Raw genomic sequence first — 56,291 nt, forward strand, 5'->3', positions numbered from 1 at the left:
CCCGGCGAACGAATGTCGTAGAGATACGGTTCGAACAGGAAGTGGCCCGGCGGTAGCGTTTCCGCGGAGTTAGCCAGCATCGGGCCGGTCCACCATGCATCGCTCATCGATTGCGTGGTGACGGCAGGTAGCGTGGACGGATCGGCCGATGATGCTACCGTTTGCGCCATAGCGCGCGAAGACCACGCGCCACAGCACAGAATGCCGAGCGCAAACGACATCCATGCATGTCGTTTCGCCATCATGGGCTGATGCGTGTCAACGAGGCGATGAAATCCGGCTGCCATGTCTTGCCGTTGTCGTCGGAGAACGATTCTTCAAAGTGATGCGAGTTCGGTTGGATGTCCGACCACACGTCGCGGATAAGCACGGTTCGGCCGTGCATCGTGTCCTGCGAAATCAACTCGCCGCGCCCATCCTTGAATGCACCGACGGCCGACTTGTTGATGGCGCCGTTGCTGCTGTCGACCCACGTCTGGCTCCACTGATGCGTCTGCGGGTTATAGAGAAACAGCGTCAGGCCTTCGAAGTGGCTGTCCTTGTTGCCGGCTTCGATTTCCTCCATCGAGGCCTTGCCGCCCCAGATCTTTCGAACGGTCACCGTGCCGGTCATCTCTCCCCAGGCAGTGGAACCAAGCGGGTCCTGCAGGGCTTTGATGTGCGTCTGCCAGGTGCCGATATTGAAATCGAAATCGTGGGCACCATCGCGGTACGTGGCGGAAGCGGAGGTAGGGGCGTCGGCGGCGGGAAGGGCGGTTCCCGCCAGGCCCAAAGCCAGACCGGTGGCGATAAACAGAGCTTTCCTGAACGTCCTCATGGCTTTATTTCCAGGCAACGCGAGATTGCGTGGCTGAAAAATTAAGCCCGATAGTGGTTCTCGGAAATAACCACTTTGCTATGATCTTATATAACCACTCTAGTAACCGATCTAGGCCGTGCGCTATGAAACGGATCCCCGCCAGTTTCCTGCCGCCTATCGCCCTCGACGCCGCCAGCGGCACGCCGATGTACGACCAGCTTTCGGAGTGGTTCCGGCGCGCCATCATCGATGGTCATCTGCGTGCCGGCCAGCGCGTGCCCTCTACGCGAAATCTTGCCCGTGAGCTGAAAATCTCGCGCGTACCGGTGCTTAGCGCCTACGAGCAACTCTTCGCCGAGGGCTATCTGGAAACCTTCGTGGGTGCGGGTACCTGCGTGGCCCGGGCGATTCCGGGGCAGGCGCTGAAATCGGCTGCGGCGGCTGGACGCGCGAAGTCCGAGCAAATCGTCGCGCCGAAAGGGCCGCGGCGTATTTCCGAACGTGTGGATACCTTACGCACAGCGCCACAAACCTGGGCCGATACGCAGGGAGCTTTCCGCGTGGGCGTGCCAGCGCTCGATCATTTTCCGATAACGACGTGGTCGAAGCTGGTCAATCGCCATTCGCGCAAACCGCCAATGGAGCAGATGCTCTACGGCACTCCGATGGGGTATCTGCCATTGCGCGAAGCCATCGCGGAATACCTGGGCACCGTGCGCGCCGTGCGCTGCGATGCGGAGCAGATTCTGATCACGACCGGATCGCAACAAGGCCTGCAGATTTGCGCCAACGTGCTGCTGGACACGCATGCGCCCGTGTGGATCGAAGATCCCGGTTATCCCGGTGCGCGGCAGGCCTGCAAAACCATCGGCGCCGAACTCATTCCCGTGCCGGTCGACGAGGAGGGGCTCAACGTCACCGAAGGGATTCGTCTGTGCAGCAACGCGCAGGCGGCTTACATCACCCCGTCGCATCAGTTTCCGCTGGGCTGCACCATGAGCGCGGCGCGGCGGCTGCAGTTGCTCAGTTGGGCAGTGCGTGCAGGGGCATGGATCATCGAAGACGACTACGACAGCGAATACCGCTTCGGCGGCCGTCCTATTGCATCGCTGCAAGGCATGGATACGGACGACCGGGTGATTTACGTGGGCACCTTCAGCAAGGTGATGTTTCCCTCGGTGCGCATCGGCTACGTGGTGATACCGAAGGACCTGGTCGCCGCGTTCGGGCGTGTGCGCGATGCGTTCGATACGTTCTCGTCGATGCTGTATCAGGTCGTGCTGACCGACTTTATTCGCGAAGGACACTTCGCGCGGCATATCAAGCGCATGCGCACGCTGTACGCCGAGCGCAGGGCGGCATTGCTGGACGCTATCGGCAGACACGCAAGCGGCAAGCTCGAGCCCATCGGCACCGACGCCGGCATGCAGCTCACCGCGTTACTGGCACCGGGTGTCGACGACGTCGCGATGTCGATGGCGGCGGCCAAGGTCGGTGTTTCCGCGCGGCCGTTGTCCATTTCCTACGCGAATCGGCCGGCGCGCGGCGGCCTGATCCTCGGCTATTCCAACGTCAACGTGCATGAGATTCGCGAGAGCATGCGCAAGCTGGCGACCTGTCTGTGAGATAGACGGTCGGCGGCGAATTCGGCCATAGAAAAAGCCGGCTTTCGGGCCGGCTTTTTCAGGAAACATTGGTCGGGGAGACATGATTCGAACATGCGACTTCTACGTCCCGAACGTAGCGCTCTACCAGGCTGAGCTACACCCCGTGGGAGCTGCGTATCATATCGAGGCCGCGTGACCTTGGCAACATCCGGCGGCGGCTGGAGGGCGTCTTCAGACCCGAAAACGGCTGGGAAGTCCGGTCCATCTGCTACCCTATGCGGCTGCCGTAATGTGGCATTTCGACAACGTTAGCAGAGGATTCCATGGCGCTTACCCCGGCCCGTACCATGCCCGGCGTGCTCGAGCTTTTACCGCTCGACCAGATCGCTTTCCAGCGCATGCTCGACGTGATCCGTCGCAACTACGAGCGCTTTGGTTTTCTGCCGGTGGAAACGCCGGTGATCGAATACTCGGATGTGCTGCTGACCAAAACCGGCGGCGAGACCGAGCGTCAGGTTTATTTCGTGCAGTCCACCGGCGCGCTGGAGCAGGGCGAACGGCCCGATCTCGCTTTGCGCTTCGACCTCACCGTGCCACTGGCTCGTTACGTCGCCGAGCACGAACATGATCTAAGTTTTCCGTTCCGCCGTTATCAGATGCAGCGCGTCTATCGTGGCGAGCGCGCACAACGCGGACGCTTCCGCGAGTTCTATCAGTGCGATATCGATGTCATCGGTAAGGACAATTTGTCGGTCCGCTATGACGCCGAACTCCCGGCAGTGATCTATAGCGTCTTCCGCGAGCTGAACATCGGCGGGTTCACCATCCAGCTCAACAATCGCAAGTTGATGCGCGGCTATTTCGAAAGCCTCGGCGTCACCGATCCTGAGCAGCAGACATTGGTGCTGCGCGAAGTGGACAAGCTGGACAAGCGTGGCGCCGATTACGTGCGTGAGACGCTTACCGGCGAAGCTTTTGGCCTCAGTGCGGACGCCGCACAGAAGATCCTCGACTTCGTGCAGGTGCGCTCCACGTCGCTGGCGGATGCTTTGAGCAAGCTCGATGCACTCGGCCCTGGCCCCGAAGCGATGGAACAGGGGCGTAGCGAACTGAAGGAAGTGCTCGAGCTGATCCACGCCTTCGGTGTGCCGGAAACGCATTACGCGCTGAATCTTTCCATCGCGCGCGGTCTGGACTACTACACGGGCACCGTTTACGAGACCACGCTCAATGATCATCCGCAGATCGGTTCGATCTGCTCGGGCGGCCGCTACGAGAATCTCGCCGGTCAGTACACCAAATCGCATCTGCCTGGCGTGGGCATCTCCATCGGTCTGACGCGCTTGTACTGGCAGCTGCGCGATGCCGGATTGATCGGCACGGCACGCAGCACTGTCGATGTACTTGTGACGCAGATGGATGCAGCACAATTGCCTGCGTATCTCGCTGTCGCCAGCGAGTTGCGTGCCGCGGGCATCGCAACGGAAGTGGTGCTGGACGGTGGCAAGCTTGGCAAGCAGTTCAAGTACGCCGATCGCGCGGGCATCCGTTTTGTGATCGTGCTGGGCGAAGACGAAATCGCCAAGGGCGTGGTGACGGTCAAGGACTTGCGCCGTGAAGATCAGTTCGAAGTGGCACGTACCGAATTGATCAAGACCTTGCGCGTTGAGCTCGCTCAGGCCGAGATCAGCAACTGAAGAAAGTGTGGACGGGTCGTGGCTCACGTCGTGATCCAGCTGTATCACTCATGATTCGCGGTATGCGCCAGCGGTTTCCCCGCCGCTGACGCATTCAAAAACAAGATCTGCCCGAACGGGCGCGGAGCACGCATGACTGCTAACTCGATCCTGCTGGATGGCAACAGCCTCAGCCGTCAACAACTCGTCGCCGTAGCGCGCCAGGGTTACGGTGTGCGACTCGATCCGGAACAGCTCAAGCGCGTGCAGCGCGCCGCGGATTTTCTGGCCGACAAGGTGAGCTGCGGCGAACCGACCTACGGTGTTACAACGGGTTTCGGCAGCAATGCAGACAAGTTGCTGGGCGCCTATCGTCTTCGCGATGAATTGCCTGGCGGCAATCCGCACAAACCCGAAGGCACGTTGCTGGAAGAGTTGCAGCACAACCTGATCACCACGCACGCCGTGTGCGTCGGCAAGCCATTTTCTGCGGACGTCGTGCGCGCGATGTTGGTCATTCGCATCAACACGCTGATGCGCGGTCATTCGGGCATCCGTGTCGCGACACTGGAAGCGCTGACCGCGATGCTCAATCACGACGTCATTCCCGTGGTGCCCGAGAAGGGTTCGGTGGGCGCGAGCGGCGACCTTGCTCCGTTGTCGCATCTGGCGATCGTTCTGCTCGGTGGCGGCGAAGCGTTCTACAAGGGCGAACGCCTGCCGGGTGCTGAAGCGTTGAAGCGTGCCGGCCTGCAACCGATTCGTCTTTCCTTCAAGGAAGGTCTTGCGCTGAACAACGGTACCGCGCAGATGCTGGCCACTGCGGTTCTGGCACTCGACACGATCGAATATCTGCTCGATGTCGCCGATCTCGCCGCCTCGATGACGCTCGATGCTTTCGCCGGCCGCAGCGGTGCACTACGCGCGGAAGTGCATGCCTTGCGTCCGCATCCGGGGCAGGTGTCCGTTGCCGAGCGTGTGCGCGAACTGCTTAACGGTTCCACGCTGGTCGACATTCCGTACCATCTCGTGCCGCGCTTCCGTCAGTGGAGTGTCGATGCATGGCATACGACGGAAGATCAGGCCCTGAGTTTCGACATCAGCTGGGAATGGGTGCCGGCCAATCAGCGTCATGGGCGCGAAGCGTTCTACAACCGCTTTCTGCCGTTCAAGGGCGGCAAGAAGCACCAGCCGCAAGACGCGTATTGCTTGCGTTGCATGCCACAGGTACACGGTGCGGTGCGCGATGCCTGGGCTCAGGCGTGCCGTGTGATCGACATCGAATTGAATGCCGTCACCGACAATCCGCTGATCTTCCCCGATAACACCGATGCCACGCATATCGAAGAGCAGGTGATCTCCGCCGGTCACTTCCACGGCATGCCCCTCGCATTGGCGATGAGCTACGTGAAGGCTGCCATTCCGGTGCTCGCTTCGATCTCGGAGCGTCGCCTCAACAAACTTGTCGATCCAGCTACCAGCGACGGCTTGCCCGCGTTCCTAACCGGCAACGAAGACGGTACCGACTCCGGCTTCATGATCGTGCAGTACACCGCGGCTGCACTCGTGAACGACCTCGCGACACGTGCGCATCCGGCAAGCGTCTATTCGGTACCGACCAGCGCGAACGCTGAAGACCATGTGTCGATGGGTGCCAACGAAGCGCGTCACGTGCTGGAGATGACCGAAGATCTCAGCCACGTGCTGGCGCTCGAGCTATACACCGCTGCGCAGGCGCTCGACTATCGCCAGGAAATGCTCAACGCCGCACGCCGTCTCGCAGCGCGTGGCAACTGGCAGGCGCTGGCCTCCAAGGTAGCCAATGCACCGCGTGAAGACAGTGCGCACTACGCGCAATTTGTCGAAGAAGTGAAGCAGCTCACCGCTGCGCTCGCCGACGTCGGCGACTTTCACGCAGGTAAAGCAGTGCGTACGGCACACGACGCGTTGCGTGGACACATCAGCTTCATGCATCGCGACCGCGCGATGGATGGCGATGTGCGTACCGTTTGCGAACTCGTGCAAAAGCGCACGTTCACCATCAACTGAGATCAGTCAATCCGGGCTGGGCAGCGCGCAATAAATGGCGTGACGCCCAGCCGAGCCATAGCAGTATCAGCGCAATCGCCAGCTTTTCCATCAGTCCGTTGGGAAAGATGGATACCAAGACCTGAAACCACAGCACGAATGTCGCCAGCCACGCGAGTGCGAGGCCAAAGCGACTACCTTCTTTCATGCGCTGATCACGCAACCAGCGGCTTGAAAGCAGCACCATGCCGAAACTCAACCACAGGAACGTCGCCAGCGTGGTTGAGCGGTGAATGATCTTCGCCAGCGCGTGGTAGGGCGTATCGGAAAATAATTCCGATGCCGCCACGATCGGCAGGATCAAACCCGCGCCCGCAAACAGTAGGGAAGCGAGCAGGCTGCGCCGAGTGCGCACGGTTGCCTCGTAGATGGCCCAAGCGAACCCAAGCAGCGCGATGGCCATCACGTAGTACACGGAGCGCACATAGACACCTCCCGGACCTCTTAGATAGGTGCTCAGCGGAGTGCGTATGGGATTGAGGTCAATACGCCAGAATTGCGCTGCCGTGCAGACGGTGGTGAAAACGATGACCGCAATGGCCATCAGATAGGCCGCATGGCGAACGGATACAAAGCGACGCAAAGCATTCATCGAGTTTCGTCCATAGGAGGCTCGGGGTTCTTGCCGACCGGGCCTCGGCAGCAACCGTAGGGCAATCGTTGCGGCGTGGGTCAGGCTTGACGTCACAACGCCGCTACCCGGCATTTGGATGACAAACGATCTTGGCTGGGCGGCTCTAAGTTCTTGCTATGTCGGGAGATTCTGCGGTTCAGGAGGTGGGCTTGCCCGCGCGGCGCCTTATCGCGTATGATTTGATCCATCGTATTAATGCGTTAGTACATTATGAAGCGTCGATCGCTGGATCCCGAGACACCGGACGAGTCCGCCAAGGCCAGTTTGTGCCGTGCCTTGCTCTCGCTGAAAAGTGAGGAAGAAATGGATGCCTTCCTCAACGACCTATGCACACCGGCCGAACTCGAAGTGCTGGTAGATCGCTGGCGGGTGGTGCCGTATCTGCTGGATGGCGTGTCGTATCGTGAAATTCATGAGCGCACCGCCGTCAGCATTACGACCATCGGCCGCGTAGCGCGCTATCTGAATCAGGGTAGCGGAGGGTATCTGGCTGCTGCGGCGCGTGCCGCACGAAGCCGCGCCGCGGCCAAAAGGGCCCGGGCATGAAGCCGCGGGATCGTTTGCGAATTGCCATGCAGAAGTCCGGACGGCTGACCGAGCCGGCGCTGGAGCTGCTCAAACGCTGCGGACTGACGTTTCGTCAGAGCCGCGATAAATTGTTTTGCTTCGGCGAGGGCGAGCCGGTCGATCTTTTGCTGGTCCGCGATGACGATATTCCTGGTTTGATCTCGCAGGGCGTGTGCGATCTCGGGATCGTCGGCCGCAATGTGCTGAACGAGTACCGCCGGGGCGCGGACGGCGATGCTCCCGCACTCGCCGAGTGGAGACCGTTGGGCTTCGGTCGTTGTCGCCTATCGATCGCCGTGCCGCAGGACATGGAATATCGCGAACCCAGCGATCTGGGTGGACGACGCATCGCGACGTCGTATCCCGGCCTGCTCAGTGAATGGCTCAAAGTCCAGGATGTGAGTGCCACCGTCGTCACGTTGGCCGGCTCCGTCGAGATCGCGCCCAAGCTGGGCACCGCCGATGCCATTTGCGATCTCGTGCAGAGTGGCGGCACCTTGGTTGCCAATCAATTGCGCGAGACCGATGTGTTGTTGCAAAGCGAGGCCGTGCTCGCCGGGCCTGATGCATTACCTGCAGACGAGCGCGGCGACATGATCGAGCTGCTGCTGAAGCGACTCGATGGAGTGATTCAAGTACGTGAATCCCGTCTGCTGTTGCTGCAAACCTCACGCACATCACTCGATGCCGTCACGCGACTTTTACCGGGCGGTCCGCAGCCAACGCTGCTTCCTGTTGCGGGGCAACCCGATCAGTTGATGTTGCAGGCCCTATGCGCGGGTGAAGTGAGCTGGCGTCAGCTGGAAGAAATAAAGAAAGCCGGTGCGCGAGAGATGTTCGTGCTGCCGGTCGAAAAAATGCTGGCGTGAGTCGACGGATATGAAGCGCATCACCTGGAATACCCTGGACGAACCCGCACGTCGCGACGCATTGGCGCGGCCGGCGCAATCCCGCGCAGATGAGTTGCGGCGGGGCGTCGAGAACATCATTGCCCAAGTACGCACCAACGGTGACGCGGCGTTGCGAGAGCTTTCCGCACGCTATGACCACTGCGCCCTCGATGCGATGGAAGTCACCGAGGCTGAATTTGCGTCCGCCGAGGCGAATTTAGCTCCTGAGTTAAAAACAGCCATTCGTGAGGCTGCCGGCCGTATCGAGGCGTTTCATCGCGCATGTGCGCCACAACCCGTGTCTGTGAATACAGCCACGGGCGTAAGAGTGGAGCGTGTATTGCGCCCAATCGGTCGCGTGGGGTTATACGTGCCAGCGGGTAGCGCGCCGTTACCTTCGACGGCAATCATGCTAGGCGTACCTGCACACATTGCGGGTTGTCGTGAAATTATCCTGTGCTCGCCCGCACGCGCCGACGGAACATGCGACGAAGCAGTGCTGTTTGCTGCGCGCTCTGTTGGCGTCCATCGCGTCTTCAAGCTCGGTGGCGCGCAGGCTATTGCTGCCATGGCCTACGGTACGGAAAGCGTTCCGCGTTGCGACAAGCTGTTCGGCCCTGGCAATGCGTGGGTGACCGAAGCGAAATTACAGGTGTCCGGCGACCCGGAAGGTGCCGCCATCGATATGCCGGCAGGCCCGTCGGAAGTGTTGGTGATTGCGGAGGCGCAAGCCAACCCCGTTTTCGTCGCGGCCGACTTGCTATCGCAGGCTGAGCACGGCCCGGATTCTCAGGTCATCCTTGTCAGTCCGTCTGCATCGTTGCTCGACAGGGTATCTGCAGAAGTAGCGCGACAGTGCGCGGAATTGCCGCGCGGTGCCATCGCCGAACGTGCGTTGGAGCAAAGCCGTCTTATCGAGGTGGAATCGCTTTCGCAGGCAGTCGAAGTCAGCAATCGGTACGCGCCGGAACACCTGATTCTGCAGGTGAGCGCTGCGCGCGATTTGCTGGAAAGTATCGAAAGCGCCGGTTCGGTGTTTGTCGGTGCGTGGACGCCCGAATCCGTTGGTGACTATTGCAGCGGAAGCAATCACGTGCTGCCGACTTACGGCTATGCACGTAGCTATAGCGGTGTGTCAGTGGCGAGTTATCAAAAACAGATCACGGTGCAGGAGCTGGACCCCAATGGCCTGCGCGCTATTGGGCCATGTACAGCAACATTGGCCAGTGCCGAGCAACTGGAGGCACACCGCCGAGCGGTGACGCTACGTTTGGCCGCGCTTGGGGTTCGCTTATGAGCGTGCTGGATCTGGCCAGGCCGGAAATACGGACATTGCAGCCTTACTCTTCAGCGCGTATGGAAGCTGAGGGCGCGCAAATCATGCTCAACGCCAACGAGTCGGCGTGGCCACCCGCGGGCGATGCCGGACTGGGTTGCAATCGTTACCCTGATCCACAGCCGGGTGGCTTGCTCCAGGCACTGGCGACGCTCTATGGCGTTCGAAGCGAGCAGCTGTTTGTCGGCCGCGGCAGTGATGAAGCTATCGATCTGCTGGTGCGCGCTTTTTGTGGTGCGGGGCAAGATGCGATTCTTATTCAACCGCCAACGTTCGGTATGTACGCCGTCTGCGCGCGCATCCAGAATGCCAATATCGTTGAGGTGCCGTTGGCTGACGATTTTAGTCTGGACATTGAAAGGCTGGTCGGTGCCGTAACTCCGGCGGTGAAACTGGTTTTTCTGTGCACGCCGAATAATCCAAGCGGCAAATCTATCGCTCGCACGGACATCGAGTATTTGGCCAAGGCCTTGGTTGGCAGGGCAGTCCTTGTGGTTGACGAGGCGTATATCGAATTCTCCGATCAACAAAGCGCTGTCGATCTGATCAACACCTACGATCATGTCGCGGTACTTCGGACATTGTCCAAGGCGTGGGCGTTGGCGGGTGCGCGAATTGGCAGCCTGCTCGCAAGTCCCGACGTCATCGCATTGATACGCCGGATCATGCCGCCGTATCCGCTGCCGCTGCCGTGCGTGTCTGCTGCGATGTCCGAACTGTCTGCATCGGGGCAGGCTGCTGCGCGCGACAACATCGCCATTGTGCGGGAGCAACGCGAGATCATGCGTGCGGCTTTGGCGCGTCTTTCGGGTATTCGCGAAGTGTTGCCGTCCGATGCAAACTTTCTCGCCGTGCGTTTCGACGACGCCGGCACCGTTTATCAACGATTGCTAAAGGCTGGCATCGTGGTGCGTGATATTCGCCGTTACCCAAATTTGAAAGATGCATTGCGCATCACGATTGGCACACCAGAAGAAAATGCACGCGTGCTCACGGTGCTGGGTGGAGAGAAGCCATGAGCCGCAAAATCCTCTTTGTGGACAGGGATGGTTGTCTTATCGACGAACCCGCCGACGAGCAGATCGACAGCTATGAAAAGCTTTCGTTGCTTCCGGGCGTGTTGGCTGCATTGCAACGCATCGTGTCAGCCGGCTACGAGCTAGTGATGGTCACCAATCAGGATGGTCTGGGTACCGAACGCTTTCCTCAGGCCAGCTTCGATGGACCGCATGAGCTTCTGATGCGTATTTTCTCGTCTCAGGGCGTGTCGTTTCGCGAAGTGCTGATCGACCGCAGTTTTCCGCACGACGGCCTGGATACGCGCAAACCTGGCGTGGGCATGATGCGTCACTATTTGGCGGATGATAGTTGGGCGCGCGCCGATTCGGCGATGGTGGGCGATCGCGAGACCGACCTGCAGTTTGCCGCCAATATGGGCGTGCGCGGTTTTCGTGTCGGGCCCAAAGGCATGAGCTGGGATGAAATCGCGCATCAATTGCTCGATCGTCCACGTATTGCCGAAGTCACCCGCAACACGAAGGAGACACGCATCAAGGTGCGCGTCGATCTGGATCGGCAGGCAGATCCTATCGTTCATACCGGGTTGGGCTTCTTCGATCACATGCTGGAGCAGATCGGCAAGCACGGTGGTTTCGCGTTGCAACTTACGTGCGAAGGCGATACCAAAGTCGACGAGCACCACACCATGGAAGATAGCGCCCTGGCGCTAGGACAGGCGCTGCGCCAAGCGTTGGGCGATAAGCGCGGTATCGCGCGCTACGGGTTTACGTTGCCGATGGATGAATCGCAGGCGAGCGCGGCGCTGGATCTCTCCGGACGTCCTTACTTTGTTTTCGAGGGACAGTTTCCCCGTGAACGCGTGGGCGATGTACCTACCGAACTGGTTCCACATTTTTTTCGCTCGCTGTGCGACACGCTTGGCGCCAACCTTCATCTGGCGGTGAAAGGCGAAAACGCGCATCACATGGTGGAAGGATGCTTCAAGGCGACAGCGCGCGTGTTGCGCCAGGCCATCCGCCGTGAAGGCGACGAATTGCCGAGTACAAAGGGTGCGTTGTAATGAACGTGGTGCTGGTCGATGCAGGAGGCACCAACATAGGATCGGTGCGTTATGCGCTGCAACGCCTTGGCGTCGACGCTTGCCTGACATCGGATGCCGATGAGATACGTTCCGCCGATAAGGTGATATTACCTGGTGTCGGCGCAGCAGGACCTGGCATGGCACGGTTGCGAGAACTGCAACTGATCGACGTCATCCGATCGTTGAGTCAGCCGGTGTTGGGTGTATGCCTTGGCATGCAGTTGCTATGCGAGCACTCGGAAGAGGGCGATACGCCATGTTTGGGCGTCATTCCGGCGAAGGTTCATCGCTTCGAAGAAGCGCCGGGTCAGTGTGTTCCGCATATGGGCTGGAACCGATTGTCTGCGGTCGCCGCGCATCCCTTGCTCAAGCAAATGAATGAGGGCGATTGGGCGTATTTCGTGCACAGCTACGCCGTGCCGCTCGGCACGTATACGCTGGTGAGTACGGACTACGGGAAAGGCTTTTCATCCGTCATTGGCCACCGTAATTTTCACGGTATGCAGTTCCATCCGGAGCGTTCGGCAAGTGTCGGCGCAACGCTATTGAAGAACTTCCTCGAGCTATGAATTTCGAAGTGATACCCGCCATCGACTTGCGCGGCGGTCAGGTTGTCCGCTTACGGCAAGGCGATTATGCGCAGGAAACCCGTTACGACTCTGATCCACGAGAACTCGCCGCGCGTTACGCCCACGCGGGTACACGCTGGTTGCATGTGGTGGATCTTGATGGTGCTCGCGCCGGTGATTTGTCCAATCTCGCGATAATCGAAGTCATGGCTAAAGCGGGTATGCACGTTCAGGCAGGCGGTGGCGTGCGCAGCGAAGAAGATGTGCGTCGATTGTTTGCCGCTGGCGTCTCACGTATTGTCGTGGGTAGTGTTGCAATTCGTGATCCGGAGCGCGTAGCGGAATGGTTGAACCACCATGGTGCGGACCGTTTCACCATTGCGCTGGACACGCGCTGGCGTGACGGCCACTGGCGCTTGCCAAGCGCCGGCTGGACGGAGCAGGAGGTACGAACGCTAGATGAACTCGCGCCGTGGTACGCCGAGAAGGGAGCGCGTCACCTGCTTTGCACGGATATCGACCGCGATGGGATGCTCGCCGGCTTCAACCTCGATTTGTATCGGCATTTAACGCAATGCGCGCCGGGGTTGGCCGTGCAAGCGTCCGGTGGCGTGCGCTCGTTGGAGGATATTCGCGCCGCGCGCAACGCAGGCGCACGTGGCGTGATTCTGGGACGTGCGTTGCTGGAAGGTCGTTTTACGCTGGAAGGTGCGCTGGCATGTTGAGCCGCCGCATTATTCCCTGTCTTGACGTACGCGACGGCAAAGTCGTCAAGGGTGTGCGTTTTCGCGATCACGTTGTGATGGGCGAAATCGTCGATCTGGCTTTGCGTTATCGCGACGAAGGTGCCGACGAGCTGGTGTTCTACGACATCACGGCTAGTCCAGAAGGGCGAAGCGTCGACCGCGCCTGGGTCGAGCGCGTCGCGCGTGTCATCGATATCCCGTTTTGTGTGGCCGGCGGTATCCGTTCCGTCAACGAAGCGCGCGATGTCTTGCATGCCGGCGCAGACAAGATTTCTGTCAACTCGCCTGCTCTTGAGCGACCCGAGTTAATCGATGAACTGGCCGCGGCATTTGGCGTGCAATGCGTGGTGGTTGGCATCGACTCCTTGCGCGATGCAGATGGTGAGTGGCGCGTGCGTCAGTACACGGGCGATCCTTCCAAGACGCGATCGCTGATGCGCCGCACGCTCGACTGGGTGTTGGAAGCGCAACGACGTGGTGCGGGCGAAATTGTTCTGAACTGCATGGATAGCGATGGCGTGCGCAAGGGTTACGATCTCGAACAGTTGAAGGAAGCGCGTGCCATTTGCCGTGTGCCGCTTATTGCATCGGGTGGTGCAGGTGCCGTTGAACATTTTCGCGATGCCTTCACGGATGCAAGAGTCGATGGCGCACTGGCCGCCAGTGTTTTTCATAGCGGCGCGATTGCCGTGCCGGATCTGAAACGCTACCTGCAGGGGCAGGGCGTGACCGTTCGCTTGTAGGAGGCTCAATCATGAGCGACGCAAAGTTCGACATCGATCAGCTGGATTGGGCCAAATCCAATGGCCTGCTACCGGCCATCGTGCAGCACTATTTGACTGGCGAAGTGCTGATGCTTGGCTACATGAATGCCGAGGCGCTTGCACAGACGCAAGTCAGCGGTCACGTCACTTTTTACAGTCGAAGCAAGCAACGCCTGTGGACCAAAGGGGAAAGCTCTGGCCACGTATTGCAGGTGAAATCCATTCGCGTGGATTGCGACGCCGACACATTGCTGGTGCAGGCTGAGCCACAAGGTCCAACGTGCCATTTGGGCACAAGCAGCTGCTTCGGCGATACCGCGCGGCCGCCACTTGGTTTTCTCGCCGAGCTGGATGCCTTGGTAGCGAGCAGAAAAGCCGAGCTGCCCGAAGGCAGTTACACGACGCGATTGTTTAGTGGCGGTACGCGCCGCATCGCGCAAAAGGTTGGCGAAGAGGGCGTCGAGACAGCGCTGGCTGCGGTCACTCAGGGCGATGATGACCTATTGGGTGAAGCGGCCGATCTCGTTTTCCACTTGACGGTATTGCTGCGCGCGCGCGGTTTCGGCTTGGCCGATGTCACAGAGGTATTGATCAAACGTCACTCCTGACGTTTGATTCATCTCATCGGGCCGCGTCAGGTGCGCTGCTGGCGGACGGCGGTGGCGGTGTAAATGGCACAGCGGGGCCGGGCGTGATGTCCTTGCGCCACAAAGCGAGTTGCTGTGCGATACCGGTGCCGATATCGATCTGCGGTTCCGACGGTGTGAGTTTGTCTTCGTTCTCCCACCCGGCGATATCGTTCTTGGCCAATTGGAATGCATCGACGAAGTTGTCGGTCTTGTTTAAAGCATCGACCAGCCACGCCTTGCCGAAGTAAGTCATGTCGGAGTCGCTACCGCAGCCGAAAGAGCTGCGATCGGTGCGCGCTGCGGTAAGCACAAGCGTCCCCGGGCCACGCAACTCTGGAACAAAGCCTCCCGAATAACAGGCATTGACGATAACCACTTTCCACTTGAATGGGCGCTTCTTGAGAATGCCGGCAAGATCCGGCGCGCCGATTTGATCGAGTGGAATGGGGTCCATATCGACAAGGAGGTTATGGTCTTCGTCACCGTGCGAGGTCATGTAGAGAACCAGGACGTCTTCATCCGGGTTCATTGCCGTGGCCACGCCATCCAGCGTGCTTTCAAGGTTGCTCCAATCTGCTAGCGGATGTGATTGCAACGCGGTGGGATTGTTTTCCAGTACCAGCGCGTGCGCAGTCGGGCCGAAGCGTTTCGTGAACAACTGCGCAGCGTACTCTGCCTCGTTACGGAATACGTCTTCGCCACCGTCACCGGCAAAGGTCACCAGATAAAGATTGGTTTTGCCTGCGACGCGTGGGCTGAGCTGCGTGAGCGCCTGATGCACCATGTTCGGTTGCGCGTACACAACTTGCTCTGGCGACGGTCCTTGGCTTGGCCAGTTGTCGTCGGCGTCGTTGTCATCGGAATCGGTGCTGGAACTCGCGTGAGCCGGCGAAGACGAGCTGCTTGCCACACTCGCCGTCGCCACGCGGTGCGAAGCCGAGTGCCCGACCATCACCATCAGCAGAACGCCGGCGGCGAAAGCGAGCAGGGCAGTCAATACAGTGCGCATGCGTGAACTCGCGGCGTAAGTCAGGGTTGGATGGCGTCGAACGTGGTGTAGGCCGGGTGCTTGGGTTGAGCTGGAACGGTCAGCGGGGGGCGCACCAGCCAGCCGGTTTGCAGGCCCGCGGCCTTGGCGGCATCCAGCTCTTCAACAATGTCGGAAAGAAACAGCACATGTTCGGGACGCTCGCCAATGGCATCGACGATGCGCTGATACGACACCGTTTCGCGTTTCGGGCCGGTTTCCGTATCGAAATAGCCAGCAAAGACAGGACTCAGATCGCCGGACTCGCTGTAACGGAAAAACAGTTTTTGTGCGGGTACCGAGCCGGACGAGTAAACATAAAGATGCAAACCTTCGCCACGCCACGCGTGCAGGCGCGAGGCGACTTCCGGATAGAGGTGCGCGCGGTACTCGCCGGCTTCGTAGCCTTCTTTCCAGATCATTCCCTGGATGGCTTTCAGAGCGGTGGATTTGCGGTCTTCGTCGATCCAGCGCACCAGCAGCTCGATGACTTCCTGTCGGCTTGCTTCGATTAAACCAGCCTCTTTGGCGGCTTCGTGCAGCCAGTGCTGAACCTCGGCCTGGTCAGCATGGGTTTCGATAAACGCGGGCAAGCGTTTGCGCGCATACGGAAACAGCACGTCCTTGACGAAGCTGATCGAGCTGGTGGTTCCTTCGATATCGGTGACGATGGCGCGAATGGCGGTCATGGAGGCGGCCGGGGAATCAGGCCCACAAGCTTAACGCGCCTCCAGAGACGCGCAAGCGACGAACGTCATAAACGATTGAAAGATTGGGCTGAAACGGCAGCCCCGGTCAGGCGGCCGTGGCCAGGGGCGTCATGCGGGGAAAGTGTTGGGCGATATCGGAGCCGGTAAAGTTCGCCACCCAGCCTTCCTTGTTGGTGAACAGGCGGATGGCCACGAAGTAGGGGGCCTCGCTCATGTCGAACCAGTGGCGGGTGCCATCGGGCACGCCGATCAGGTCGCCTTGCTCGCACAGTACGTCGTAGATCTTCTCGCCGATGTGCAGGGTGAACTGACCCGCGCCTGCCACGAAGAAGCGGACTTCATCCTCGCTGTGCGTGTGCTCGCTCAGGAATTTCTGGCGCAGTGCAGCCCGGTCCGGGTGGTCCGGTGTCAGGCTGATTACATCCACAGCCTGATAACCCTCTTCGCTCATCAGCCGATCGATATCGTGACGATAGGCGGCGATAACCTGTTCCTGACTGGCACCTGGTGCAACCGGTTGATTGGCTTCCCATTGCTCGAATCGCACGCCGACTTTGCCCAGCTCATGAGCGATGTCTTTGTGTGCGAGGTGTATGGAGGGCGAGTTCTGCGGTTGTTCCGCATCGAAAATGCGCAGGCGACTCATGCGTTCAGTCTCCTCAAGTCGAGTTCGCAGCCAAGCAGGAATTCCAGCGCTTCGAGATGACGCCGGGCTTCGGCCATATCATGGCCCCAGGTATAGATGCCATGACCGTTGATCAAATACGCGTGCAGCGGTTTGCCCGATTCAATCCAGGCATCCACTTGCGCAACGAGTTCAGGCATGTGCTGTGTGTTCGGAAAGACGGGAATGTCCAAGGCACTTTCGTGCGTGGTGTGACCACGAATGGCCTTCTGCAATTCCCAGCCTTCCAGCTTCACCACGCCGTCTTTGGCAAACAGGCGCGATGCAACACTTTGCGTGCGCGAATGCGTGTGCAGCACCACGTTGATGTCGGGCCAATGGCGGTACACCTGCGTATGCAGTTCGGTTTCCGCGCTGGGACGCGACTCGGTGCCGACCGCTTTGCCATGCATGTCAACAAGCATGATGTCATCACGACCGAGCTTGCCTTTGTCGCGTCCGGAAATGGTGATGGCCGCGTGATCGGCATCCACGCGCATCGAGAAGTTGCTGCTGGTCGCGGGTGTCCAACCGTGTTGCGCAAGTTCACGCGCCGCCTCGGCAATGGCGTCGGCGCGCTCGTGAAAGAGCGTTGCGGGAATGGAGGCGGGCAAGATTTGGCTCATGGCAAATGGACGTCCAAACGAAGCATCACTATAGCATGGGGTCGGAAGGTGAAAATGCGAGCTATTCGCGAACAGGCCTCGGGGGCCTCAATGGCGTTACGATGCCGCGGAATTGCTGCGATTGAGCGGCATGCAAACAAACCGTGATGAGGATTGTTATGTCTGGCCATGAAGATATCGAGTCACGCCGTCGTTTCCTCAAGCTTGCCGCGGGCACTGCTGTCGCCGCGGCGCTGGTGAGCGGACTGCCGCGCAAGGCCCGTGCGGACGATCTACCGCACCTCTCCGAAGCGGATCCCACCGCCAAGGCGCTCGGTTACGTCGAAGATGCTGCGACGACGAAAGACCCCAAGCACACGGCGGGCAACACATGTACCAACTGCCAATTCTATTCAGGCGCAGCGACCGGCTACGGCCCTTGTCAGCTGTTCCCGGGCAAGGCAGTGAGTGCGAAGGGCTGGTGCATCTCACACACCGCCAAGAAAGCCTGAAGCGCTTTCTCGACATCGAATCGTTGTGCAGGCCGGCCATGCGCCGGCCTTTTTATTTGCACAAAAGAAAACGCCCGCTCAAAGTGCGGGCGTTCGATGAAATCGAAGGGTGTCGCTAAGAAGTGCTACCCGGACACGTCAGGCTGAGGAGCTGACTCGCCTGACGTGCCGGGTCGCGATCCGGGGCCCACTGCCAAGTGATCAACCCTCGGGCTGTCGATCATACTCCGGTTGACTTCGGAGGGGCGAACCGCGACTGGAAATTTGTAGCTGGTTGGCCATTTTTCTATATATTTCAGTTAGTTGAAACAGATTTAGAAATTTGTCACTTCGTGCCAGTAGAAAGCTGTTCGCAACACGTTATAGGTAATTAACGGAAATTCGCAGCTTTTTGCCGGAGATTGGCGATTATTTGTCCGACGACGAGCTATTGGCGAGACGCAGGTGACTATGGCGAAGCCCATAGGCGAAATAAATCGCGAGGCCGATGACAGTCCAGGCGATCATCAGGGCCCAGTTGAACCAGTCCATCGTCGCCAATAGCGCCAGGCAGCTGAGCACACCGGCTATGCACGTGAAGTGTGCCCACGGCACACGGAAGGTGCGCGGCAATTCCGGCGACGTGTAGCGAAGGATCAGCACGCCCGCGCAGACCGCGACGAACGCGATCAAAGTGCCCATCGACGTGAGATTGGCGAGCAGATCGAGCGGAAAGATGGCCGCGAGTATCGCGATGCCGACGCCCGTGATGATGGTGTTGAGATGCGGCGTTCGATGTTTGGGATGAATGCGGCTGAACACCGGCGGCAGCAACCCGTCGCGCGACATGATCATGAAGATGCGCGGCTGCGCGATGATCATCACCAGAATCACTGACGACAAACCTATCAGTGCGCCGACCTCGACCCATGGGCGCAGCCAGTTGAGTTCCGCATGCGCGCGAATCGCAGTGACGATCGGCTCGTCTGTACCCAGTTGCGTATACGAGATCAGGCCGGTAAGGACAGCCGCCATCGCCAGATACAAGACCGTGCAGATCACCAGTGAAACGAGTGTGCCGAAGGGTAGGTCGCGTTGTGGGTTCTTACATTCCTGCGCCGCCGTGGACGTTGCTTCGAATCCGATGTAGGCGAAGAACACCATGCCGGCGCCGCGCAGGATGCCATCCCATCCGTACTTGTGATTGCCTTGCGAGGCTGGAATGAACGGGTGCCAGTTCGCCGGATTCACATAGCGATAACCGGCGATGACGACCAGGATGATTAAACCGACTTTCAGAGCCACCATGGCGAGATTGATGCCTGCTGACTCGCGAATACCGACGTAGCACACCCAGGTCAGGATGAGCACGATCGCGACGGCTGGCAGGTTCATCAGATGGCCGGTCGCGACCAATCCGTTATTCGTATAGGCCAAGGGCGCATCAGAGAGCGATGGCGGCAGGTGAATGCCAATGTTGTCGAGCAGACTGGTGAAATAACCCGTCCAACTGGTCGCTACCGCCGACGCGGAGATGCCGTATTCCAGCACCATGTTCCAGCCGATGAACCATGCGACGACTTCGCCCAGCGTGGCATAGGCATACGAATACGAGCTGCCGGAAATCGGAATCAATGTCGCGAATTCTGAATAGCACAGCGCCGTGAAACCGCTGCAGATCGCAGCAAGAATGAAAGAGATCAGCACGGCGGGACCGGCATGCTCTGCGGCAGCCTGACCTGTCACGACGAAAATGCCGCTACCGATCACCGCGCCGATACCCAACGCGGTAATCCCCCAAGGACCGAGCGTGCGGCGAAGGCTCGGACCATGCGTCGTATCGGCGTCTTCCGAGAAGTCGGTCTTGCGGGCGAAAAGCTGCTTGAGCATGCGTAAACCTGCTTGGTGCGAAACGCTGAACTAGTGAACCATTCTTGGTAAATGCAAGAGGCCGGCTCGGAGCCGGCCTCTTGGGCTTGGTCAGGCGGACTTTTTGCGCAGCTTGCTGTGCGAATAGCCATAACCGAAATAGATGAGCTGGCCAAGCACGATCCACGTCACCATCCAGCGCCAGTGTTCCACGAAGGACTGCATGAACAAATACATGCAGGCCAGTGCACCGAGCGGGCAAACAATCACCGCAAACGGTACACGGAATGCGCGTTTCAGTTCCGGGCGCGTGCGCCGCAAAACCAATACGCCGATGCACACGGTCGCAAAAGCCAACAGCGTACCCATGGCTACCATTTCGCCAAGTACGCCGATGTTGAACATACCGCCTAGCAACGCTGCGGCGACGCCAACAACCACCGTACCGACGTGTGGCGTGCGGAATTTCGGATGAATGCGGCCGAACAAAGCGGGAATGAGGCCGTCACGCGCCATCGAGTAGAAGATGCGCGGCTGCCCCATCAACATGACGAGGATCACCGAGCTCAAACCTGTGACGGCACCGATCACCACAATCACCTGCAGCCAATGCAGTTGAGGATAACCGTCCAGCGCGGTCGACACAGGTTCCGGCGTACCGAGCAGACGGAAGTCAGTCAGACCCGTAATGATCGCGGAAACGATGATGTACAGGATCGTGCACAAAATCAGCGAACCCAGAATGCCGATCGGCATGTCGCGTTGCGGATTTTTCGCTTCGCCGGCTGCTGTGGAAACCGCATCAAAACCGATGTACGAGAAGAAGACGATGGCAGCCGCGCGAGTGACGCCAGCCAAACCGTATTTGGAGCCACCTTCGTTAGCGGGGATGAAGGGATGCCAGTGAGCGGGGTTGACGTACTTGGCGGCAAACGCGATGAACAGCAGAATCACCGTGACCTTGATCGCAACGATGATCGAGTTGACGAAGGCCGATTGAGTAATGCCGACATAGCACAGCCCCGCGATGGCAGCGATGATCGCCACGGCAGGCAGGTTGATCAGCATGCCCGTCGCCTGGATATGCCCATTCACCACGGTAAAAGGCGCTGCGGAGAGTGTCTCGGGCAACGACACATCATGACCAATCCAGCCACTAATCAACAAAAGCAGTTTGTTGAAATAGCCTGACCAGCCGGCGGCAACGGTGGCCACGGTGAAAAGGTATTCAAGTACGAGACTCCAGCCGACGAACCAGGCGACATATTCGCCAAGCGTGGCGTAGGAATAAGAGTAAGCGCTGCCCGAGACAGGCAGCATGGCGGCGAACTCCGCATAGCAAACTGCAGCCAGTGCGCAGGCGATACCGGCGAGCACGAAGCTCAGCACGACAGCCGGTCCTGCATGCTCTGCGGCCGCCTGGCCGGTGATCACGAAAATGCCGGCGCCGATGATCGCGCCAATACCCAACATGATGAGGTGGCGAGCGGTCAGCGCGCGCTTGAGGGTCACTTCACCAGGGGCGCCACCGCCGTCGGGGATGTCGCCCGACCCGGTCGACGATTCCGCAATGGATGTCGTCGCAAAAAGATTCTTCAGCATGTAGCTCCCCCTCTGGGAATATCAGCTTTTAGTTGTAGGAAGGCCTGTAGCACCGCTTGGGGGCACCCTGCACGCAAGCCCCAAACCATAGCCCAGCGGAGGCCGCGGGTACAAGCTGCATTGCGGCTAGATGCAGCCGATCCGCACTCAATCCCGACAACGTTTTCGCAGCGGCCACTTGGCACTTGCGTAGCGTGATTATTGGCGCGGGCTGGATGGAGAACCATGCGGTCGCGTACGATCGGAGATTGTTTTCTAGCGCGCGGCGGTCTTAATTGATGCCATGCCGTGATTCGTTTGGGCCTGAGTTTTTGAATGTCGAGAGATAGTGTGAATTTGCAGCAGGACTTGTCGGACTACGCGAATCGTTACCCTGGCGACTTTCATGCGAGTGCGTGTCTGTCGTTTCTGACGAAAGCGTCGCTTCCTTTTCATCGCGAGCACGCAGAAGGGCATTTCACGGGATCGGCGTGGCTTGTCGATGCGAGCGGCGCGCGTGTTCTGCTTACACATCACCGCAAGTTGAATAGGTGGCTGCAGCTGGGTGGCCACGCTGATGGCGATAGCGACCTCTCAGCCGTCGCCTTACGAGAAGCTGAGGAAGAATCGGGTATTTCCGGTCTCAGCGTCGAGCGCGACATTTTTGATGTCGACCGCCACTGGATTCCCGAGCGTTACAACGAGCCCGGACATTGGCATTACGATGTGCGTTATGTCGTGCGCGCTGGGGCGAACGATACATTCGCGGTCAGCGATGAGTCCCTGGAACTCGCCTGGGTTTCGATTGAGGCTATCGCGACAGCGAACGACACCGATGAGTCGCTGCGCCGCATGGCAAAAAAATGGCTCGAACGCGAAGCGAATAGCTTCTAACCGTAACGCGCTGGTGCCGGGTTGAGATGGCCACACACCTTGCATGTGCGTGCGTCGTGAGAGGCATAGAAGCGATCGAACACCGGCGGGAAGTCGGTTTCAATGTTGTCTAACGTGAAATATTCTTCGTAAAGCTTGTTGTTGCAGCGCTCGCAGAACCACATCAGGCCATCTTTCTCGGAGCCGAGGCGACGGCGCTCGATCACCATGCCGATGGAATCAGGCATCCGCTGAGGCGAATGCGGAACGCGCGGAGGAAGATAAAAAATCTCGCCGGCGCGGATCGGAATATCCCGCGCCTGCCCATCGTCCTGCACCTTCAACACCATCTCGCCTTCGATCTGGTAGAAGAACTCCGGACCTTCGTCATGGTGATAGTCAGTGCGCGCGTTCGGGCCACCCACGATCATGATGATGAAATCGCCATCGACGATGCACTTGTTGCCTACCGGCGGCTTGAGCAAATGGCGGTGTTCATCAATCCAGCGTTGAAGATCGAAGGGCGGCACGAGCGCCATGGTAGGAGTCCGACAGGAAAAGACGGCTTACCTTAGCGCCGCCGCTGTACTAAATGAAGCCTCCGGCCCGAGTGGCACGCCAATCAGGAGGCCGGCATGACGGCCTGCACGGGGATGAATTGCAGAAACTGGCCGCCAACGAAGCTTTGCAGATAATTGATGGCAGAGCGTCGATATTTTTCTGCGGTGAATTCCGCGACTAAATCGGTGCGGCCGACAATGCCGCCGAAGAGGCGCTCGAAACTGAGATTGCGGTCATGTTCGGACAGTTCATTCGAAACCAGCAGTGGCTGACCCTGCGAATCTTTGCTTTGCGCCAGCCTCCACATGGCAATCTCAACATTGCGCGCGGCGTTGTAGACGCGTTGGGCGTCAAGGCCATCAAGGAGGTACAGATTCTGCTTGCCGCCATGCGCGGTGACCAGCATGTCGGCCGTCCCATAGATCAGCGCGGCGACGCGGTCGCCCTGGAAGTCTGGATCAAGGGCGCGCGACATTGCTTTGATATCGCGTAGTTCGCCGAGACCGGGCAGCGGTTTGCGGTGATCGATGGCATCACGCACTTGCGCCTCGGCGGCTTCACGGCTTACCGCACCTGATTTTGCCCATTGGTGCGGATTGCGCTTGTAGAGTTTGTCCATCAAAAGATAGAGCGCGGCGAGGTTGTCGCGTAGTTCAAGCGTGGCCATGCGATTGGGGTCTGACTGTGCGAATTGTCCGCCAGTGAGATGCGCTTCGGGCACCACATGACCGTTGACGGGCGGTGTCGATTTGCAACCCGCAATGACCACCACCAATGGCAGCCCTATCCACGCAAAAATTTTCATGCCGAACGTTTCCATCCATGGATGCAAAACGCGCCGCTCGTGGCGGCGCATACATGGCTAGTATCCCAGCGGAGCGTCTCAGCAATGCCTTCAATGGCTGAAGGCAAACGCCATCAATGTGCTCAGACTTCGAGTGTGGCGAGGTCGCCTTTTTCTTCCAGCCAGCTCTTGCGGTCGCCTGCACGTTTTTTCGCCAGCAACATATCCATGAGCTTGGTCGTGCCTTCAGCATCATCGACAGTAAGCTGCACCAGGCGACGTGTGTCCGGATAAATCGCCGATTCGCGCAACTGCGAGGGGTTCATCTCGCCCAGGCCCTTGAAGCGCGTGACGGTGACCTGGCCTTTGATCTTTTCGCGCTCGATGCGTTGGAGCATCGCGGCTTTTTCGTTTTCGTCCAGGCAATAGAACACTTGCTTGCCCACGTCGACGCGGAACAATGGCGGCATCGCAACGAAGACGTGGCCGTCGCGCACCAGTGTGGGGAAGTGACGCAGGAATAGTGCGCTGAGCAATGTGGCGATGTGCAAGCCGTCGGAATCCGCATCGGCGAGGATGATGACTTTGCCGTAGCGCAAACCGCTCAAATCATCCTTGCCAGGATCGCAGCCGATGGCGATAGCCAGATTGTGGACTTCCTCCGACGCGAGTACGGACGTAGATTCCACTTCCCACGCGTTGAGGATCTTGCCGCGCAGCGGAAGAATGGCCTGAAACTCTTTGTCGCGTGCCTGCTTCGCGCTGCCGCCTGCGGAGTCGCCTTCGACGAGGAACAGTTCGGTGCGCGTGAGGTCGGTTGCGGTGCAATCGGCTAGCTTGCCGGGCAGGGCAGGGCCTTGCGTGATCTTTTTACGCACCACTTGCTTGGCAGCTTTCAGTCGTGCACTGGCGCGTTCAATCGCCAGCTGTGCAATGCGTTCGCCAAGATCGACGTGCTGGTTGAGCCAAAGGCTGAAGCCATCGTGTGCAACGCTTTCGACTAGAGCGGCTGCGTCACGTGAAGAGAGACGTTCCTTGGTCTGGCCGGCGAATTGCGGATCCTGCAGCTTGACGGACAGCACGAACGCCAGGCGTTCCCACACATCTTCAGGTGCCAGCTTCACGCCGCGCGGCAGAAGATTGCGGATATCGCAGAACTCGCGTACGGCGTTGGTAAGTCCGGTGCGCAGTCCGTTGACGTGCGTACCACCTTGTACGGTAGGAATGAGGTTGACGTAACTTTCCTGGACAAGCTCGCCTTCAGGCAGCCATGTCAGTGCGACGTCCAAACCTTCTTTCTCGCGCGCGATGTGATGCACGAACAGCTCGGCAGGAAGGCATTCGGCACCGTCGAGTTCGCCGCGCAGGTAATCGCGCAGGCCGTCTTCGTAGTACCACTCGCTCACTTCACTGGTCGCTTCATCGGTGAGCTTGACGCTAAGCCCGGCACACAACACCGCTTTCGCGCGTAAGAGATGCTTGAGTTTGGGCAGCGAAATCTTCGGCGAATCGAAATATTTAGGATCGGCCCAAAAGCGAACCGTCGTACCGGTTTTCTTTTTCGGCACGGTGCCGATGATCTTCAGATCGCTGGAGCGATCGCCATTGGCGAAGCCCATGGTGTATTCGTTGCCGTCACGGCGAATGGTCACAAGCACCTTGGTCGACAGCGCATTCACCACCGATACGCCCACGCCGTGCAAACCGCCGGAGAAGTTGTAGTTCTTGCCGGAGAATTTGCCGCCTGCGTGCAGGCGCGTGAGGATCAATTCGACACCGGGGATACCTTCGTCCGGGTGAATGTCTACCGGCATGCCGCGGCCGTCGTCGCTTACTTCCACCGAGCCGTCGGTATGCAGGATCACTTCAATCGACTTGGCGTGGCCGGCGAGCGCCTCGTCTACCGAGTTGTCGATGACTTCCTGCGCCAGATGGTTCGGGCGCGAGGTGTCGGTGTACATGCCCGGGCGGCGTTTGACCGGGTCAAGGCCGGAAAGGACTTCGATATCGGCGGCGTTATAGCGACTGCTCATTCGGAGGCGATGACTTCAAGGTAGGTTAAGCGCGGAAGAATGGGTTGCGTCGTCGAGCGGGTCAAGCGTCGCATGGTTTTCAAAGCGGTGCGCAATGTTTTTCCAGCCACGCCAGATCGGCGTCTTCCAGCAGAGGGCTCAGCGCTGCGCGTACATGGGCGTGGTAGTCGTCCAGCCATGCTCTTTCTTCCGGATTCAAAAGGCCCGGCTCCAAAGCGCGGCGGTCGAACGGGCAGAGCGTGAGCGTTTCGAAGGCGTAGAACTCGCCGAATTCGGTCTGATCGGCTTCCACCACCACTGCGAGGTTCTCGTGGCGAATGCCGTGGCGTGCAGGCTTGTACAAGCCGGGCTCGATCGACGTGATCATGCCGGGCTCGAGTGGTACGAGTGCGCCGCCGTTGACGGGCGGGCGAATGCTTTGCGGGCCTTCGTGCACATTGAGGAAGTAACCCACGCCGTGACCGGTGCCATGACCGTAGTCCATGCCGGACGCCCACAGCGGCGCGCGCGCGAGTGCATCCAGTTGCGGGCCGCTTGCGCCTTTCGGGAAACGTGCGCGGGATAGCGCGATCATGCCCTTCATCACCAGCGTCGCGTCGCGCCGTTGTTCGGCTGTGGTGGGTCCCAGCGCTAGCACGCGCGTGATATCCGTGGTGCCGCCCAGGTATTGGCCGCCGGAGTCGATCAACAGCAGACCATGACGCTGCAGCGTATTGTGCGATTCCTGCGTCGCGCGATAGTGAGGCAGCGCGCCGTTTTCCATGTAACCGGCAATGGTCGAAAAACTTTCGCCGACATAGTTGGGTTGCGCGGAGCGTTCTTCGCGCAGCAGGCTGTCGACATCCAGCTCTGTCTGCGTCATGCCCGCGGTGAGGCGTTCTTCCAGTCGGCGGAAGGCACGCGCAAGCGCGGCGCCGTCGCGGCGCATGACTTCGCGGATATGTGCGAGTTCGTCCTTACTCTTGTTGGCCTTAAATGCTGTCGAAGGATTGGCGCCTTCGAGGAATTTTGCCTTGGCGCCGACCTTTGCCAGGATAACGCTGACCACGCGACCCGGATCAAACAATAATGTGTGGCTAGCGTTGAGTTCGTTCAACACGTCGCCAACTGTCGCGTAATTTGCAATCTGGACGCCGTCATTGGCGAGCGCAGCCACCAACTTGTCGTTGAGCTTGGTGCGATCCACAAACAGTGTCGCCGAACCTTCGGTTTCAATCAGAAGATGCGCAAGGAATACCGGATTGCACTCGACATCGCTGCCGCGAAGATTGGTCAGCCAGGCAATGTCATCAAGACTGGATACGAGATGATGCGTTGCGTGCTGTTTGCGCAATGCCGTGCGCAGCTTGTCGAATTTATCGGCGCGGGGTGTGCCGGCGAACATCGCCGGATGCTCGACAACGGGAGCATTGGGCAGAGCAGGGCGATCGTTCCAGATCACGCCGGGCAGATCGAGGTCTACGCGCAGCTTGATGCCGACCCCACCCAGCTGACGTTCGATTTGTCGTTGCGCCGCCACCGACACGCTGTCGCCGGCGACAGCGATCACATCACCCTGATGCAGATGCTGCTGCAGCCACGTCAGGTGCTCGGGCGCATGCGATACGCGCTGCTTCATCAAGGCGACGCCGGTGCCCGCGAGCTGCTGTTCGGCTTGCGAGAAGTAACGCGAGTCTGTCCACACGCCGGCCTCGGTCGCCGTAACCACCAAGGTACCCGCGGAACCGTCGAATCCCGAGAGCCATTGGCGTGCTTGCCAATGAGCAGGCAGGTATTCCGACAGATGCGGATCGGCAGTCGGAACGATGCACGCAGCGACGCCATGTTTGGCCATGGCATCGCGCAGGGCGGCGATTCGGGCGGGGATGGGTGTGCTCATTGGCGCATGGTAGCAGGGTGTCGAGCGGTCGCTTCATGTGCCTAAAAATCAGGCGTTTTACGCGCGTATGACGGTCCGGTTTCGAATCGCGCACGCGCAGGGCTTGCGATGTTCGTGCGAGGGATGCTATGCGCCGAATTTCAGCGCGGCATTATGTCTCGGACTGTTCAATGTATGTTGCGGCGCGATATCCTATGCAGGTCGTCCCCACGACACTCCCCATCAGTCTGTCGAGTAGAGTCGTACGTGAACAAGCGTTCTCTCTGTGCGTTGCGCTGGTCTTGCGCAAGCGTCGCCGTGTTCCTCGGCGGTTGCAACATGGATGTCCTCTCGCCCAAGGGCGATATCGGCATCCAGGAAAAGTCCCTCATTCTGATCGCCATGGGTTTGATGCTGGTTGTGGTGATTCCGGTCATCGCGATGACGCTGTACTTTGCGTGGCGCTATCGGGCTTCCAATACCAAAGCTACGTACGCACCGAAGTGGTCGCACTCGACCGCGATCGAAGCGGTGGTGTGGACGATTCCCTGCATCATCATCGCGATTCTGGCGACGATCACGTGGCGCACCTCGCACACGCTCGATCCGTACAAGCCGCTGCAGTCCAACGTCAAGCCGATCACCATCCAGGCGGTGGCGCTTGATTGGAAGTGGCTCTTCATCTATCCGGACTACGGCGTGGCGAGCGTCAACGAAGTGGCGTTCCCGGCGGGTACGCCGGTGCACTTCGAGATCACGTCCGATTCGGTGATGAATGCGTTCTTTATCCCGCAATTGGGCAGCCAGATCTACGCCATGGCCGGCATGAACACCGATCTGAACCTGATGGCGAATGAGTCGGGCAAGTTTGAGGGTCTCTCGTCGAACTACAGCGGCGAAGGGTTCTCCGACATGCACTTCATGGCAGTCGCGACGTCGCAGCAGGGGTTCACCGATTGGGTGAACAAGGCGAAGGCCAGCGCGAGCCCGCTTGATGCACAGACGTATCACGCGCTGGCACAGCCGAGCGAGAAACAGCCGGTGTCGTACTACACATCCGTCAAGCCGGATCTCTACAACGACATCATCAAGCAGTACATGGGCGATATGAATATGGGCCGCATCGGCGAGCCGTCGCCTTCGCAAGCGAGTGCGGTTCCCTCGCCCAACGATCACGCCAAAGCGTCGGAGTAGGCCATGTTCGGAAAACTTTCTTTATCGGCCATTCCTTTCCATGAGCCGATCATTATGGGCACCCTGCTTATGGTGTGCCTGGGCGGTGCAGCGCTGCTTGGCTGGGTGACTTATCAGCGCAAGTGGGGCTATCTGTGGAGCGAGTGGTTCACCACGGTGGACCACAAGCGCATCGGTATCATGTACGTCATTCTTGCGCTGGTCATGCTGCTGCGCGGCTTTGCAGACGCCATCATGATGCGTGCGCAGCAGGCGATCGCTTCGGCTGACGCCGCTGGCTATCTCCCGCCGCATCATTACGATCAGATCTTCACCGCGCACGGCGTGATCATGATCTTCTTCGTGGCGATGCCGTTTGTGGTCGGCCTGATGAACCTGGTCGTGCCGCTGCAGATTGGTGCCCGCGACGTCGCTTATCCGTTTCTGAACTCGCTCAGCTACTGGCTCACCGCATCGGGTGTGGTGTTGGTCATGCTGTCGATGTTCGTGGGTGACTTTGCTGCAACAGGTTGGCTGGCGTATCCGCCGCTGTCGGAGTTGAAGTTCAGTCCTACGGTTGGTGTGGACTATTACATCTGGGCTCTCCAGCTATCAGGCCTTGGCACAACGCTGAGCGGCATCAACTTCGTTGTGACCATCCTGCGCATGCGTACTCCAGGCATGAAGCTGATGCAGATGCCAGTGTTCACGTGGACGGCGCTGGTCACCAACATTCTGATCGTGGCCGCATTCCCGGTGCTGACGGTGGCTTTGGCGCTGCTGGCGGCCGATCGCTACCTGGACATGCACTTCTTCACCAATGAGCTTGGCGGCAACGCCATGTTGTACATCAACTTGATCTGGATCTGGGGTCACCCAGAGGTGTACATCCTGATCCTGCCGGCGTTCGGCGCGTTCTCCGAGATCGTTGCAACCTTCTCTGGCAAGCCGCTGTTTGGTTACAAGTCGATGGTGTACGCCACCGCGGGCATCGGTGTGCTGTCCTTCCTTGTGTGGTTGCATCACTTCTTCACGATGGGTTCGGGCGCTGACGTCAATGCGTTCTTCGGCATCACGACGATGATCATCTCGGTGCCGACGGGCGTGAAGTTGTTCAACTGGTTGTTCACCATGTATCGCGGCCGCATTCGTTTCACATTGCCGATGATGTGGACCGTCGCTTTCATGGTGACCTTCACCATCGGCGGCATGACGGGCGTGCTGATGGCGGTGCCGGGTGCCGACTTCGTGCTGCACAACAGTCTGTTCCTGATCGCCCACTTCCATAACGTGATCATTGGCGGCGTGTTGTTTGGCATGTTTGCTGCCGTCAATTACTGGTTTCCCAAGGCGTTCGGCTTCAAGTTGGAAGAGCGTTGGGGCAAGGCCTCGTTCTGGTGCTGGGTGGTCGGTTTTTACATGGCCTTCATGCCGCTCTACGTGCTCGGCTTGATGGGCATGACGCGCCGTATGAACCACTATGCCAATCCCGCCTGGCAGCCTTACCTGATCGTCGCCGCAGCTGGCGCTGGCATCATCGCGCTCGGCATTGGTTTCATGGTGCTGCAGTTTGTGGTGAGCATTCGCAATCGCGCCGAGAACCGCGATCTCACGGGTGATCCGTGGGGTGGCCGCACCCTGGAGTGGTCCACCAGTTCTCCAGCGCCGTTCTACAACTTTGCCGTGCTGCCGCAGGTTGAAGAGTTGGATCAGTTCTGGGCGGATAAAGAACACAAGCGTGCATACAGGCGCCAGGAGCGCTATGCGGACATCCATATGCCGCGCAACACAGGTGTCGGCGTGTTCATGGCGGCGTTCGGCACCGTGCTGGGTTTCGCGATGATCTGGCACATCTGGTGGCTGGCCGTTGCGGGTTTGCTCGGCATGGTCGGGTCGTTCATTACGCGCGCCTATGACACCGACGTCGATTACTACGTGCCGGGTGCTGAGGTCGAGAAGATCGAACGTGCACGCCTGATTCCGCAGCCCGGTATCGATCACGTGGATCCGGCCAAGGCCGGCCAGAAGGTGGCTTAAGTTATGAGCAACGTTATTACTGCCGACCACGGCACCGTCGCGCACGGTCACGACGAACATCACGACGACGGTTCCAAGACCCTGCTCGGGTTCTGGATCTATCTGATGAGCGACTGCCTGATCTTCTCAGCGCTGTTCGCTACATTCGCTGCGCTTGCGAACGCCACCGCGGGTGGTCCGACCGGCAAGGAGTTGTTCGACCTGCCTTATGTAGGTGGTGAAACGCTGCTGCTGCTGGTCAGCAGCTTCACCTTCGGCGTGGCGATGCTCAACATGCACGCGGGCAAGCGCAATAAGGTGATGGCGTGGCTATTCATCACGTTCCTGTTCGGTGCTTCGTTCGTGGCGATGGAAGTGCACGAGTTCGCGCATCTGATTAACGAGGGTGCCGGTCCGAGCCGCAGCGCGTTCCTGTCGTCTTACTTCACGCTCGTCGGTACGCACGGTCTGCACGTGACCTGCGGACTGATCTGGATCGTCGTGATGATGGATATGGTGCGTCGTTTCGGTTTGAACGATGCCGTCACGCGCCGTCTTTCCTGCCTCAGCCTGTTCTGGCACTTCCTGGACGTGGTCTGGATCTGCGTCTTCACCATCGTTTATCTGCGAGGAGTGCTGTGATGTCCAGCCAACACGCTCATGCGCTTGCTGCCGATCACCAGCACGCCAATCACGGCAGCCTGAAGTCGTACATCGTCGGTTTCATCCTGTCGATCGTTCTTACCGCCATGTCGTTCGGCTGTGTGATGTCGGGCGCCGTGCCGCACGATTTGATCCTGCCAGGCATTGTGGTGTTGTGCGTGGCGCAGGTCTTGGTGCAGCTGATCTTCTTCCTGCACCTGAGCGCCAAGCCGGGCCAGCGGGACAACCTGTCGATCGGCGTCTTCACGTTGCTGATCATCGCCATCGTAGTGGTCGGGTCGCTCTGGGTGCTGCACAACATGAATGTGAACATGATGCACCCGGTGCCGACGATGTCGTCGGGCAGCATCGGCTGATCGTCCGCCAGTGGCCGGAGACCGCCCCGGCACGCACTTCCCGCAACGCCCGGCCTTCGCGCCGGGCGTTTTGCGTTCCGATGTTGAAAAGCGGAAAAGGCCGGTGATGCCTGAATTATTTTCCCTATTGTCGCCGCAGCATCTCGCGGCTAGGCCGATCGTCCGCTAAAATGCCTATTTCCAGCACGGCTGCTTTCCATGACCCCCCTGATTTTCGTCACTGGCGGTGTGGTGTCCTCGCTTGGCAAGGGCATCGCGGCGGCGTCGCTTGCGTCCATTCTTGAGGCCCGCGGCCTCTCGGTCACCATGATGAAGCTCGATCCCTACATCAATGTGGATCCGGGCACCATGAGTCCTTTCCAGCACGGCGAGGTCTATGTGACCGACGACGGCGCGGAGACCGATCTGGACCTGGGCCACTACGAGCGCTTCGTCCACACCCGCCTGACCGGCAAGAACTCCATCACCACCGGCAAGATCTACGAATCGGTGATCCGCAAGGAACGCCGCGGCGACTACCTGGGCGCCACCGTCCAGGTGATCCCCCATATCACCGACGAGATCAAGCACTGCATCCACGAGGCCACGCGCGGCTTCGACGTCGCCCTGGTCGAAATCGGCGGCACGGTCGGCGACATCGAATCCCAGCCCTTCCTCGAGGCGATCCGCCAGCTGCGCATCGAGCACGGCCCGGAAAAGTGCCTGTTCATGCACCTGACCCTGGTGCCGTATATCAAGGCCGCCGGCGAGATCAAAACCAAGCCGACCCAGCACTCCGTGAAGGAACTGCGCTCCATCGGTATCCAGCCGGACATCCTGCTGTGCCGTTGCGAGCAGCCGCTGCCGGACGGCGAGCGCCGCAAGATCGCCCTGTTCACCAACGTGCCGGAGCAGGCCGTGATCAGCGCGGCGGACGTGGACATCATCTATAAGCAACCGCTGTGGCTGCATCAGCAGGGTCTGGACGACATCGTCGTCAAGAAAATGGGTCTGGATGCCAAGCCGGCCGATCTTTCGGGCTGGCAGCGCACCGTGGATGCGGTTGAGCATCCCAAAGACGAAGTCACCGTCGCCATCGTCGGCAAGTACGTCGAGCACAAAGACGCGTACAAGTCGCTCGGCGAAGCGCTGCGTCACGGCGGCATCAAGCAGCAGACGCGGGTGAATCTCGAGTGGATCGATTCGGAGCAGATCGAAGCGGAAGGTGCGCAGAAAATGCTCGGCACAGCGGACGCGATCCTTGTGCCAGGCGGCTTCGGCAAGCGCGGTTTCGAAGGCAAGGTGCTCGCGGCCAAATATGCGCGCGAACATGGCGTTCCGTACTTCGGCATCTGCTACGGCATGCATGCGGCGGTGGTGGATTTCGCCCGTAACGTCGCCGGCCTTGCCGACGCCGATTCCAGCGAGAACGATCGCCATACGCCCAATCCGGTCATCGGGCTGATCACCGAGTGGACTACGGCCACCGGCGAAGTGGAGCAGCGTTCAGAGCGTTCGGACCTCGGCGGCACCATGCGCCTTGGCGCACAGGAGTGCCGCCTCAAGACCGGCACGCTGGCGCGACAGATGTACGGCCAGGACGTCGTGCGCGAACGTCATCGCCATCGTTACGAATTCAACAATCGCTATCGTCAGCCGTTCGAAGACCTCGGCATGGTGATTTCCGGCAAATCGATGGACGACCTGCTGGTCGAAATCGTCGAGCTGCCGATGCAGAAGCATCCGTGGTTTCTCGGTTGCCAGGCGCATCCGGAATTCACGTCCACGCCGCGCGACGGCCATCCGCTGTTTATCGGTTTCGTCCGCGCTGCACGTGAATACAGGGCCGTGCGCGAAGGCGAGAAGCTGGCGACGAAGGGAGCCGCAGCATGAAGTTGTGCGGTTTCGACATTGGCCTGGATAAACCCTTCTTCCTTATTGCCGGTCCTTGCGTCGTCGAGTCGGAGCAGTTGCAGGTCGATACCGCTGGCACGCTGAAGGAAATCACCAGCAAGCTCGGCATCAACTTCATCTTCAAATCCAGCTTCGACAAGGCCAATCGTTCCTCCTCGGGCAGCTTTCGGGGCCCGGGCATGGAAGAAGGTTTGCGCGTGCTGTCGGAAGTAAAGCGCCAGCTCAAAGTGCCGGTGCTCACCGATGTGCACGAATACACGCCGATGAATGAAGTGGCTGCGGTGGTCGACGTGCTGCAGACGCCGGCTTTCCTCTGCCGCCAAACGGACTTCATCCAGAACGTGGCCCGCGCCGGCAAGCCGGTGAACATCAAGAAAGGCCAGTTCCTCGCGCCATGGGATATGAAGAATGTGGTCGACAAGGCGAAAGCCGTCGGCAACAACGACATCCTCGTGTGCGAACGCGGTGCGAGCTTCGGCTACAACAATCTGGTGTCGGACATGCGCTCGCTGAGCGTGATGCGCGACACGGGCTGCCCGGTGGTGTTCGACGCCACGCATTCGGTGCAGTTGCCGGGCGGCCAGGGCACCAGCTCGGGCGGCCAGCGCGAATTCGTGCCGGTGCTGGCGCGCGCGGCGATTGCCGTCGGCGTGTCGGGTCTGTTTGCCGAAACCCATCCGGACCCCAGCAAGGCGCTCAGCGATGGGCCCAATGCTTGGCCGTTGGGCAAGATGGAAGCGCTGTTGCATACGCTGCTTGAGCTGGACGCGGTGACCAAACGTCACGGCTTCCTCGAACAGACGCTGTAACGTGCCCCGCGCGGCGCGCGCATCGATAAACCCTCACTTCAACTCCCTTGAACTGGATTGGCCATGAGCAACCAAATCACTCGCATCCATGCCCGTGAAATTCTCGATTCCCGCGGTAATCCCACGCTCGAAGCTGATGTGATCCTGGCCGATGGCGCATTCGGCCGCGCGGCCGTTCCCAGTGGTGCCTCGACGGGCACGCGTGAAGCGGTGGAACTGCGCGACGGCGACAAGTCGCGTTACCAGGGCAAGGGTGTGAAGAACGCCGTGGCGAACGTCAACGGTGCGATTGCCGATGCGCTCAAGGGTTTCGACGCGGCGGATCAGAAAGGTCTCGACGCAAAACTGATCGATCTCGACGGTACGCCGAACAAGGGCCGCCTGGGCGCCAACGCGCTGCTCGGCGTATCGATGGCTGCTGCACACGCGGTAGCCGCCTCGCGCAAAGAACCGCTGTGGAAGTACCTGTCGAACGGCAAGCCGGGTGTGTTGCCGGTGCCGATGATGAATATCATCAACGGTGGTGCACACGCCGACAACAACGTCGACGTGCAGGAATTCATGATCCTGCCGGTCGGTCTGCCGAGCTTCTCCGAAGCGCTGCGCGCCGGTACCGAAATCTTCCATACGTTGAAGAGCGTGCTTAAAGGTAAGGGCCTCAACACGGCAGTTGGCGATGAAGGTGGCTTCGCACCGAACCTGCGCTCGAACATCGAAGCCCTCGACACCATTCTCGAAGCGGTGAACAAGAGCGGTTACAAGATCGGTAGCGAGATCCTGCTTGGTCTCGATGCCGCCAGCTCCGAATTCTTCAAGGACGGCAAGTACGATCTGGAAGGCGAGGGCAAGGTTTATACCCCGGAACAGTTCGTCGATGTGCTCGCCAGCTGGGCGCAGCAGTACCCGATCGTCACCATCGAGGACGGCATGGCCGAAGGCGATTGGCACGGCTGGAAGCTGCTGACCGACAAGATCGGCAACAAGATCCAGCTGGTAGGCGACGATATCTTCGTCACCAACCCGAAGATCTTCCGCGAGGCCATCGATAAGAAGATCGCCAACGCGATCCTGATCAAGGTCAACCAGATCGGCACGCTGTCGGAAACGCTCGAAGCCATCGCCATGGCCGACGCCGCCAAGTACGCCGCAATCGTCTCGCACCGTTCGGGCGAAACCGAAGACACCACCATTTCCGATATCGCGGTCGCCACCACGGCCACTCAGATCAAGACCGGTTCGCTGTGTCGCACCGACCGCGTGGCCAAGTACAACCAGTTGCTGCGCATCGAGGAACAGTTGGGCGGCGCGGCGCGCTATGCTGGCCGCAACGCGTTCCCGAATCTGTCTCACTTGCCCGGCTGAGGTAGCGCAAGAGCCTGAGTAGGGTTTCGGCGTGGCCCGCGCCGAGATCTGTTTGCCTGGCGGGCAAGGAGGAACGAAGGCGTGTATGTCGATACACAACTGAGTGAGGACGCAGCCCGGCGGGCAAACAGATCCGGCCCTTCGGGTTGCCACGGTGCGGCCGTCATGCGGCAGCGCGCGGCTTGGCTTGCCAGCCAGGCAAGCGCTGCGCCGCGCACCACCACCTGTCGGCCGCACCGTGGCAACGCGGGCTACGCCGAAACCCTACTCAGGCTCTGATCATGTTGCGTTGGGTCGCCTTGATCCTGCTGCTGATACTGATTGGACTGCAGCTGAAACTGTGGTCCAGTCACGGCGGCATGTCCGAGGTGGCCAGCTTGCGCGTTGCCGTGAAAAAGCAGAGCGACGAAAACGACAAGCTGGTCCAGCGCAATCAGGCACTCGCTGCCGACGTGAACGATCTCAAGCACGGTGAGCAGGCCGTCGAGGCGCGTGCGCGTGCGGAGCTGGGGTTGATCAAGCCGGGTGAGACCTTCTATCAGGTGGTCGAGAAACCCGCCAACGGTTCAAGCGCCGCTGCACCTGCGACTCCTGCAAGCAGCGGCAATTGATTCGATCGTGGTGTCGTTGCGACCGGCAACACACCGTACATAACGCCGCCACTGAAACCGATCGAGCCGAATGTCCGACCCATCCGCTACCGACATCGAATTGCCCCACGCATACGGAACACCGCCACTCAAGGCAGAGCTCCGCCGCACCCCTGAAGATTTTCGCGTCGATGAAATCCTCGGCTACGACGCCGACGGTGAGGGCGAGCATGCCTTGCTTTGGGTCGAAAAGCGCGGCGCCAACACCGATTGGGTGGCGAAGGAGCTGGCACGTTTTGCAGGCGTTCCGCCGCTCAATGTCGGTTATGCAGGATTGAAAGATCGCCACGCCGTCACGCGCCAAGCATTCACCGTGCAATTGCCCGGTAAAGCCGACCCCGACTGGAGTGCTTTTCCGCACGACGAGGTGAAGGTGCTCGCGGCGACACGACACAAACGCAAGCTCAAGCGCGGTGCTTTGCGCGGCAATCGTTTCGTGCTGGTGTTACGCGATGTCAGTGGCAATAAAGCGCGCGCCGAAGAAGTGCTGCATGCCATCGCCACGCGCGGGGTTCCGAATTATTTCGGCGAGCAACGCTTTGGCCGCGAAGGCGGAAATATTGCGCAGGCGCGTGCGATGTTCGCAGGCCGTCGCGTGGATCGCGACAAGCGGTCGATGCTTCTCTCTGCCGCACGTTCGCATATCTTCAATAGCGTCCTGGCCGCACGTGCTGAGCGCGATGCGTGGGATAAACCGCTTGAAGGCGAAATCTGGTCGTTGGCGGGTTCTCGCTCGTGGTTCGGACCCGAGCCGTTTGACGAAAAGCTCGCCGCACGACTAGCGCAAGGGGATATTCATCCTTCCGGCCCGCTTTGGGGCGATGGCGAACCGCCGACCGCTGCCGAAGCGGGCGATCTGGAGCGCAGCATTGGTGCTGCCAACAACGATTTGGTGGAAGGCTTGGCCAAAGCTCGAATGGAACAGGAGCGTCGCCCGTTACGCCTGATGCCCAAAGACTTGCGGTGGCGCTGGCTGGACGACGAAACGCTGGAGCTCGCGTTTGAGTTGCCCGCAGGCGCTTACGCAACCGTCGTCGCGCGTGAGTTGATCGGCTAGCAATCAACCCTTGAGCAATACCACGACGGCGCCGGTGCCGCCCTGCGTCGGGCGTGCGGATGCAAACGCAATCACATCATCACGTCGGCGCAGCAATCGATCCGTCAGCGTTTTCAACACCGGGCCCGCTGCTTTGGAGCGCAAGCCCTTGCCGTGAACGATACGCACACACCGCAATCCGCGCTCCGATGCCTCGGCCAGAAACGTGGCGATCGTTGACTGCGCCGCCGAGGCATTCATGTGATGCAGATCGATCTCGTCCTGCACGCTGTACTGACCGCGTTTTAGATGGCGCAGCAATTTCGGCGGGTAGCCGTCGCGCAGGTAGCTCAATTCCTCGCCGACTTCCATCAGCGCCGGATCGAAGGTCATATCCAGCAACTCGCCGGGCACGGCGGCCTCGTCCGCTTCCAGCATGTACGGGTGCGGCTCGGGTTTGGGCATCGCAGGCGGCGGTGCGACGGGGTCAAGTTTGCGCACGTCGCCGATAGCGTCGCGGAACAGGCGGCTATCGTCGTCGCTAACCGTGGCGGGCGGGCGGCGTTTCATGGAAATCATCCTAGCGAATGCGAAACCGCTCCGGTATGGGTTCGGCCAGAACTTGCGTGGTGTATGGCGGTGAAACCGCCGGTCCGCTCGGTTAGACTCCAAGGTTCGGGGAACGTGTGGATTCGCCTTGCGGCCGCACGTCGAACATTGGCTTTCTACGGATCATGATGCGAGTTCTTGTCAGCAACGACGATGGCGTGGATGCACCGGGCATCCGCGTGCTCGCCGAACGCCTTGGTGCGGTCGGCCAGGTTACGGTGGTAGCTCCGGATCGCGATCGTTCCGGAGCAAGCAACTCTTTGACGCTCGACGCGCCGATTCGCGCGCTACGCATGGATAACGGTTATTACCGCGTCGCGGGCACACCGACGGACTGCGTGCATTTGGCGCTGGCTGGCATGCTCGACTACGAGCCGGATATCGTCGTGTCGGGCATCAACAACTCCGCCAACCTGGGCGACGACGTGATCTATTCCGGCACGGTGTCGGCGGCGATGGAAGGGCGTTTCCTTGGATTGCCGGCGATTGCTGTATCGCTCGTCAGCAAGGATCACAAGGGCGAGCACTACGATTCCGCTGCCAAAGCGGTGCTGCTGCTGATGGAACGTCTGCTCGTCGATCCGCTTCCGGCCGACACGATTCTCAACGTCAACGTGCCCGATCGTCCGTGGGAAGAAATTAAAGGTTTCGAAGTGACGCGCCTTGGCAAACGCCATCGCTCCGCGCCGTGTATCAAGCAGACCGATCCGCGCGGCAAAACGATCTGGTGGATCGGCCCCGCAGGCGATGTCGATGACGCAGGTCCCGGCACCGATTTCCACGCCGTGCACCGCGGCTTCATTTCCGTCACGCCGATCCACGTTGATCTCACGCGTTTCCAGGCGCTGGAGAAAGTCAGCAGCTGGGTGCATACGCTCAGTGATGGCATGAGTAGCAACCCCGACGGAAAGGCAGCTTGAGATGGCCGTGCATCCGCTTCCACCGTCGGCACTGAAAGGCGAGGGGATGACATCCCAGCGCGCGCGCGATCGCCTTATCGCCAAATTGAAAGAAGAGGGCATCCAGGACAAGCGTGTGCTGGATGTGATGCGCAATCTTCCGCGTCATCACTTCATCGATCAGGCGCTGCACTCGCGCGCTTACGAGAACACCGCGTTGCCGATTGGTCACGGTCAGACCATTTCGCAGCCGTGGGTGGTCGCGCGCATGACCGAGGCGTTGCTTGAGCCCTTCGACGCCAAATCCGGGCGTCCGCAGAAAGTGCTGGAGATCGGCACGGGTTCGGGTTATCAGGCCGTGGTGCTGGCCAGTTTGGTGCCGCAGCTTTATACGGTCGAGCGCATCGAAGAGTTGCTGCGACAGGCACGCCGCCGTTTCCGCCAACTCGGTATCGAGAACATTCGTTCGCGGCACGATGACGGCAAACTCGGCTGGTCGGCCGAAGCCCCGTTCGACGCCATCATTCTGACCGCAGCGGGCGATGCGATTCCCACGCAGGTGCTCGATCAACTAAGCCCCGATGGTGTGCTAGTCGCACCGGTTGGCTCACCCAGCAGTCAGACCTTGATCCGCATGCGCGGTGACGGCAAAGGCGATTTTGTGCAGGAAGAACTCGCGTCAGTCAGTTTCGTTCCTTTGCTGGGTGGCATCGGCTAATGCAACTTTTTGGAAAGCTTTACGCGCGTGTTCTGGTCTGGGCGCGCGATCCCCGAGCGGTTTATTACCTGTGCGGACTGAGCTTCATCGAAGCCTTCATCTTTCCGATCATGCCGGAAGTGATGTTGGCGCCGATGATGCTGGGAAAACGGCATCGCGCGTTTTTCTACGCCAATATCAGCCTGCTTTTTTCGCTGCTCGGCTCACTGGTCGGTTATGCGTTGGGGCACTGGGCATTTCATGCACTCACGCCCGTGCTGCAATCGCTGCATCTCTACGATTCGATTGAGCGCGGCGTCGAAAGTCTTCGCACCGAGATGAATCAGCATTGGCTCGAGATGTTGCTCGTGCTGATGCTGGCAGCGTTGCAGCCTGTCGTGCCGATGAAGTTCGTCACGTGGGCGTCGGGTATTGTCGGCGTGCCGATCATTCCGTTCCTGGTTTGCATCCTGCTCGGTCGTGGCAAGCGCGTGTGGCTGCTTGCGTTGCTGGTTCGTCTTTTTGGCGAACGCGCCGAGCGCATCCTGCACAAGAACATCGAATGGATCGGATGGGTGGCGCTCGCGTTGCTCGTTGCGCTGGGAGCCTGGTGGCTGTTGCGGCACTGAATACATGCTGGCGCGTGCGGCGGACCCGTATGAAAACGCTCTCAGTCCCCGCTATGCTCATGCCATGAATGGATTGATGCGATCGTCTGCCGCTATCTCGATGGCATTACTCGTGGCCGGATGCACTACGACCGTGGTGCAAGAGCCACCCGCCAGACCTTTCAGCCCGCCACCGGTTGTGCACCCGAGCGCACCGGGTAACAGCTATACCGTTGTAAAAGGCGACACGCTTTATTCCATCGCTTTTCGCAATGGGATGGACTTCCGTCAGCTGGCGCAGATGAATGGCATTGCCGCGCCGTACACGATCTGGCCGGGGCAGGTGTTGGCATTGTCGGGGCACGCGCCGCGCAATCCACCGCCTGTCATCGCCAAGGCACCGCCGCCGTCAATACCTCCGCCGCCGCCTTCACCGCCAAGTGGTGGTTTCCAGAGTGTCACCCCGGGCGCTGTCGTAACAACACCGGTTCCACCGCCGGCGCATCCGGCGACCGTCGCGCCTGCAGTGTCTGCGGCACCGCCGCCGGCTGTCCCGCCGACGCCCCCACCGGCCGCAACGCCTGTCATCGCAGCAAGCGGTGGCTCGCGCGCAGCGGGCGGTGTGAAGTGGCGTTGGCCCGCATCAGGTTCGGTCGTGGGTCGATTCCAAAGCAGTGCGGCCATTCCCGGTATCGATATTGCGGGCAAGGAAGGCGATCCCGTCGTCGCAGCCGCCGATGGTGTAGTGGTTTACAGCGGCAACGGTCTAGTCGGTTATGGCGAGCTGGTGATCATCAAGCACAACGACAGTCTGCTGTCTGCTTATGGCCACAACCGCAAACGACTTGTGACGGAAGGGCAGCAAGTCAAAGCCGGGCAGCAAATTGCTGAAATGGGATCAAGCGGTTCGTCGCGCGATGAACTGGAATTCCAGATTCGCAAGGACGGCAGCCCCGTCGATCCGCTCGATTATTTGCCTAGCCGCTGATCAACTTGTCGGAAGAATGAAAGCCGCGACGACGCGGCGCCCTTCGCTTGCCAGTAAGTCATAGGTGCGCGCAGCCGCTGCGTTGTCCATCACTTCGATGCCGATGCCGCGGCGAAGAAAGCCGGCCATGAATGCCGCGGGCGGAAAGTACTGACGCGTGCCTGTACCGAGCAGCACCAACTCCGGTTTCAGTTCGAGCACGTTTTCGACGTGGCCTTCGTCCAGATGGGCAGCGCTGGAAACCGGCCAGTCTTCAATGGCGCGTTCGGGCGACAGGATGAAACTGGTCTTCAGCTCGCGATCGACCACCGTGATGGCATGCGGCGCCACGCGTCGAACGAATAAATAGCCTTCCGGCCGATCAAGCGACAGGTCCATGACGATGACTCAGCGCGGCAGCGCCAGACGAGGGTCTTCCTCGTTGCGGCGGAACAGCACCACGATATGGCCGATCTGCTGGATGCTTTCCGCGCGGGTGCCGTCGATCAGGAATTTGATCTGCTCGTCGCGCTCGTCCTTGTCGCCGCCCGACAGCTTCACCTTCACCAACTCGTGGTGAGAGAGCGCCAGATCCAGTTCTTTGACGACAGCCTCGGTCGCGCCCTTGGCGCCCAGCAGAATCACCGGGTGCAGATCGTGGGCGAGGCTACGCAGGTAGCGCTGTTGCGAGGGGGAAATGGCCATGCGTTCAGTCTCGGATTCGCGGCGAGGGGATCGTAAAGGTTATCATGTCAGCCCCATTTCCCGGCCGTGGCCGCATGTCCCGCAGCAAAAGCAGCTCCCGCTGGTTACGGGAGCATTTCGACGATGTCTACGTCAAAAAGGCCCAGGCCGAGGGTCTGCGTTCGCGTGCCGTTTTCAAGCTGGAAGAGCTGATCGATCGCGATCGCCTGCTAAAGCCCGGCATGCGGGTGGTCGATCTGGGGGCGGCCCCCGGCGGCTGGTCGCAATTGGTTCGTCAGCGCCTGGGCGATAGTGGTACCGTGGTGGCGCTGGATATCCTGCCGATGCAGGGCATTGGCGGGGTGGATTTCCTGCAAGGCGACTTCCGTGAAGAAAGCGTCTTGCGTGAACTGGAATCGCGCTTGGACGGCCAACAGCTCGATCTTGTGCTGTCGGACATGGCCCCCAATATGAGTGGTGTGGCACTGGCCGATCAAATTCGGGCGATGGACTTGGCGGAGCTCGCGCTTGATTTCAGCCGGCACTGGCTCAAACCTGGTGGAGCGTTTCTAATCAAGCTATTCCAGGGAACGGGCTTTGACGATTATTTGCGAAGCTTGCGTGCGGAATTCTCGCGCGTGAGCATGCGTAAACCGAAGGCCTCACGCGCGCGTTCGCGTGAGGTATACGCGCTGGCTACCGGGTTCCGACCGGGTGGCCGGCAAAATGGCGAGAACCGCGCATGAATGAGACATGGAAAACCCTGTTGCTCTGGCTGTTGATAGCGGTGGTGCTTATCACCGTCTTCCAGAGCTTCAACCCGCGTGGTGGCGCCTCCTCGGACCTGCCATACAGCAGCTTTGTGCAGAGTGTGGATAGCGGCAACGTTTCGACCGCTACCATCAGCGCGGAAAACCCCGCCACCATCAGCGGCAAGCTGAAGGACGGCAGCAACTACCGCACGGTCGCCCCTGTGCTCGGCTTCTCCACCAACTCGGTGGTCAAGCAGATGCAGGACAAGAACGTGACAGTCACGCAGGATTCCGGCACAGGCTTCTCACTGATCGGTCTGCTGGTTAACTGGCTGCCGGTGATCCTCATCGTCGGTGTCTTCATCTGGTTTATGCGCCAGATGCAGCAGGGCGGTGGCGGACGTGGAGCGATGAGCTTTGGCCGTTCGCGTGCGAAATTGCAGGGCGAAGATCAGGTCAAGGTCAATTTCAGCGACGTCGCCGGCTGCGACGAAGCCAAAGAAGAAGTTGGCGAACTCGTCGAATTCCTGCGCGATCCGGGCAAGTTCCAGCGCCTGGGCGGCAAGATTCCGCGCGGCGTGCTGATGGTCGGTCCGCCCGGTACCGGTAAAACGCTGCTCGCCAAGGCGATTGCCGGCGAAGCGAAAGTGCCGTTCTTCTCGATCTCCGGTTCGGACTTCGTCGAAATGTTCGTCGGCGTGGGCGCCTCGCGCGTCCGCGACATGTTCGATCAGGCGAAGAAACACGCGCCTTGCATCATCTTCATTGACGAAATCGATGCGGTCGGTCGTCATCGCGGCGCGGGTCTGGGCGGCGGTCACGACGAACGTGAGCAGACGCTCAACCAGTTGCTGGTCGAGATGGACGGTTTCGAAGGCACCGAGGGCATCATTGTCATCGCTGCTACCAACCGTCCGGACGTGCTCGATCCTGCGCTGCTGCGCCCGGGTCGTTTCGATCGCCAGGTCGTGGTCGGCCTGCCGGACGTCAAAGGTCGCGAGCAAATCCTCAAAGTGCATCTGCGCAAGGTGCCGACTGCGAGCGATGTCGATCCGATGGTTATCGCTCGCGGTACGCCGGGCTTCTCCGGTGCGGACCTTGCCAACCTCGTTAACGAGGCGGCCTTGTTTGCCGCACGCGAGAATGCGCGTGAAGTGCGCATGAGCCACATGGACAAGGCGCGCGACAAGATCTTGATGGGCACCGAGCGCCGCTCGATGGCCATGAGCGAAGACGAGAAGAAACTCACCGCCTATCACGAAGCAGGCCATGCGATTGTCGGCCGCCTCGTGCCCGAACATGACCCGGTCTACAAGGTCACGATCATCCCGCGCGGTCGTGCGCTGGGTGTCACCATGTATTTGCCGGAAGGCGACAAGTACAGCATGAACAAGATTGCGATCGAATCGCAGCTGTGTTCGCTGTATGGCGGCCGCGTCGCCGAGGAAATCATCTTCGGTAACGACAAGGTCACCACCGGTGCTTCAAACGACATCGAGCGTGCGACCAAGATGGCGCGCAACATGGCCACCAAGTGGGGTCTGTCCGACGCACTCGGCCCGGTCACCTACGGTGAGGAAGAAGACGAAGTGTTCCTGGGCCGCTCCGTGACCCAACATAAGAACGTCTCCAACGAGACCGCGCACAAGATCGATGAGGTGGTGCGCGATATCCTCGATCACGCCTATAGCCGCACCAAGCAGATCCTGACCGATAACATCGACAAGCTGCATGTGATGGCCGATGCGCTGTTGCAGTACGAAACGATCGATGCGCGCCAGATCGACGACATCATGAATGGCCGCGTTCCCGGGCCGCCGGCGGATTGGTCCAAGACGTCATCGTCGGGTTCCTCCGTGCCGCCTCCGCCGCCGCGTGGCGATGCAGGAGCCAAGGTGGGTGATCCGGCTACGCAGAACCGGGTCTGATCTCCAAAGAGCAGTATCCAGCTAAAAGAAAAGCCGCCCTTGGGCGGCTTTTTTGTTGGGATACAAAATATTTACCCGGGTAATATTGATATCACAATTTCATCCGGGTATTATTTATTTACCCGCCCGACCATGGCTGTCCGCAATGAATCCCGTTCTCGCGCATACGTACTCCAGCTTTCAGGGTCATCGGCTTATCAAATCGGGTCCGTTGGCCGCCGTTGCACTCGCTGTAAAGCACGCTGTGGAAGCCGGTTCCAACGACCCGGTTCTTATTTTCGATGACCGTACGGGCCGATCTATCGATATCGATACGCGGGGCACCGATGCGGATGTGCTAGCCCGGTTCGCTACCAACGATGCGTTCGATGGCGCAGATGACGCCAAGCCCGACGCAACGGAGTCGCGCGGAAGAGGGCGCCCCAAGTTGGGTGTGATTGCACGCGAAGTAACGCTGTTGCCACGTCATTGGGAATGGCTGGCTGCGCAACCCGGCGGTTCATCCGTCGCGTTGCGCAAGCTCGTCGACGAAGCGCGCCGCACGAACAGCGAACGCGATGGCACGCGCGCAGCACAAGAGCGTGCGTATTACTTCATGTCTGCCATGGCCGGCGATATGCCCGGTTTTGAAGAGGCAAGCCGTGCTTTGTTTGCGAACGACACATCCACGTTCAACGAACGCATCGCTGCGTGGCCCGTCGACGTACGCACTCATGCGGCGTGGTTGGCTTATTGTGACAATGCCTGATCGAAAGCGCGGTCGGTCTAGAGAATGTCGAGCACTTTTTCCGGTGGCCGACCGATTACCGCTTTGCCATGAGCAACGACAATCGGTCGTTCGATCAGGCGAGGGTGTTTGGTCATCGCATCTATCAAAGCGTTGTCGTCAAGCGACGCGTCGTCCAGATGCAGTTCTTCATAGACATCTTCGCCGGTGCGCAGCAACTGCCGCGCCGGGATACCAAGTTGTGACAACAATGCTTTCAGCTCGCCGGCACTTGGTGGCGTTTCGAGATAGTTGATGATCTCGAACGGCTGGCCGTGTTCTTCAAGCAGCGCAAGTGCGCTGCGTGATTTCGAGCAGCGGCTGTTGTGGTAGATGCGAATCATGCTTCGTGCGTTCTAAAGCGCTGCACGTCTCAACGATTGCCCGAACGATTTCCGCCGCCACCGGGACGACCACCACCGTGAGGACGACCACCGCCTTGCGGGCGATTGCCACCACGACCCTGTGGGCGACCACCTTGACCCTGACCGCCACCACCCGGACGACCGGCGCCCCCGGAACGACTGCCACCGGGACGATCACCGCCGCCAGGACGGCCACCACGGCTGTTACGGTTGGCGTTACCGCCGCCGAAACCGCCGTACGGATTTGCATTGGCGTGAGCGGAACCACCACCAGCGCCTGCACCGCCGCCGCGACGATTGCCCGCCGGGTTGCCGGACGGATTGCCACCGCCATGACGACGACCGCCTTCGCGGCTTTCGCCCGCAAACCAGGTGCGTGCGGGTGGCAGTTCCTGACCAGGCGCAACGCGCTTTTTATTGTTCCGATTCGGTCCCTTCGGACGATCCGGCCTGTCGACGTTGCCGTTCACTTCGCGATTCGGGTTGGCGCCACGGCGACGTTGCTGTTGCTTGCCGCGCGTCGGCTCTTCGCGAATGCGATCGAATGCGCGCAGTTCGCGGGCTTCGTCCTGATAACCGCCGCTCCACGATGTACCGGCGCCTTTCTCGGGGCGATATTCGGTGACATTGCGCGGTGCGCGGCGCTGATGCAGTACCGGGCTCAGCGTCAACACCGGTTGCGGTGCGCCGAGGCCGGCGATCTTGCGCAGATCCTTCACCGTCTCTTCGTTGAGCGCTTCGCAATCGCTGCGACGTAGCATGCGCGGCAGTTCGATGTTGCCGTAACGGATGCGCTTGAGCCGGCTCACCAGGAAACCCTGCGAGTCCCACAGACGGCGCACTTCGCGATTACGGCCTTCGCGGATCACCACACGGAACCAGCTATGGCTGCCGCCGCGGCTGATGATGGCGATTTCGTCGAAACGGGCGGGGCCGTCTTCGAGTTCCACACCGGCTTTCAGTTTTTCGATCATTTCATCCGGCACTTCACCGTGCACACGGCACAGGTACTCGCGCTCCAGACCGCTGCGCGGATGCATCAGCGCGTTGGCGAGTTCGCCGTCGGTGGTGAGCAACAGAAGACCGGTGGTGTTGATGTCGAGACGGCCCACGGCGACCCAGCGCGCGCCTTTGAGTCGCGGCAGCTGTTCGAACACGGTGGGGCGACCTTCGGGATCTTCGCGGGTGGTCACCACGCCTTCGGGCTTGTGGTAGACCAATACTTCGGCGTCGTCGCGGCTGTCGGTGCTTACGACGAATTGCTTGCCATCGATGACGACGCGGTCGCCAGCGCGGACGCTCGCGCCAATGTTGGCGGCGGCGCCATTTACTTCCACTTCGCCGGCCTGGATGCGTTGCTCCAGCATGCGGCGGGAGCCGAGACCGGCGTTGGCGAGCACCTTGTGCAGGCGTTCTTCGATGGCGGGCGCGTTTTCAGGCGGCGCGGCGCGTTTGAGGCTCAATACGGATTTTTGTGGCGCATTCATGCGCGGTACTCCTTGGTGTCTTGCTCGGCAGAGCCGTCTTCGGCGTCCGCACTATCCGCTGCCTCGTCGGCAGTGGTGAGATGGGTTTCGACGTTTGCATCCGCGTCGTTCGCGGGTTCGTCGTGATGATGTTCGGTGTCTTCTTCGGTGTGGTGCTGCGATTCGGCGCCGTCGGCCTGATGTTCGTCGTGCGGGGCTTCCGACTCGTGTTCGCTCAGTTCTTCTTCGAGATGTTCTTGTTCGGTGCTTTCATGTTCCGCATGTTCCTGCTCGTCGTGCGCTTCGAGCTCGTCGGCTTCTTCCGCATCGGGATCGATCGGAAGGTCGCGGACGACGCGCGGCGGGAACGGATCGTCATCCAGACGAAGCTGCGGGTCTTCCAGGTCGCGGATTTCCGCCAGCGAGGGCAGTTCGTCCAGCGATTTGAGGTTGAAGTAATCGAGGAAGGCACGGGTGGTGCCGAACAGCGCCGGTTTGCCGGGGACGTCGCGGTGGCCGACAACGCGGATCCATTCGCGTTCTTCCATCGTTTTGATGATGTTGGATGAGACCACCACGCCGCGGATTTGTTCGATTTCCGGTCGCGTGATGGGCTGGCGGTAAGCAATCAGCGCCAGCGTTTCGAGCAATGCGCGCGAGTAACGGCTCGGCTTTTCGCTCCACATGCGCGACACCCATGGGTGCACGTCCTGGCGAACCTGATAACGGAAGCCGGAAGCCACTTCCTTCAGCTCGATGCCGCGGCCTTCGCACGCTTCGGCCAGCTGCTCCAGCGCCATGGCGATCTGGGCGCGGTCGACGTCGTCTTCCTCCACGAACAGCTCGCTAAGTTGCGCGACGCTCAATGGCTGGCTGGCGGCGAGGAGGGCGCCTTCGATAATCGGTTTCAGTTGGTCGATCTGCATAACCTTAGGATCGGTCCATGGCGGGTTGCGCTTGTATGGGTGCCGGTTTGTTAGGTGCCGGACGCGGAATTCTGTTCGTCGAACGCATCATCATCAGCGGCCAATTCGGCTTCTTCTTCGGCCGAGTTGGCGTTGGCCTTGACGTAAATCGCAGCCAGCGGTTCTTCCTGCACGATGTTGATCAAAAACTCCTTGGCCAGCTCCAGCATGGCCAGGAAGGTCACCACCACGCCAAGCCGTCCTTCGGTGACATCGAACAGGCTTTCGAAGCGGTGAAACTGGTCGTCGTCCAGACGGCTGAGCAACTCGCCCATGCGCTGGCGCACACTCAGCGCCTCGCGCTTGATGGCGTGATGCCCGAACAACTCGGCCCGATGCATCACATCCTTGAGGGCCAGCAGCATTTCCTTGAGGTCCAGCGGCGGCGGCAGCTTGATGACGTTGCGCTCGCCGGTGTCGGCCTGCACGGCTACCGTGTCGCGTTCCATGCGGGGGAGGGCTTCGATGTCCTCCGCGGCTTTCTTGAACCGCTCGTACTCCTGCAAGCGCCGCACCAACTCCGCGCGGGGGTCTTCTTCCAGGCCTTCTTCCGTCGGTGGCCTTGGCAGCAGCAGGCGCGATTTGATCTCGCCCAGGATCGCTGCCATCAACAGGTATTCGGCAGCCAGCTCCAGACGCATCACATCGCGCATCATGTCGATGTATTCCATGTATTGCCGGGTGATTTCGGCAATCGGAATATCGAGGATGTCCAGGTTCTGCCGACGGATCAGGTAAAGCAGAAGATCCAGCGGTCCCTCGAATGCTTCCAGAATGACTTCCAGGGCATCCGGCGGAATGTACAGATCCTGCGGCATCTGCAGGATGCGCTCGCCGCGCACGATTGCCAGCGGCATTTCCTGCTGCTGGGGAACCCCCGCAAACGCGTCTTGCGTTGCTTGTATAGGCTGAGACTCGTTTGGCTCAGTGCTCATCAATGCATGTCGTTGGGCCGCCCGGCATGGGCTGGCAATTCGTTCTGTTGACGATCAAAACCTATCCCGACCCTAACCGGAGGAGGTTCATGCCCGGAATGCCTGGTTGATAAGGCCATTCCCTTAAATCCGATATCCACGATGCTCAGCCAAGGCTTGCGGGTTTCCCGCTTGATCAACGTCCCGATGAAGCCGCGCTACGCGGGTTCGGTCAGGTGGGCGGTCGCTGGCGCCAGAGTCGTGACAGGGTAACGATCAGGCAGGAACCAAGCGTGACGCCGCCGGCGTCGCCCGCGATTCGTAAAGTCGGCTGAATGCATCGGGTGGAAGCCACCCCGACCGGGGCTCCCGGCGGGTATCCATGTGTGGTTCCACACGCGGGTTACAGATTAGCGGCAGTACGACGGCATGTCCAGCAAGGGCTTCAGCTCCCGTAGGGGTTTGTTTGCTGCGCCGATGCTGCATTCATGCGCCGCGCGGCAACTTGTGACCTACTACGTCTATCGACCTGCCCGGCGATTCTTTGAAATACACGTCATTTCTGCGTGAAACGTAGTTGTAGCAGTGGCATGTGCCTTGCTTCATGATACGCAGCTAACCGGGGTATCGGCAGGTGTGCCGGTATGGGAAAACAGTGTCACCTTTGCCGATGGAAGGCATCTGGCATCGTTGCGATACAGGGGCAGGCGTGTGGTGGCAACACCGCGCGGGAGGGAGATGAAAGGCATGACGACAATGGGTGGTGACGCCATGGACGGTTCCGATAGCGAGCATTTGCGCCCCGCGCGCATGCGCATCAAAACCACGGTGTTGATGAGTCACGGAGACGAGTCGCATCCCACAGACCTGATCGACATTTCTGCGACGGGCGTATTGCTGCGCCGTCCGCGAAACTGGGGCGGTCAGGCGGGCGAGAGCTGGGTGCTGGACATGATCTTCGGTCATGACCTGCACATTCACCTGGAAGCGAAAGTCGCGCGCCTGTCGGAGAAGCACATTGGTTTCGCGTACACGATGATCCCGGAAGACAAGCAGGTGCCGCTCTGGAATCTGCTGGGCGGCTACGCGGATATCCTCGAGATGTGGCACGACGAAGAGCCGCCGCACAAATAAGCGCCATCGTCGTCGCATAAAAAAACACCCCGTCAGAAGCGGGGTGTTTTTGTTTCAGTCTTCAGGAAGCACGCTTCAATGTGCCGCAACGGCCTTCTTCTCGTCGCGCAATTCGCGGCGCAGGATCTTGCCCACGTTGCTTTTGGGCAACGCATCGCGGAATTCGATGACCTTCGGGCGCTTGTACCCCGTCAGGTTTTCGCGGCAGTACTCCTTGAGCTTTTCTTCCGTGAGCGCCGGATCTTTCCTCACCACGAAGATTTTCACTACTTCGCCCGAGTGCTCATCGGGAATACCGATGGCAGCCACTTCGGCAACGCCAGGGCACTTCATGACGATATCTTCGATTTCATTCGGATAAACGTTGAAACCGGATACCAGAATCATGTCTTTCTTGCGGTCGACGATGTAGACGAAACCCGAATCGTCGATGCGGCCGATGTCGCCAGTGCGCAGCCAGCCATCGGGGCTCAGCACCTTGGCCGTCTCGCCGGGCTGGTTCCAGTAGCCCTTCATGACCTGTGGGCCCTGGATGCAGATTTCACCGACTTCGCCGAGAGCCAGCTGTTTGCCGTCTTCGTCCTGGATGCTGATGGACGTGGACGGAATTGGCAGGCCGATCGAACCGTTGAAGCGCGCGCCATCCACCATGGGATTGATCGTGGCGACGGGCGAGCTTTCGGTCATGCCATAGCCTTCGATCAGCGCACAACCGGTGAGTTTTTCCCACCGCTCGGCCACCGCACGCTGCACAGCCATACCGCCGCCGAAACTCATGCGCAGCGGCGAGAAATCGATCTCGTCGAAGCCTGGCGTGTTCAACAATCCGTTGAACAGCGTATTGACGCCGGTGATGGCGGTGAAGCGAATCGACTTCAGCTCCTTCACGAACGCCGGCATGTCGCGCGGATTGGTGATCAGTACGCTACGTCCGCCGAAGCGCAAGAAGATGAAGCAATTACAGGTCAACGCGAAGATGTGATACAGCGGCAACGCGGTGATGATGGTTTCTTCGCCGGGCTTGATCTTCGAACCGAACCACGCGCCGGCTTGCAGCATGTTGGCGATCATGTTGCCGTGCGTAAGCATCGCGCCTTTCGCCACGCCCGTCGTGCCGCCGGTGTACTGAAGAAAAGCAACGTCGTCATGCACCACCGTGGGCTTGGGTAGTGGGTGACTCGCACCGCGGCGGAGCGCTTCCTCAAAGCGCACGGCATGCGGCAGCTGGTACGGCGGAATCATCTTCTTGACGTGCTTGACGACGAAGTTGATCACTGCGCCCTTGAGGCCGACAAGATCACCGGTGCCAGTGGTGATGATGTGCTTGACGCCGGTTTCCGCCACAACTTGCTGCAGCGTGGCGGCGAAGTTGTCGAGCACCACAATGGCCTGCGCGTCCGAATCGATAAGCTGATGTTTCAGTTCGCGTGCGGTGTAGAGCGGGTTGGTATTCACCACGATCATGCCGGCGCGCAGCGCGCCGAAGAGCGCGATCGGGTACTGCAGGACGTTAGGCATCATGATCGCAATGCGATCGCCCTTGCTGAGCTTCAGCTCACCGGTCAGATAGCCGGCGAACTGCGCGCTGAGTTTGTCGATCTCCCCGTAGGTCAGGCCCTTGCCGAAATTCGTGAACGCAACGCGCTGGCGGTAACGCTCGAACGCTTCGTCCAAGACCGCGACAACGGAGGAATATTGATTGATGTCGATCTCTTCAGGTACGCCATCCGGATAGTGACTCAGCCATGGACGCTGATTGCTCATGTTCGATTCCAAGCTCCAATGTAGACAGGCGGATGGTGACGTTGACTGGCATCAGGCAAGATGCCGACGAGGCATTGGAGCATACGCCCGCGTATAGCGGCAAGCCGCGCCGCAACGAGAACCGGACAGGCCAACCATGAAGCTGACCACCCGCATCGCCGTCCTGTTGCTCGGTGTAGTAATAGGCCTGCTTGTGTACCACCGCACGCCGGACGAGAAGCGGATTCGGCAATCCATCGACGCGGCTGTTCAGGCGACAGAGCGGGCGGACGCCTCGGCGCTGTCCGAGCAATTGACGGACGATTTCGACGGCAACAGTGGCGTCATGTCGCGGCAGGACATTGCCAATGTGTTGCGCGTGGCGCGATTGCGCGGTGAAACCTTGCACGTGGTGGTGGGGCCGGTCGATGTCGAGAAACGAGGCGAGCGATACGTTGCCGATTTCACCGTAACGCTCACCAGCGGCGGCAAAGTGTTTCCCGCTCAGCTGGGTGTGTACAAAGTGGAGGCCGCGTGGCGCAAGGATGGCCGCGACTGGCGTTGTTACGAAGCCACCTGGACGCAACAGCTTTAGATACTTCACCAAAGCAATAATTACGAGTTGTACCAAGTGAATCCCTCTCCCCCCCGGGAGACGGTGCCGGCAGGCGGGTGAGGGTGCGGGCGAAGCGTGATATTGATTTCTTGCGTGAGTCTTTGGCGTCGCGTTCCAATCGAACCCTCACCCCAACCCCTCTCCCGACGGGAGAGGGGCTTCTCGCATCATGCGGCTTTCTTGCCGGCCAGCTGACGCAGCACGTACTGCAAAATGCCGCCATGACGGAAGAACTCGCGCTCCTTCGGCGTCAGCAACAACACCTTGACCGTGAATTTCTTCTCGCCACCATCGCCCTTGGCAACCACGGTCGCTTCCTTCGACTCACCGTCTTTGAGCCCGGTAATCTCGAACGTTTCCTTGCCCGTGAGGCCAAGCGATTTGGCGCTCTCACCATCCTTGAACTGCAACGGCAGCACGCCCATGCCGACAAGGTTGGAGCGGTGAATGCGCTCGAAGCTTTCGGCAATCACCGCTTTAACGCCCAGGAGCAGCGTGCCCTTTGCCGCCCAATCGCGCGACGAGCCGGTGCCGTATTCCTTGCCCGCAATCACGATCAGCGGCGTCTTGTCGGCTTTGTATTTCATCGCCGCATCGTAGATCGCCAACTGCTCGCCGTTCGGCACGTACAAGGTGTAACCGCCCTCCACGCCATCGAGCATCAAATTCTTGATACGGATATTGGCGAAGGTGCCGCGCACCATCACGTCGTCATTGCCGCGACGGGAGCCGTATGAATTGAAGTCCTTCGGTTCCACACCCTTGGAAATCAGGAAGCGGCCTGCGGGGCTGTCCTTTTTGATGGAGCCGGCTGGCGAGATGTGGTCCGTAGTGATCGAATCGCCGAACAGGCCAAGCACGCGCGCACCGTGGATGTCTTCGATCTTGCCGGTCTCCATCGTCATCCCGTCGAAGTAGGGCGGGTTCTTGATGTAGGTCGAATCGTCCCATTTGTAGACCGAGCCATCCGGCGAGGCGATCTTGTTCCAGCGGCTATCGCCCTTGAACACATCGGCATAGTTTTTCTCGAACATTTCCGGATTGATCGCACCGGCGATGATGTCGGAGATTTCCTTGTTGCTCGGCCAGATGTCTTTCAGATAGACCGGCTTGCCATCTTTGTCCTCACCGAGCGGGTCCTTTGACAGATCGACATCCAGCGAACCGGCCAACGCATACGCGACAACCAGTGGCGGCGAAGCGAGGTAGTTCATCTTCACTTCGGGATGCACGCGGCCTTCGAAATTTCGGTTGCCGGAAAGTACCGATGCCACTGCCAGATCGCCTTCGCCAACGCCTCGGCTGATTTCAGGCGCGAGCGGGCCGGAGTTGCCGATGCACGTCGTGCAGCCATAGCCCACGATGTAGAAGCCGACCTTTTCCAGCTCCTTAAGCAATCCGGTTTTTTCAAGATAGTCGGTCACCACAAGCGAACCCGGCCCAATGGATGTCTTCACCCACGGCTTCGCCTTGAGGCCTTTGGCGGCAGCCTTCTTCGCCAGCAAGCCGGCGCCGAGCATTACTGCGGGATTGGATGTGTTGGTGCACGAAGTGATCGCCGCGATCACGACTGCGCCATCGCCAAGCAGGAAACTCTCGCCATCCTTGTCCACGCGCACGCCGGTGCTGAAGATATTGTTGGCGAGATTGCCGACGGCGGATCCGCCACCTTCGTTCTGGAAGCTCGCGGCATCGTTGTTGGATTTGCGATTGGACGTCAGCGCACCGATGGCTTCGTGGTAACTCTTCTTCACGTCCTGCAGCAGCACACGATCCTGTGGGCGCTTCGGGCCCGCGAGCGACGGCTTCACATCGGCAAGGTTGAGTTCCAGCGTCGTTGTGAATTCGGCCGGTGGCGTGTTCTCGTCATGCCACAGGCCCTGCGCCTGTGCATAGGCTTTCACCAGCGCGATGTGATCGTCCTTGCGGCCCGACAAGTGCAAGTAATTCAACGCTTCCTGATCGACCGGAAAAATGCCGCACGTCGCGCCGTATTCGGGCGCCATATTGCCAATGGTCGCGCGATCGGCCAGCGGCAGATGTTTCAGGCCGTCGCCAAAGAATTCGACGAACTTGCCCACCACGCCGAGCTTGCGCAGCATCTGCGTGACGGTAAGTACCAGATCGGTCGCCGTCACACCTTCTGATAACTTGCCGGTGAGTTTGAAACCCACCACCTGCGGAATCAGCATGGACGAAGGCTGCCCCAGCATCGCCGCTTCCGCTTCGATACCACCCACGCCCCAGCCGAGCACGCCGATGCCATTGATCATGGTGGTGTGCGAGTCGGTGCCGAACACGGTGTCGGGGTACAGCCACTGCTCGCCATCCACTTCCTTGGCAAACACGACGCGCGCCAGATGCTCCAGGTTCACCTGATGCACAATGCCCGTACGCGGCGGCACGACCTTGAAGTTGTTGAACGCCTTCTGACCCCAGCGCAGGAATGAGTAGCGTTCCTGATTGCGATGGAATTCGATCTCGACATTCTTCTCAAGCGCATCTTCCGAACCGTACACGTCGACTTGCACCGAGTGGTCAATGACCAGTTCGGCGGGCGCAAGGGGGTTGATCTGTTTTGCATCGCCACCGAGCTTCACCACCGCATCGCGCATGGCGGCCAGATCGACCACGCACGGCACGCCGGTGAAATCCTGCAGCACCACGCGCGCAGGCATGAAAGAAATTTCGGTATCCGGCTCCGCCTTGGGGTTCCATTTCGCGACCGCTTCGATTTCCTTCTTGGTGACGTTGGTCCCATCCTCGTGTCGCAACAGGTTTTCCAGCAGGATCTTCATCGAATAGGGCAGGCGCTTGATGTCGAAGCGCTCGCCGAGCTTGGTCAGACTGGCGATTTGATACGAGCTGCCGTTGACCTTCAGGGTGTCGCGGGTGGCGAATGAGTCCAGCATGGGGATAGCTCCTGTTGCTTGAAGTCTGGCGGATACGCGGGGCGTAAGCAGGGGAATGCTAGAGCAGTAAACGTTAGGGGAATTGCAAGAAGACCCTTGTGACGTTGGGCATACCGCAAAGTTTGGGACAACCGGGCGGGGGCGCAAGTCACTTTCGGGGCATTTCGCTACGAGCACATTGCAAGATTTCGAACGCAGGCGGAAACGCCTTGTTGGATTGCGGCGCCCGTGCCGCAACTGGCAAAATATGCAGCTGAAATAACGCCCGAAACGGCATAAGGACACGCCCTCCGGCGCGTCTGGCCCAGGCAGCGGCCATGCCGAAACGAATCGACGGGACGTATCCGCTTTATCGGCGGAGGCTTCCGTTTTGCCAGCCAAAGGACGAGATCACATGCTCAACGCCTACCGCCAACATGTCGCCGAGCGCGCTGCGCTGGGTATTCCCCCGCTGCCGCTGTCGGCCCCGCAGACCGCCGATCTGGTTGAATTGCTGAAGAATCCGCCGGCTGGCGAAGAGGCTGCTCTTGAAAGGCATTTCCTCGTCGATCTGATCACGTATCGCGTGCCCGCCGGTGTCGACGATGCGGCAAAGGTCAAGGCGTCGTATCTCGCCGCCGTCGCGTTCGGTACCGAGAAGTGCGCGCTGATCACGCGCGAGAAGGCGACTGAACTGCTCGGCACCATGCTGGGCGGTTACAACATCCATCCGCTGATTGAGCTGCTCGACGATGCGCAGGTCGGCGTCATTGCCGCCGATGCGTTGAAGAAAACGTTGCTGATGTTCGACTCTTTCCACGACGTGAAAGAGAAAGCCGACAAAGGCAACGCCAACGCGAAGGCCGT

General features: G+C 59.8%; 55 protein-coding genes and 1 tRNA gene (2 of these 56 running past the window's edge). 33 read left to right on the forward strand and 23 right to left on the reverse strand.

The window, feature by feature from the left end:
- Window positions 1–245, reverse strand: partial view of a transporter gene (locus EKH79_RS02350; RefSeq protein ID WP_126672177.1) — the 5' portion only. 760 nt of this gene lie to the left of the window's left edge; 245 of the gene's 1,005 nt are visible here — the first part of the coding sequence; its start codon is at window positions 243–245; its stop codon lies off the left edge, out of view.
- Entirely contained in the window at window positions 242–817 is a 576-nt protein-coding gene (locus tag EKH79_RS02355) for a DUF1579 family protein (protein WP_126672178.1), read from the reverse strand. Before EKH79_RS02355 ends, EKH79_RS02350 begins: the two co-directional genes overlap by 4 nt.
- A 125-nt stretch (window positions 818–942) precedes the next feature.
- On the opposite strand from EKH79_RS02355, the gene pdxR reads away from it, so the two are divergent.
- A complete protein-coding gene (gene pdxR / locus EKH79_RS02360; RefSeq protein ID WP_126672179.1) occupies window positions 943–2,424 on the forward strand; it encodes a MocR-like pyridoxine biosynthesis transcription factor PdxR in 1,482 nt (493 codons plus the stop codon).
- A gap of 69 nt (window positions 2,425–2,493) precedes the next feature.
- On the opposite strand, the gene EKH79_RS02365 is transcribed toward pdxR, so the two are convergent.
- Window positions 2,494–2,570 (reverse strand) — tRNA-Pro (locus tag EKH79_RS02365).
- Between the two features lie 159 nt (window positions 2,571–2,729).
- Here EKH79_RS02365 and hisS point away from each other — a divergent pair.
- Together hisS and EKH79_RS02375 are read left to right on the forward strand one after the other, a co-directional pair.
- Complete coding sequence (gene hisS / locus EKH79_RS02370) at window positions 2,730–4,103, forward strand: histidine--tRNA ligase (RefSeq protein ID WP_126672180.1); 1,374 nt, start codon at window positions 2,730–2,732, stop codon at window positions 4,101–4,103.
- A gap of 132 nt (window positions 4,104–4,235) precedes the next feature.
- On the forward strand, window positions 4,236–6,131 hold the full coding sequence (locus tag EKH79_RS02375; RefSeq protein WP_126672181.1) for an HAL/PAL/TAL family ammonia-lyase: 1,896 nt from the start codon (window positions 4,236–4,238) through the stop codon (window positions 6,129–6,131).
- Here the strand turns inward: EKH79_RS02375 and EKH79_RS02380 are convergent.
- Complete coding sequence (locus EKH79_RS02380) at window positions 6,124–6,762, reverse strand: DUF998 domain-containing protein (RefSeq protein WP_158621175.1); 639 nt, start codon at window positions 6,760–6,762, stop codon at window positions 6,124–6,126. The two genes, EKH79_RS02375 and EKH79_RS02380, sit on opposite strands and share 8 nt — an antisense overlap.
- 252 nt (window positions 6,763–7,014) lie before the next feature.
- On the opposite strand from EKH79_RS02380, the gene EKH79_RS02385 reads away from it, so the two are divergent.
- The 9 genes from EKH79_RS02385 to hisIE are packed head-to-tail and all read left to right on the forward strand — an operon-like array spanning window position 7,015 to window position 14,385.
- On the forward strand, window positions 7,015–7,350 hold the full coding sequence (locus EKH79_RS02385; RefSeq protein ID WP_126672183.1) for a YerC/YecD family TrpR-related protein: 336 nt from the start codon (window positions 7,015–7,017) through the stop codon (window positions 7,348–7,350).
- Window positions 7,347–8,240 carry an ATP phosphoribosyltransferase gene (hisG, locus tag EKH79_RS02390; protein WP_126672184.1) on the forward strand — a complete coding sequence of 298 codons (894 nt, stop codon included), beginning with the start codon at window positions 7,347–7,349 and terminating at the stop codon, window positions 8,238–8,240. Before EKH79_RS02385 ends, hisG begins: the two co-directional genes overlap by 4 nt.
- 10 nt (window positions 8,241–8,250) lie before the next feature.
- Window positions 8,251–9,558, forward strand: coding sequence for a histidinol dehydrogenase (gene hisD, locus EKH79_RS02395; RefSeq protein WP_126672185.1), 1,308 nt, complete (start codon window positions 8,251–8,253; stop codon window positions 9,556–9,558).
- Window positions 9,555–10,616, forward strand: coding sequence for a histidinol-phosphate transaminase (hisC, locus tag EKH79_RS02400; protein WP_126672186.1), 1,062 nt, complete (start codon window positions 9,555–9,557; stop codon window positions 10,614–10,616). Before hisD ends, hisC begins: the two co-directional genes overlap by 4 nt.
- Window positions 10,613–11,677, forward strand: coding sequence for a bifunctional histidinol-phosphatase/imidazoleglycerol-phosphate dehydratase HisB (gene hisB, locus EKH79_RS02405; protein WP_126672187.1), 1,065 nt, complete (start codon window positions 10,613–10,615; stop codon window positions 11,675–11,677). The genes hisC and hisB overlap by 4 nt, the downstream gene beginning before the upstream one ends.
- Window positions 11,677–12,267: an imidazole glycerol phosphate synthase subunit HisH gene (gene hisH, locus EKH79_RS02410; RefSeq protein ID WP_126672188.1), complete on the forward strand. Its 591-nt coding sequence runs from the start codon at window positions 11,677–11,679 to the stop codon at window positions 12,265–12,267. The genes hisB and hisH overlap by 1 nt, the downstream gene beginning before the upstream one ends.
- A complete protein-coding gene (gene hisA / locus EKH79_RS02415) occupies window positions 12,264–12,992 on the forward strand; it encodes a 1-(5-phosphoribosyl)-5-[(5-phosphoribosylamino)methylideneamino]imidazole-4-carboxamide isomerase (RefSeq protein ID WP_126672189.1) in 729 nt (242 codons plus the stop codon). Before hisH ends, hisA begins: the two co-directional genes overlap by 4 nt.
- Window positions 12,986–13,756, forward strand: coding sequence for an imidazole glycerol phosphate synthase subunit HisF (gene hisF / locus EKH79_RS02420; RefSeq protein ID WP_126672190.1), 771 nt, complete (start codon window positions 12,986–12,988; stop codon window positions 13,754–13,756). Before hisA ends, hisF begins: the two co-directional genes overlap by 7 nt.
- Window positions 13,757–13,767: 11 nt before the next feature.
- Window positions 13,768–14,385: a bifunctional phosphoribosyl-AMP cyclohydrolase/phosphoribosyl-ATP diphosphatase HisIE gene (hisIE, locus tag EKH79_RS02425; RefSeq protein ID WP_126672191.1), complete on the forward strand. Its 618-nt coding sequence runs from the start codon at window positions 13,768–13,770 to the stop codon at window positions 14,383–14,385.
- A 13-nt stretch (window positions 14,386–14,398) separates the two neighbouring features.
- Here the strand turns inward: hisIE and EKH79_RS02430 are convergent, their stop codons facing one another.
- The 4 genes from EKH79_RS02430 to EKH79_RS02445 form a co-directional block, all read right to left on the reverse strand.
- Entirely contained in the window at window positions 14,399–15,415 is a 1,017-nt protein-coding gene (locus tag EKH79_RS02430; protein ID WP_126672192.1) for a C13 family peptidase, read from the reverse strand.
- 20 nt (window positions 15,416–15,435) lie between these two features.
- On the reverse strand, window positions 15,436–16,122 hold the full coding sequence (mtnC, locus tag EKH79_RS02435; RefSeq protein ID WP_126672193.1) for an acireductone synthase: 687 nt from the start codon (window positions 16,120–16,122) through the stop codon (window positions 15,436–15,438).
- Window positions 16,123–16,228: 106 nt separating this feature from the next.
- On the reverse strand, window positions 16,229–16,789 hold the full coding sequence (locus EKH79_RS02440; protein ID WP_126672194.1) for a 1,2-dihydroxy-3-keto-5-methylthiopentene dioxygenase: 561 nt from the start codon (window positions 16,787–16,789) through the stop codon (window positions 16,229–16,231).
- On the reverse strand, window positions 16,786–17,433 hold the full coding sequence (locus EKH79_RS02445) for a methylthioribulose 1-phosphate dehydratase (protein ID WP_126672195.1): 648 nt from the start codon (window positions 17,431–17,433) through the stop codon (window positions 16,786–16,788). Before EKH79_RS02445 ends, EKH79_RS02440 begins: the two co-directional genes overlap by 4 nt.
- 158 nt (window positions 17,434–17,591) lie before the next feature.
- Here EKH79_RS02445 and EKH79_RS02450 point away from each other — a divergent pair, with 158 nt between their 5' ends.
- Window positions 17,592–17,924, forward strand: a complete 333-nt coding sequence (locus tag EKH79_RS02450) for a high-potential iron-sulfur protein (protein WP_126672196.1) — start codon at window positions 17,592–17,594, stop codon at window positions 17,922–17,924.
- A 408-nt stretch (window positions 17,925–18,332) separates the two neighbouring features.
- Here the strand turns inward: EKH79_RS02450 and EKH79_RS02455 are convergent, their stop codons facing one another.
- Together EKH79_RS02455 and EKH79_RS02460 are read right to left on the reverse strand one after the other, a co-directional pair.
- Window positions 18,333–19,793: an amino acid permease gene (locus EKH79_RS02455; protein WP_126672197.1), complete on the reverse strand. Its 1,461-nt coding sequence runs from the start codon at window positions 19,791–19,793 to the stop codon at window positions 18,333–18,335.
- 90 nt (window positions 19,794–19,883) lie between these two features.
- Entirely contained in the window at window positions 19,884–21,374 is a 1,491-nt protein-coding gene (locus EKH79_RS02460; protein ID WP_126672198.1) for an amino acid permease, read from the reverse strand.
- 315 nt (window positions 21,375–21,689) lie between these two features.
- Here EKH79_RS02460 and EKH79_RS02465 point away from each other — a divergent pair, with 315 nt between their 5' ends.
- Complete coding sequence (locus EKH79_RS02465; RefSeq protein ID WP_126672199.1) at window positions 21,690–22,247, forward strand: NUDIX hydrolase; 558 nt, start codon at window positions 21,690–21,692, stop codon at window positions 22,245–22,247.
- Here EKH79_RS02465 and EKH79_RS02470 read toward each other — a convergent pair.
- The 4 genes from EKH79_RS02470 to EKH79_RS02485 form a co-directional block, all read right to left on the reverse strand.
- The gene (locus EKH79_RS02470; protein WP_126672200.1) at window positions 22,244–22,765 is read right to left on the reverse strand and encodes a 3-hydroxyanthranilate 3,4-dioxygenase; all 522 of its coding nucleotides are present in this window, start codon (window positions 22,763–22,765) and stop codon (window positions 22,244–22,246) included. The two genes, EKH79_RS02465 and EKH79_RS02470, sit on opposite strands and share 4 nt — an antisense overlap.
- Window positions 22,766–22,848: 83 nt before the next feature.
- Window positions 22,849–23,592, reverse strand: coding sequence for a hypothetical protein (locus EKH79_RS02475; RefSeq protein WP_199754095.1), 744 nt, complete (start codon window positions 23,590–23,592; stop codon window positions 22,849–22,851).
- Between the two features lie 122 nt (window positions 23,593–23,714).
- A complete protein-coding gene (gene parE, locus EKH79_RS02480; protein WP_126672201.1) occupies window positions 23,715–25,604 on the reverse strand; it encodes a DNA topoisomerase IV subunit B in 1,890 nt (629 codons plus the stop codon).
- Window positions 25,605–25,683: 79 nt separating this feature from the next.
- On the reverse strand, window positions 25,684–27,483 hold the full coding sequence (locus EKH79_RS02485) for an aminopeptidase P family protein (protein ID WP_126672202.1): 1,800 nt from the start codon (window positions 27,481–27,483) through the stop codon (window positions 25,684–25,686).
- 318 nt (window positions 27,484–27,801) lie between these two features.
- Here EKH79_RS02485 and cyoA point away from each other — a divergent pair, with 318 nt between their 5' ends.
- The 9 genes from cyoA to truD all read left to right on the forward strand — a co-directional run bounded on the left by cyoA (window position 27,802) and on the right by truD (window position 37,441).
- The gene (cyoA, locus tag EKH79_RS02490; protein WP_425478458.1) at window positions 27,802–28,656 is read left to right on the forward strand and encodes a ubiquinol oxidase subunit II; all 855 of its coding nucleotides are present in this window, start codon (window positions 27,802–27,804) and stop codon (window positions 28,654–28,656) included.
- Window positions 28,657–28,659: 3 nt separating this feature from the next.
- Entirely contained in the window at window positions 28,660–30,672 is a 2,013-nt protein-coding gene (cyoB, locus tag EKH79_RS02495; protein WP_126672204.1) for a cytochrome o ubiquinol oxidase subunit I, read from the forward strand.
- 3 nt (window positions 30,673–30,675) lie between these two features.
- Window positions 30,676–31,293 (forward strand): cytochrome o ubiquinol oxidase subunit III, encoded by a 618-nt coding sequence (gene cyoC / locus EKH79_RS02500; RefSeq protein WP_126672205.1) that lies wholly within the window; start codon window positions 30,676–30,678, stop codon window positions 31,291–31,293.
- Window positions 31,293–31,670: a cytochrome o ubiquinol oxidase subunit IV gene (gene cyoD, locus EKH79_RS02505; RefSeq protein ID WP_126672206.1), complete on the forward strand. Its 378-nt coding sequence runs from the start codon at window positions 31,293–31,295 to the stop codon at window positions 31,668–31,670. Before cyoC ends, cyoD begins: the two co-directional genes overlap by 1 nt.
- Before the next feature lie 198 nt (window positions 31,671–31,868).
- On the forward strand, window positions 31,869–33,542 hold the full coding sequence (gene pyrG / locus EKH79_RS02510; protein ID WP_126672207.1) for a CTP synthase: 1,674 nt from the start codon (window positions 31,869–31,871) through the stop codon (window positions 33,540–33,542).
- Complete coding sequence (gene kdsA / locus EKH79_RS02515) at window positions 33,539–34,372, forward strand: 3-deoxy-8-phosphooctulonate synthase (protein ID WP_126672208.1); 834 nt, start codon at window positions 33,539–33,541, stop codon at window positions 34,370–34,372. Before pyrG ends, kdsA begins: the two co-directional genes overlap by 4 nt.
- A 63-nt stretch (window positions 34,373–34,435) precedes the next feature.
- Window positions 34,436–35,734 (forward strand): phosphopyruvate hydratase, encoded by a 1,299-nt coding sequence (eno, locus tag EKH79_RS02520; RefSeq protein ID WP_126672209.1) that lies wholly within the window; start codon window positions 34,436–34,438, stop codon window positions 35,732–35,734.
- Window positions 35,735–36,015: 281 nt separating this feature from the next.
- Entirely contained in the window at window positions 36,016–36,345 is a 330-nt protein-coding gene (gene ftsB, locus EKH79_RS02525) for a cell division protein FtsB (protein ID WP_126672210.1), read from the forward strand.
- A gap of 70 nt (window positions 36,346–36,415) precedes the next feature.
- The gene (truD, locus tag EKH79_RS02530; protein WP_126672211.1) at window positions 36,416–37,441 is read left to right on the forward strand and encodes a tRNA pseudouridine(13) synthase TruD; all 1,026 of its coding nucleotides are present in this window, start codon (window positions 36,416–36,418) and stop codon (window positions 37,439–37,441) included.
- 3 nt (window positions 37,442–37,444) lie between these two features.
- Here truD and EKH79_RS02535 read toward each other — a convergent pair whose 3' ends face one another.
- A complete protein-coding gene (locus tag EKH79_RS02535; RefSeq protein ID WP_126672212.1) occupies window positions 37,445–37,990 on the reverse strand; it encodes a Smr/MutS family protein in 546 nt (181 codons plus the stop codon).
- A gap of 167 nt (window positions 37,991–38,157) precedes the next feature.
- Here EKH79_RS02535 and surE point away from each other — a divergent pair, with 167 nt between their 5' ends.
- The 4 genes from surE (at window position 38,158) to EKH79_RS02555 (ending at window position 41,221) form a co-directional block, all read left to right on the forward strand.
- Window positions 38,158–38,949, forward strand: coding sequence for a 5'/3'-nucleotidase SurE (gene surE / locus EKH79_RS02540; RefSeq protein WP_126672352.1), 792 nt, complete (start codon window positions 38,158–38,160; stop codon window positions 38,947–38,949).
- 1 nt (window position 38,950) lies between these two features.
- Entirely contained in the window at window positions 38,951–39,646 is a 696-nt protein-coding gene (locus EKH79_RS02545; RefSeq protein ID WP_126672213.1) for a protein-L-isoaspartate(D-aspartate) O-methyltransferase, read from the forward strand.
- The gene (locus EKH79_RS02550) at window positions 39,646–40,254 is read left to right on the forward strand and encodes a YqaA family protein (RefSeq protein WP_126672214.1); all 609 of its coding nucleotides are present in this window, start codon (window positions 39,646–39,648) and stop codon (window positions 40,252–40,254) included. The genes EKH79_RS02545 and EKH79_RS02550 overlap by 1 nt, the downstream gene beginning before the upstream one ends.
- Window positions 40,255–40,330: 76 nt before the next feature.
- A complete protein-coding gene (locus tag EKH79_RS02555) occupies window positions 40,331–41,221 on the forward strand; it encodes a peptidoglycan DD-metalloendopeptidase family protein (RefSeq protein ID WP_126672215.1) in 891 nt (296 codons plus the stop codon).
- Here EKH79_RS02555 and EKH79_RS02560 read toward each other — a convergent pair whose 3' ends face one another.
- Together EKH79_RS02560 and yhbY are read right to left on the reverse strand one after the other, a co-directional pair.
- A complete protein-coding gene (locus tag EKH79_RS02560) occupies window positions 41,222–41,599 on the reverse strand; it encodes an Mth938-like domain-containing protein (RefSeq protein ID WP_126672216.1) in 378 nt (125 codons plus the stop codon).
- Window positions 41,600–41,608: 9 nt separating this feature from the next.
- Window positions 41,609–41,905 (reverse strand): ribosome assembly RNA-binding protein YhbY, encoded by a 297-nt coding sequence (gene yhbY / locus EKH79_RS02565; protein WP_126672217.1) that lies wholly within the window; start codon window positions 41,903–41,905, stop codon window positions 41,609–41,611.
- Between the two features lie 74 nt (window positions 41,906–41,979).
- Here yhbY and rlmE point away from each other — a divergent pair, with 74 nt between their 5' ends.
- The 3 genes from rlmE to EKH79_RS02580 all read left to right on the forward strand — a co-directional run bounded on the left by rlmE (window position 41,980) and on the right by EKH79_RS02580 (window position 45,312).
- Window positions 41,980–42,630, forward strand: coding sequence for a 23S rRNA (uridine(2552)-2'-O)-methyltransferase RlmE (rlmE, locus tag EKH79_RS02570; protein WP_126672218.1), 651 nt, complete (start codon window positions 41,980–41,982; stop codon window positions 42,628–42,630).
- Window positions 42,627–44,564, forward strand: a complete 1,938-nt coding sequence (gene ftsH / locus EKH79_RS02575) for an ATP-dependent zinc metalloprotease FtsH (RefSeq protein ID WP_126672219.1) — start codon at window positions 42,627–42,629, stop codon at window positions 44,562–44,564. Before rlmE ends, ftsH begins: the two co-directional genes overlap by 4 nt.
- 145 nt (window positions 44,565–44,709) lie before the next feature.
- Complete coding sequence (locus EKH79_RS02580) at window positions 44,710–45,312, forward strand: DUF2239 family protein (RefSeq protein ID WP_126672220.1); 603 nt, start codon at window positions 44,710–44,712, stop codon at window positions 45,310–45,312.
- A 17-nt stretch (window positions 45,313–45,329) separates the two neighbouring features.
- On the opposite strand, the gene arsC is transcribed toward EKH79_RS02580, so the two are convergent.
- Genes arsC through EKH79_RS02600 form a run of 4 tightly spaced genes read right to left on the reverse strand, consistent with a single transcriptional unit; the run spans window position 45,330 to window position 49,061 of the window.
- Window positions 45,330–45,674, reverse strand: coding sequence for an arsenate reductase (glutaredoxin) (gene arsC / locus EKH79_RS02585; RefSeq protein WP_126672221.1), 345 nt, complete (start codon window positions 45,672–45,674; stop codon window positions 45,330–45,332).
- A gap of 29 nt (window positions 45,675–45,703) precedes the next feature.
- Window positions 45,704–47,182 (reverse strand): pseudouridine synthase, encoded by a 1,479-nt coding sequence (locus tag EKH79_RS02590; RefSeq protein ID WP_126672222.1) that lies wholly within the window; start codon window positions 47,180–47,182, stop codon window positions 45,704–45,706.
- Complete coding sequence (gene scpB, locus EKH79_RS02595; RefSeq protein WP_126672223.1) at window positions 47,179–48,087, reverse strand: SMC-Scp complex subunit ScpB; 909 nt, start codon at window positions 48,085–48,087, stop codon at window positions 47,179–47,181. Before scpB ends, EKH79_RS02590 begins: the two co-directional genes overlap by 4 nt.
- Window positions 48,088–48,137: 50 nt before the next feature.
- Complete coding sequence (locus tag EKH79_RS02600) at window positions 48,138–49,061, reverse strand: segregation and condensation protein A (RefSeq protein WP_126672224.1); 924 nt, start codon at window positions 49,059–49,061, stop codon at window positions 48,138–48,140.
- 726 nt (window positions 49,062–49,787) lie between these two features.
- On the opposite strand from EKH79_RS02600, the gene EKH79_RS02605 reads away from it, so the two are divergent.
- Entirely contained in the window at window positions 49,788–50,174 is a 387-nt protein-coding gene (locus EKH79_RS02605) for a PilZ domain-containing protein (RefSeq protein WP_233590143.1), read from the forward strand.
- A gap of 75 nt (window positions 50,175–50,249) precedes the next feature.
- Here EKH79_RS02605 and EKH79_RS02610 read toward each other — a convergent pair whose 3' ends face one another.
- Window positions 50,250–51,938, reverse strand: coding sequence for a long-chain-fatty-acid--CoA ligase (locus EKH79_RS02610; protein ID WP_126672225.1), 1,689 nt, complete (start codon window positions 51,936–51,938; stop codon window positions 50,250–50,252).
- Window positions 51,939–52,074: 136 nt separating this feature from the next.
- Between EKH79_RS02610 and EKH79_RS02615 the strand changes: the two genes are divergently transcribed.
- Window positions 52,075–52,512, forward strand: coding sequence for a hypothetical protein (locus EKH79_RS02615; protein ID WP_126672226.1), 438 nt, complete (start codon window positions 52,075–52,077; stop codon window positions 52,510–52,512).
- A gap of 188 nt (window positions 52,513–52,700) precedes the next feature.
- On the opposite strand, the gene acnA is transcribed toward EKH79_RS02615, so the two are convergent.
- Window positions 52,701–55,445 (reverse strand): aconitate hydratase AcnA, encoded by a 2,745-nt coding sequence (gene acnA / locus EKH79_RS02620; protein ID WP_126672227.1) that lies wholly within the window; start codon window positions 55,443–55,445, stop codon window positions 52,701–52,703.
- Between the two features lie 394 nt (window positions 55,446–55,839).
- Here acnA and acnB point away from each other — a divergent pair, with 394 nt between their 5' ends.
- Window positions 55,840–56,291: the 5' end (the start) of a bifunctional aconitate hydratase 2/2-methylisocitrate dehydratase gene (acnB, locus tag EKH79_RS02625; protein ID WP_126672228.1), read on the forward strand. The gene runs 2,155 nt beyond the window's last position; the window shows 452 of its 2,607 coding nt (coding positions 1–452); its start codon is at window positions 55,840–55,842; its stop codon lies off the right edge, out of view.

Source organism: Dyella dinghuensis (genome assembly GCF_003977615.1).
In the GTDB taxonomy this organism is placed as follows: Bacteria; Pseudomonadota; Gammaproteobacteria; order Xanthomonadales; family Rhodanobacteraceae; genus Dyella_B; species Dyella_B dinghuensis.

Coding starts and splice junctions, on each gene's coding strand:
- EKH79_RS02535 (WP_126672212.1), bottom strand. CDS start 37,990: ATGAAACGCCGCCCGCCCGCCACGGTTAGCGACGACGATAGCCGCCTG.
- hisB (WP_126672187.1), top strand. CDS start 10,613: ATGAGCCGCAAAATCCTCTTTGTGGACAGGGATGGTTGTCTTATCGAC.
- EKH79_RS02470 (WP_126672200.1), bottom strand. CDS start 22,765: ATGGCGCTCGTGCCGCCCTTCGATCTTCAACGCTGGATTGATGAACAC.
- pdxR (WP_126672179.1), top strand. CDS start 943: ATGAAACGGATCCCCGCCAGTTTCCTGCCGCCTATCGCCCTCGACGCC.
- EKH79_RS02455 (WP_126672197.1), bottom strand. CDS start 19,793: ATGCTCAAGCAGCTTTTCGCCCGCAAGACCGACTTCTCGGAAGACGCC.
- ftsH (WP_126672219.1), top strand. CDS start 42,627: ATGAATGAGACATGGAAAACCCTGTTGCTCTGGCTGTTGATAGCGGTG.
- ftsB (WP_126672210.1), top strand. CDS start 36,016: ATGTTGCGTTGGGTCGCCTTGATCCTGCTGCTGATACTGATTGGACTG.
- yhbY (WP_126672217.1), bottom strand. CDS start 41,905: ATGGCCATTTCCCCCTCGCAACAGCGCTACCTGCGTAGCCTCGCCCAC.
- hisC (WP_126672186.1), top strand. CDS start 9,555: ATGAGCGTGCTGGATCTGGCCAGGCCGGAAATACGGACATTGCAGCCT.
- EKH79_RS02450 (WP_126672196.1), top strand. CDS start 17,592: ATGTCTGGCCATGAAGATATCGAGTCACGCCGTCGTTTCCTCAAGCTT.
- EKH79_RS02615 (WP_126672226.1), top strand. CDS start 52,075: ATGAAGCTGACCACCCGCATCGCCGTCCTGTTGCTCGGTGTAGTAATA.
- EKH79_RS02475 (WP_199754095.1), bottom strand. CDS start 23,592: ATGAAAATTTTTGCGTGGATAGGGCTGCCATTGGTGGTGGTCATTGCG.
- EKH79_RS02605 (WP_233590143.1), top strand. CDS start 49,788: ATGACGACAATGGGTGGTGACGCCATGGACGGTTCCGATAGCGAGCAT.
- surE (WP_126672352.1), top strand. CDS start 38,158: ATGCGAGTTCTTGTCAGCAACGACGATGGCGTGGATGCACCGGGCATC.
- hisH (WP_126672188.1), top strand. CDS start 11,677: ATGAACGTGGTGCTGGTCGATGCAGGAGGCACCAACATAGGATCGGTG.
- EKH79_RS02385 (WP_126672183.1), top strand. CDS start 7,015: ATGAAGCGTCGATCGCTGGATCCCGAGACACCGGACGAGTCCGCCAAG.
- EKH79_RS02545 (WP_126672213.1), top strand. CDS start 38,951: ATGGCCGTGCATCCGCTTCCACCGTCGGCACTGAAAGGCGAGGGGATG.
- acnA (WP_126672227.1), bottom strand. CDS start 55,445: ATGCTGGACTCATTCGCCACCCGCGACACCCTGAAGGTCAACGGCAGC.
- parE (WP_126672201.1), bottom strand. CDS start 25,604: ATGAGCAGTCGCTATAACGCCGCCGATATCGAAGTCCTTTCCGGCCTT.
- hisF (WP_126672190.1), top strand. CDS start 12,986: ATGTTGAGCCGCCGCATTATTCCCTGTCTTGACGTACGCGACGGCAAA.
- EKH79_RS02610 (WP_126672225.1), bottom strand. CDS start 51,938: ATGAGCAATCAGCGTCCATGGCTGAGTCACTATCCGGATGGCGTACCT.
- truD (WP_126672211.1), top strand. CDS start 36,416: ATGTCCGACCCATCCGCTACCGACATCGAATTGCCCCACGCATACGGA.
- hisIE (WP_126672191.1), top strand. CDS start 13,768: ATGAGCGACGCAAAGTTCGACATCGATCAGCTGGATTGGGCCAAATCC.
- EKH79_RS02460 (WP_126672198.1), bottom strand. CDS start 21,374: ATGCTGAAGAATCTTTTTGCGACGACATCCATTGCGGAATCGTCGACC.
- EKH79_RS02465 (WP_126672199.1), top strand. CDS start 21,690: ATGTCGAGAGATAGTGTGAATTTGCAGCAGGACTTGTCGGACTACGCG.
- EKH79_RS02580 (WP_126672220.1), top strand. CDS start 44,710: ATGAATCCCGTTCTCGCGCATACGTACTCCAGCTTTCAGGGTCATCGG.
- arsC (WP_126672221.1), bottom strand. CDS start 45,674: ATGATTCGCATCTACCACAACAGCCGCTGCTCGAAATCACGCAGCGCA.
- EKH79_RS02355 (WP_126672178.1), bottom strand. CDS start 817: ATGAGGACGTTCAGGAAAGCTCTGTTTATCGCCACCGGTCTGGCTTTG.
- kdsA (WP_126672208.1), top strand. CDS start 33,539: ATGAAGTTGTGCGGTTTCGACATTGGCCTGGATAAACCCTTCTTCCTT.
- EKH79_RS02560 (WP_126672216.1), bottom strand. CDS start 41,599: ATGGACCTGTCGCTTGATCGGCCGGAAGGCTATTTATTCGTTCGACGC.
- EKH79_RS02600 (WP_126672224.1), bottom strand. CDS start 49,061: ATGAGCACTGAGCCAAACGAGTCTCAGCCTATACAAGCAACGCAAGAC.
- hisA (WP_126672189.1), top strand. CDS start 12,264: ATGAATTTCGAAGTGATACCCGCCATCGACTTGCGCGGCGGTCAGGTT.
- hisG (WP_126672184.1), top strand. CDS start 7,347: ATGAAGCCGCGGGATCGTTTGCGAATTGCCATGCAGAAGTCCGGACGG.
- EKH79_RS02430 (WP_126672192.1), bottom strand. CDS start 15,415: ATGCGCACTGTATTGACTGCCCTGCTCGCTTTCGCCGCCGGCGTTCTG.
- EKH79_RS02380 (WP_158621175.1), bottom strand. CDS start 6,762: ATGAATGCTTTGCGTCGCTTTGTATCCGTTCGCCATGCGGCCTATCTG.
- scpB (WP_126672223.1), bottom strand. CDS start 48,087: ATGCAGATCGACCAACTGAAACCGATTATCGAAGGCGCCCTCCTCGCC.
- cyoC (WP_126672205.1), top strand. CDS start 30,676: ATGAGCAACGTTATTACTGCCGACCACGGCACCGTCGCGCACGGTCAC.
- rlmE (WP_126672218.1), top strand. CDS start 41,980: ATGTCCCGCAGCAAAAGCAGCTCCCGCTGGTTACGGGAGCATTTCGAC.
- hisS (WP_126672180.1), top strand. CDS start 2,730: ATGGCGCTTACCCCGGCCCGTACCATGCCCGGCGTGCTCGAGCTTTTA.
- EKH79_RS02485 (WP_126672202.1), bottom strand. CDS start 27,483: ATGAGCACACCCATCCCCGCCCGAATCGCCGCCCTGCGCGATGCCATG.
- EKH79_RS02375 (WP_126672181.1), top strand. CDS start 4,236: ATGACTGCTAACTCGATCCTGCTGGATGGCAACAGCCTCAGCCGTCAA.
- EKH79_RS02440 (WP_126672194.1), bottom strand. CDS start 16,789: ATGAGTCGCCTGCGCATTTTCGATGCGGAACAACCGCAGAACTCGCCC.
- hisD (WP_126672185.1), top strand. CDS start 8,251: ATGAAGCGCATCACCTGGAATACCCTGGACGAACCCGCACGTCGCGAC.
- EKH79_RS02555 (WP_126672215.1), top strand. CDS start 40,331: ATGCGATCGTCTGCCGCTATCTCGATGGCATTACTCGTGGCCGGATGC.
- cyoD (WP_126672206.1), top strand. CDS start 31,293: ATGTCCAGCCAACACGCTCATGCGCTTGCTGCCGATCACCAGCACGCC.
- mtnC (WP_126672193.1), bottom strand. CDS start 16,122: ATGACCGCCATTCGCGCCATCGTCACCGATATCGAAGGAACCACCAGC.
- EKH79_RS02590 (WP_126672222.1), bottom strand. CDS start 47,182: ATGAATGCGCCACAAAAATCCGTATTGAGCCTCAAACGCGCCGCGCCG.
- cyoA (WP_425478458.1), top strand. CDS start 27,802: ATGGATGTCCTCTCGCCCAAGGGCGATATCGGCATCCAGGAAAAGTCC.
- cyoB (WP_126672204.1), top strand. CDS start 28,660: ATGTTCGGAAAACTTTCTTTATCGGCCATTCCTTTCCATGAGCCGATC.
- EKH79_RS02550 (WP_126672214.1), top strand. CDS start 39,646: ATGCAACTTTTTGGAAAGCTTTACGCGCGTGTTCTGGTCTGGGCGCGC.
- eno (WP_126672209.1), top strand. CDS start 34,436: ATGAGCAACCAAATCACTCGCATCCATGCCCGTGAAATTCTCGATTCC.
- EKH79_RS02445 (WP_126672195.1), bottom strand. CDS start 17,433: ATGAGCCAAATCTTGCCCGCCTCCATTCCCGCAACGCTCTTTCACGAG.
- pyrG (WP_126672207.1), top strand. CDS start 31,869: ATGACCCCCCTGATTTTCGTCACTGGCGGTGTGGTGTCCTCGCTTGGC.